The sequence below is a fragment of the Colwellia polaris genome (assembly GCF_002104515.1).
In the GTDB taxonomy this organism is placed as follows: Bacteria; Pseudomonadota; Gammaproteobacteria; order Enterobacterales; family Alteromonadaceae; genus Cognaticolwellia; species Cognaticolwellia polaris.
The window spans coordinates 1-57,671 of sequence record NZ_NBOE01000010.1 but is presented as its reverse complement, the minus strand read 5'-3'; the positions used below and the strand labels follow the sequence as shown (position 1 = coordinate 57,671).

Sequence of the window (57,671 nt, the reverse complement as noted above, 5' to 3'; positions counted from 1 at the left end):
AAATAAAGCTTACCAATTTTATTGGCATGAGCTTGAATGTGCATTTGTTGTGTGTCACGACTGCTAACCCAAAAGTCCATCACCAACACAATCAACAAAATCGCTATAGCTAATTGCAATATTTTATTATAAATCGACGATAATTTAGGGTATAAAGGCTGTTCTATTTGCTTCATCAAACGAATTTTTTCCTACATTTTTATAATGACAGTATAGAACTAAATTTAAACATTTTATACTAGGATAATCGTTTAAAAGCGTGTTTTTCAAATAAGGTATTTCCGTGACAATGCAACAAAAAATTATTCCTTTGAACGATATCCAACACTTAAACTTAGCACAATGGTTACCTGCTGACTCAGTCAGTAACGAAATGGCAATTGAGTTTGATCAAGCACAGCAAGCTTTTATCTTAAATGATGCAAATGAAATAACAGCAGACAGTAACTTATCAGAATTAATTGAATTGGTTGTTTTTAATGATATAAGCCTAGTCAACTTAGTTAATTTACTTAACGAGTGTGAAATAAGCTTAAATAGTTTGCACGCAATTAATCAACGAAATAACGCCACAAGCTATCGCTTTAGTGTAAAAACCAATGACATAAAACAGGCGAGAAACCGTTTATCTGCTTTTAATATTGCAGCAAAAATTGAAGCAGCATTATTAATAAACGCACCAACACTTTCTACACCCGGTTTGTTAGTGATGGATATGGATTCAACCACCATTAAAATTGAGTGCATCGATGAAATAGCTGCGCTAGCGGGTGTTGGTGAAGAAGTTGCTGCGGTAACTGAACTCGCCATGCAAGGCGAATTAGATTTTAGCCAAAGTTTGCATCAACGGGTGGGGAAATTGCAAAACTCATCAGAAGATATTTTAGCGCAAGTTGCAGATAACATTCCGCTTATGGAAGGTTTAGAGACTTTAGTTACTGCATTAAAACAACATCAATGGCGTGTTGCTATTGCTTCAGGTGGCTTTACCTATTTTGCCGATCATTTAAAAAACATGCTATCACTTGATGCCGCTGTAGCTAACGTGTTGGAAATAAAAGACAACAAACTAACCGGTAAAGTTTTAGGCAATGTAATTGACGCACAAGCTAAAGCAGATACCTTAGTGCAACTCACTAGCGAGTTTAACATTGCGCCAACGCAAACTGTTGCCATGGGCGATGGCGCTAACGATTTAGTGATGATGGCAGCAGCACATTTAGGTGTCGCCTTTCATGCAAAACCATTAGTGCTCGCTCAAGCAGACGCTTGTATTACTAAATCAGGTTTAGACTGTTTATTACATTGGCTTAAGTAAGGCATATAAATAAGAAAACAGCAGTAGCCACTTATTGTAGCTACTCATTAAGTTTTAGGTTTTAGGTTATAAGCTAAAATGCACAGAGCCTTGCTTTAACATTTTAGCCTAACTTGTTAACCAACGCTGCAATAGCTATAGTCTTATTTCAACTCTTAACTAAACAGTTAACGGGTTAATCACCAAATTGAAACCGAAAGCCTGCGTTAACGGTAAAGCCATCATTTCTTGACCAAATATCAGTTGTCCATCTGCCGCTAGGTGCTTGTTCAGGTAACAACAAAGAATCTTCTTTAGTTTGTCGCACATTAAGCAGGTTTTCAGCATTAACAAAGAAGCTAACTTTACCCACCGTTATTTGACCTAACAAACCTAAATGCCAATAAGCTTCGCTTCGCTCACGATATGGGTTGTTTTCAAGCTGTTGTGTGCCGGTATAGTAGGCTTCAAAGCCTAGCAAATGACTGCCGTGTTCTTCCCACATAACCACTAGGCCTGCCGAGTGTTGAGGTGTTAATGCTAAAGGTACTCGATTAAAACCTTCGTTACTTTCTTTCGTCGCATCGGTATATAAATAACTGCCAGTAAACTTAATATCTCGCCAGCGATAACGCAGCAATACTTCAGCACCGCTTATTTCACTTTCACCAATAGCATTAACAATACGAACTTGTTTACCAGAAACTTGCTCCGCGGCGTCAATAACTTCTAACTCTGTAACATTATCAATTGTTGAAGAAAATAATGTCAGGCTAGTTTCTAAACCATCCATCACATAACTAATATCTAAAGAAGCTGTAGATGCTTGCTCCTCTTCAAGTTTTTCTAGTGATTCGAGGCGCGATAATCCGGTTTCATCAAGATCTTCAATAAATGGGCTAGGCGCGAAAAAGCCCTGCCCGTATGCGCCTCTAAACGTCCAGTTTTCGGGGCTATATAACACTGAAATACGCGGACTTACTTGTGTGCCATATTCACTGTGCCAGTCAGTACGAGCACTGAATGACATTGAAACAACATCACTTGCTTCATAATCGAGTTGCGAAAACAAACCTGGTACTTGATAAGAATAATCAAATTCAGCAAAGGTATCAGAAGCGAACTTTTCAGATTGTAACGCCAAGCCGACCAACCATGCTGTTTTGTCTGAATACCCCGATAAACTAGTCTCAATTAAGTAGCTTTCGTGACTATCATCTTCGAGCACAGCACCATACTGATGCTCGTGGTCTTGATTCATTGCTGAGCCACGCCAATTTAAATTTAATACCTCGCCCAGAGGTTGGTCATAAATAAAACCAATATCGGTTCTTAGCGTGTTCTGAGTCAGCGGAAATTCATTGCCATCGCTTAGCTCAACACCATCTAAAGTACCACCATCTCTTTGCTCTTTCATTACACCTAAGGTTAAGTATAAGTTTGCACCACTGTCGTTTTGCCAATAAAGCCGAGGGCGAATACTGCCTCGTTCATACCCAGCTAAATCAATCCAGCCATCGTCATCGAAATCTTGCTCTTCTTGGTGATGAATTCCGGTAGTTACTGATGCGCTTAAACTATCAGTTAATGGTGATGCAAAATACGAGGTAATATCTTGGCCATTTTTTGAAGTAGCATTGACCAATACCTCACCTTCATATTCATTCGAAGGCGTTCTCGATATTAAGTTAATTACCCCGCCAAGTGCTGAGCCGCCATAAAGAGAAGAAGCAGAGCCTTTAATTATTTCAACATTGGCAAGGTCTGTGGGTGGAATTTGTAACAAACCAATTGAAGCCGTTTGGCCACCATATAAAGGTAAACCGTCACTTAATAGTTGTGTGTAACGACCAAACAAACCTTGCAATCGAATATTAGCGCTACCTAAAGCTGGCGAAGTGTTTTGTACTCTTACACCACCTGTTTCAGCGACTAACATAGAAATATTGCCTGGGCGCATAAGGGCTTTTTCTTGTATTTCTTCACCGCTAATAATTTCAGTGCGTGTTGCCGACTCAGTAACAATACGCCCCAAACGAGAAGCACTGACTTGGATTCTTTCAATTGGCGCATCATGATGATCATGATGTTCAGCTTTATCATGCTGGTCGTGTTCTTTATTCTGAACATTGTTATGAGCACTAGTTTGCTCAGTTTTATGCTCATGCTTATGTTCATTGTTTTTTTCATCTGCGCAGGCAAAAGCAGGTATTAACAGTAATGCTGCGGGTGTAATTAATGACTTTTCAAACATGTTAACCTCAGGTAATACTTAGCAGTTAATCAGCACAATACTGTGAATTAACTTACTGTTTTTTTAAGTTGTATATAGCTGTTATATAGCTAGTAGGATAAGTATTTACGAGGTAAAAATGGGGGGGCGATAAAGTAAACTCGTCATGGTTTTTGGCTGGTTTGCCAGTGGTAACCTAACCGCTTCATTTAATGAAAAATTTTTAGCCGCATAACCTTCAGTTTCAACATACATGAATGATGAACACGCATTAGCAATGCAGTTACAATCGAGATCACAACAGTCAATTCCACAGCAATCTTCTGAGCTTTTTGAGTCTGATGCCGCTGAGCTTTTATGTTGCGCTTGTGCACTATTTGTATGAGCAGATGCAGAAGTAGTATTTTCTGATGTTTCACAAGACATAGCGCTATTAAAAGCAATTGCTTGACCAACAAAGGCAATAAGCATAAACGCTGTAAATAAAACTCGTGAAATTGCTTTGATCATAAAAAACTCTGCTTACTATCGAGGCTACATTATAAGTTTATATTTTCTATATGTGAATAAACTCTTATAAGCTTTTGAAAATAAATGCTAAAAACTAATATCAAATGTAATAAATTATTGACGATTTAAACCGCCTAAAATGATCGATTATTTATTTCAATTGGTATAAGCCCTAAAAATTAACGGTTAAAACTAGCGGCCAATTTTAATGAAAGTCATTACTGCATTATATGTACTTTAAGGTAAAAGGCCGTAATATAAACTTACCCTCGCATTAATTACAACACCCTTAATTGTTATCGCATTAACCTATAACGAAAAACCACTTCTTGAGTTATATCGAAAATTTGCGCTATGCCTGCAACACTCCATATTTCTTGCTCTATCTGTTTACCACGGTGAATGGCATAACCACTAATATAATTAAGCTCAGGGTGAAGGTGACTCATATCAGGCTCCGCTGCGCGCGAAAGTTTTACCATCACGCAAAAGAATTGTCCGCTTTTCAATGCTTGATGAATAAACCTTTGTTTTAACGCTTCGGTATTAAGTTCAGTCGAGAGTTTTATTTTTACGGCTTTTTCTACCAGTTCAATACTTGGGTCTATCGCAATATAAAGTATTTCATTACTGGCAGTTTCACTTTGTTGCATTTTTTTGAGTTTAGCGGTCAAACTCGCCATAAACCCGGCATGACCCAATATAGGGTATAAATTATAATGAGATTTACGTTCGCTCAATTGCGCCATTTCAGCCATAAATTTACTACTAGAGTCGCCACTAGCAATAACTTCTGTTTTATAACGACTACCACTTGTTTGTATTACCAAGGCCGGAATAGTAGAGCTTGCACTGTAAATATTTCTTAATGCTTTAGCTAAGCCTGGGCTGGCCATTACATACTCATCTGAGGTTAATTTATCACGGTTCTTATCAATTAGAGCTTTAAAAAACTTACGGCCAATATGCTGATGTTTTTCAACAAAAACACGTAAATTAACAGTAGTTTTAGCGCGATTAATCCGCATGACTTCATAAGGCAAAGCGCTTAAATCAAAGCTTGAGGTTATTTTTTGCAACTTAGGAAGTGCTAAATAAACAATATCACCAACAATTAAACTTGTACTTTGTTCTAATTCAACTTTTAAACCAGAAGTAGAAAAGTTGATTGAAACGCCCTTTGAAGTAACACCATTTATGTTTACATTAGCAGGGGTTTTATAAGTAAAACGCAACTCTTGTCGTTTATTTCTATAATTAATACCCACTTCATCAACACTAAAAGGTTTACTTAAACGTTTATGTCCAAACCTTTTTAGTTTTACCGTATTAACGCCTTCATAAGAGAGCGACTGATAAGCTATAGTGCTGTCGGCATGCGTTACATCTTTTACAACAACCATATAAGGTGTTTGGCTTATTAAGGCGCTAATGTCTTCAGGTATGGGAGCATTTAAGTATTCGTTTTGTTTAGTGGTGCTATTGGCTAAAGTAAAATGTGACTCTGCACGGTCAGGCGCTATATCGACTAAATTTAACTGGGTAACTAAAAAGTTTTCTTTATTTGCCGCAAAACCTAAAAATTGCAACATAAACTCTGGGTCTTCACTCAGTTGTAACTCATCAGCGGTATAAAAATAAAACTTACCTTGGCTACGATGAATAAAGCTAAAAACCAATAAAGATTTTTTTCTCAAGGCTAATTTTTTTAGTCTCACGATGCGCTCAGGAGAAAGTAAGCAGTAAAGTGTTGAGTAGCGTTTTTCGTCTTGCCAATACTGATATAAATTTTGATTGTTATTACAAGTAAGTGCATATTTTGGCGATAATACATTTACATTCTTTTCTATAAAAACAGGTAGTTCATTTGACTTTGGTAAAACAAACTGTTCAAAACTACGTGTTTGCAAAGCCCGAATGGTATTGTCTAAATTAATTTTATAACGACGCTTATTCGTTCGAATAAAACTCATTAAATATTTTGTAAAGTTTTCTGACTCTGTTCTATCTTCGATAATTCTTTGCACGCCAACGAGCTGCATATTATCTAAAACAGTTACATTTTTAACTTCGTAGAGAAATTCGCTGTCTTCAGTAAGTTGATGTTGTTCTTCTAAGCCGATAAAACGCAGCGTAATTTTTTGCCCTATTTCGATGGCGCTAGAGTCGTTAATTCTGAACTTACAGCCATGTACACTCATATCCGAGGTTGAGCATTTAAATTCGTTTGTTGTATCTAGCATGACCTTAATCGAAATAACAAAATTCATTCGTTCTTCATTACGATCATGATATGCGCCAAAACGATGAAATTTGGCTGGAAATTGCGACTTTTCAAATATCTTATTATTATCGGCAGGTTGGCTTTTTGCCGTATTCGTTTTTTCTTTTTGATAGATAACTCGAAAGTTATTCTCTGTATTCATAACTTCTTCGTAGACGCCTAAAGTATAAGCACCGTAGCGAGAAAATGCGGAGGTAAACACCGAAATAGCCAAACTGTCTAGGTAGTGAACTCTGCCTTCATGCTCAAAGGATTTGCACTCTCCATCAACATAGCCTCTTAAATCAATCAAACGACTACAAGGTGTAGCTAAACGCTTTATTTCCATTTTTAAAAGAAAACGCTCAGTTTTAGGAATATCTTTTGTGACAGCATTAAACCTAGCTTCAAAGTCATTATTTAAGACTTGGCCGCTAAGTTCAGTAATAATTTTTTGGTATTTTGAAAAATCTTTATTCATTTACACTTCAATATCTTTACAATAAAGAAAACTACTCATCAAATATTGCGCTAGTATATGCGGCTTGTAGTAAATATTCACTACCCGCTGTGCACAATATTGAAAAGTAACTCGTTTATATTTAACTGTTTTAAAGCAATAACCATACCTTTTAAATTATTATAGAAGCCGAGAAACAATAAATATAAACTTAATACCTAAAAGTATAACAAAAAGCTTTTAAGTTATTAATTACAAAGTGAAAAATAAATTTTACACGCAATACAAAAAGTCGTTATTGATTAATAAATGGTATTGTCATCATTTTGACTACCTTAAATCAGAAAGAAAATAATTTAAGAAATAGGCAGCCAAATGGCAAAGTTAGCAAAAATAGAATTCGTTTGTACCGATTGCGGCATGAACTACCCGCGTTGGCAAGGTCAGTGTCGATGCGGCGCATGGAATACCTTGGCAGAAATGAAAATCTCGCCAAATCAAAGTAAAAGTGCCACCAAAAGTCGTACGGTATCTGCTGGTTATGCAGGCGGCACGGGTGGCGGTTCAAAGAAAATAAACGATGTTGAAACCACCGAGGCTGAAAAGCAGTTAACCGGCATAGGCGAGCTTGACCGCGTATTATGTGGCGGCGTTACCACCGGCTCTGTCAATATTATTTCAGGGGATCCGGGTGCAGGTAAAACCACCCTACTTTCGGATTTAGTGGCTCGCATGTCACAATTAATGCCGTCGCTTTACTGTACCGCAGAAGAGTCGCTGTCGCAGTTTAAAAACAGAGTGCAGCGCTTAAAGCTTGATTATAATCCTGAAGAATTATATTTATTATCTGAAACCAGTGTTGAAGCGATTATTGAAGAGCTAGAGCAAAAGAAAATCAAGTTCGCGGTAATTGACTCCATTCAAGCGGTAGTTACCGACAATGCCAATGGTAGCCCAGGCTCACCTTCACAAGTTAAAGGCGCGGCGCAAGCATTAACCCAATACTGTAAACAAAATAACGTTACTATGTTTTTAATTGCCCATGTGAATAAAAACAACGAAATTGCTGGCCCACAAACTTTAGTACACATTGTTGATGCCCTGCTCCACATTGACACTAACGACGGCCAAATACGTACCTTACGCGCTAATAAAAACCGCTTTGGTGATATTGATACCGTTGGTATTTTCAAAATGTGTGAGCGCGGCATGCTCAGTGTTGATAACCCAAGTGAGATATTTTTATCGGGCTCAAGCACTGAATCCCCAGGCTCTGCCATAACGTGTATTCGCAAAGGTAACCGTAACTTATTGCTCGAAATTCAGTGTTTAACCACTGAAACTGAGGCTGAGTTTCCACAACGTGTTTGTGTTGGCTTGAATATGAATCGCATAAAAATGTTAACCGGTATTTTGCGTAAACACACCAAAACAAAAATTTATCACGATACCTTTTTCAACATTATTGGCGGCTTAAAAATAGATGAGTCAGAAACCTGTATTGATCTTGCCTTAGTCACCGCGCTTCTAAGCAGCTTAAATGAATTTGTTATTCCAAGAACCACCTGCATTATGGGTGAACTTAGTTTAAATGGAGATGTGCGCCCAATAGACAGCGGCGTACCACGAGTAAAAGAAGCCGCCCAACATGGCTTTCAAGAGATATTTATTCCATTTCGAAACTATCATAAATCAATGGAAGGTTTAGGGGCTAAAATCACCCCAGTTAAAACTATTCATGAATTAATTGAGTTGATTAAGTAGCGCTTTAGAAAATGAGTGGCATGATTACTGATTATAAAAACTCGTATTCAGCGCCATTTGATTGATATTAGCGCAATATAAATTACAGTAGCCCATTATTTGGGTGTTCAATATTATAAAAGGAAGTTAAATGAGAATAGCCGTATTAGGGGCAACAGGGATGATTGGACATCATACCGCTATAGCCGTTGTCGCAAGAGGCCATGAGCTAACCATTGTTCATCGTGAGTCTTCAGATATGAGTAAAGTCCAACACTTACCTTATACCTCTGCGATAGCAGATTTATCTGATGAAAAAGCCTTAAGAGAAGCCTTTGCAAATGTTGATGCGGTAATTAACTGTGCTGCTCCCTATCCAACGGTTCCTATTCCATGGCAAGAGGAAGTTAAAAACTCACTTGCCAAAATGGAAAGCTTTTACAACGCTTGCGAGCAAAAGCACCTTCAAAAAATAGTGTATTTGGGCGCTGCTATTGCGTTAAAAAAACATCCTGAAGGTTTACCAGCCAATGAAACGCTAGAGTACTCAACGGCACCTGCTAATAAAAACCCTTACATTCAAGCTAAATGGGCCATGGATGTGCAAGCAATGAACAAAGCAAAAGCAGGATTACCTGTCGTTATTGGCATTCCTTCAATGACCTTTGGAGAATACGACTATGGCCCTTCTACGGGGCAATTACTGGTGGGCGTAGCGAATCAATCGTTACCGGGTTATGTAAAAGGCGACCGTAATCTAATTTATGCTGGCGACGCCGGCTTAGGCCTTACCCTTGCTTGTGAAAAAGGTGTGCCGGGGGCAAGATATTTATTTACTGGCAACAATATCGCTATGGATGATTTAGTGTCGTTAATGGCTAAAGTCAGTAAAGCCCCAATTCTTAAAAGCACACCTTTGTTTGTTGCAAAAATTATAGCGAAAATTCAGTACTTTAAATACAAGCATAGTAATGCAGATTTACCTAAAATTAGTGATACGGCCATAGCAGTGATGTCCTCAGGACAATTTTTAGATGGCACTAAAGCACAAAAAGAACTTGGCTTTAAGACCACCCACTCAATAAAAGAAGCCATTCAAAAAGCTCATGATTGGTTTGTTGAAGTTGGGTATATTAAATAAGAAAGCACTAAGTTACATATTTGCAGCTAGATCTCATTTCCTCCCAAGTCACGTAATGAGGAAAATAGACAAGTTACCACCTATTCAGTTATTTTTTACAAGGAATTACGACTTAAAATGAAAAACTTAGCCATTCTGCTTTTTATTTTTATAGCATTTTTATCTCTCGCAGAAGAAAGGTATATCTCATATGAGGAGTTAACTCTCGGTATGAAGCCAAGTGAGTCATATGTAACTGGAGCTAATAAACTAATAGAGTATGCTTCTTTTAATGAAACTTATGCATGTAAATTTATGGTTAGTTTAACTTACAGCGCACACCTAAAAAAATTGCATGACGTAGCTAAAGAGCACTACAAACAACAAAAAACAAACGGTCAACTTACAGAAACTGAAATCACCAAATTGTTATCTATTTCAGATGAAGAAATGATGTTTAATACTTGTATTAAGATGAATTTGGCCGATGAGGCAACAAATGCTCGTGCTAGTATGGATAATATTAGTAAGGAGCTAGTACAAGAAACTAAGGCATTTTTTAGGTCTAAACTTCCAGACGGAACAGTTAAAACTGTATTAATGAAAAAAGAGAAAAATGTTTGGAAAGTTGCAGCAATTCAATAAAACCATACAAGCTAATTAACAAGAAAAAACAGTTAGCTTTTTCGTTACTCAACATTGTAACCAACAACTTCATACCCGTATGTTGAGACATTTCAACCAACCTGGCCCCGCAGAAACCATGAAAGAGTTGGCAGGGCAAGGATTGACGACTCAGAGCAGTTTTGATGGTGAAATCTATGTACTTAATGGCAAAATTATGCAGAAAAGCTGTGCTTTAATAGCGTCATGCGCCTGTTTACTTAGCAGCAGTGCCACAGGACATTGCTGCTGCGTGATGGATACTTGAGTAAACTTTAATTCAAGTATCCTTCGAGAGCTTAGGGTGCTCAGTTCGTGTCACCTGTATGTATTACTGTAGGCTCTGTCAGGCGTGTAACTAAAAGCTGCTCGACTTTGAAACCATCAACGTCTATGGCTTCAAATTTATAACCGTCGAGGATCACATAATCAGTACGTTTTGGTAGACGTTTCAATGTATAGATCAAAAACCCGGCAAGAGTTTCATACTGGTTAGCGTTGGGAAATATATCTATCTCTAACAGCTTCATCAAATCGACTATCGGCGTTACGCCGTCAACTAACCAAGAGTTGGCATCACGTTCAACAATTTGCTCTTCGCCGTGCATCGTCACTAGGTTACCCATAAAACTACTCATTAAGTCTTTTAACGTCACTAGACCAACGACCATACCATATTCGTTAACCACTATCGCAAAAGGCTGCAGCGCTGTTTTAAACTCGTTAAGCGCTTCTGACAGGGTTAAGGTTTCCGGTAAGTAAAACAGTTCAGTTTGGATCATACTGTCTTTCAAATGAGCGGATTCGCCCTTAAGCAGTTGGCGTAATATTTGTTTCGACTCAACCGAACCTATAACGCGTTCTAAATGACCATCACATACTAAGAAGTTATTATGCGGGTGTTCTAGGATTTTAGCGCTGATGGTTTCGCTGTCATCATTAATGTCAAAATAAACGATAGAATCTCGTGTCGTCATCGCAGTAGGCAGAGTACGCCCTTCAAGTTCGAACACATTACCCAGAAGATGATATTCCTGTTGTTGCAACGAGCCGTGCTCTGCCCCTGCGTCCATCATGGCGACGATATCTTCGGTAGTAACCACGTCTTCACGTACTGTCGGCACCTTAAAAATACGTAAGATCAGGTTCGTAATGCTGTTAAATAACATCACAAATGGCTTTAACGCGTAGGTGATTGTATTCATCAAACCAACGATTTTTACAGCAACGGCCTCAGGCATGATCATAGCAATGCGTTTCGGCAATAAATCAGCGAACAAGATAAATAACGATGTAATGGCTAAAAAAGACAGCACGAAGCTAATTTGTTCTGCCAGTGCGCCGGTATACACCAGCGCCACTAATTTAGCGGTATAAGGCGTTAGAGTTTGTTCACCAATAATACCGCCTAGGATAGCGATGGCATTGAGGGCGATTTGGATCATGGCGAAGAAATTTCCGGGCTGCTCTTGCAAGCGAACAACAGCTTTGGCCTTTTCATTGCCTTCATCAGCCATAACTCTTAATTTGATTTTCCGCGCAGCGGCGATGGAAATCTCCGACATAGCAAACAAGGCACCAAATAATATCAATATGGCAATACCTAATAAATCACTCATGTTTTACTCCAATTCACCGAGTTGACTGGGCGCCAACTATCGTCTTACGTTACAAAAAAAGCGAGCAATTATTATTGAATATTAGTTAGACAGCAACAAAATTTATCATAAACAATAAAAAATAAAATTATCAAATAAAAATCAATGTGTTATATTGATATTTAGTTTTATTTTTTTTCTGGTTTTGTACAAAATAATGTCATAAAGTGACTATTAAAGGCGCAGGTCTTGGCACTATTCAAACTCTTGCCTGATATTATGGCTCATTAACAATTTATTATGGGTGGCTTAATAAATTCTTCCTTGATTATCATCGCTTAGTATACTAATAACTTTGCCAGAGCCTTGAACTTGAACATTACTTTTATGATTTTTATAAGCTTCATTAAGAGATCTAGAATTTGAAAAATTTGACCACTGTAAAAAAGTGAAGCCTACTAAAATAAATATTAAAAGTTTACGCATACACCAAATTTTCCCTAGCATTATAGACACAATGACCTCCAAAAAGTGCTAGCTTCTGAACGTGGGTTAATTTTACAAACCAGAGCCATAATATATGTATCAACAATATAAAGCAGAGGCTAGCATGACAAAAGATAACATATCTTTCATTGGTTTAGACACTGAATAGCTGAGGCCAAGGTTATTGAAATTAACTCTAGCAGACCCGCTTAATTTTCTTATATGTGTTGATTGCACTAATCTAAATGTAATCAATGATTACCTTTTTATTAATGTTGTAATACTTTATTTAGAGTGAGTGTCCAAATTAATCTAAGTGTCCAAATTAATCTTATGCATAATTTAACACTACATGTTGAGCTAGTGTTGGTACTTCAAGGTATTCGTATGCCGCATTAACTTTTTTAATAAAGTTTTCATCATTAGACATCAAAATATGACAGAATGAAGCTATAGATGCATGGCTATTATCACTAACGGCAGCAATAAACCTCCTTTCTTTATGAACTTTTGAGTCAGGATAATACCCCAAAGTATTCAACATATTATAAATACCGATTATTTTTTGGTGTTTATAATATGGCTGTTCTGGATTAATTGGGTTTTTATTTAATTGAAACAAACCGTCTACATCAAGATTTTTTTGGCTATAAGTTGGGAGTTCTTTTAACGTATCCCAAATTTTGATAAGTACATTTGGCGGCTCAATATTATTTAGTTGTTTGGGACCAATACCTACTTGTGAACGAAAATCTTTAATACCATCCCAATTTTTATCATCTTCAATATTTTCAATCATCATACTTTCTGTTTTTTCTAAAGCTGTTTTAAATTGAGTAGTCATTTCCTGAGTATAAACACTCAACTGACTTTGAATCTCTGGGGATAATTCGTCAGAGTTATCCATTATTGATTTCATTAACTCAGAAAATGCAGAGACTTGTTCGCTGTTAATATCTGCAATACTATCGCCTTTTCTTCCACCTGAGAATTTGAATAGCCATTGTTGCATTGCATGTTCCATGTCGATACCATCATCGGCATTGTCACAATACTCTGTGTATACTTCAAAAGGGTCACGATTACTTATTAAGGCTTTATCTGTGATCGTAAAACTAGGCTGTTCAACAATTAATTTCAAATAGTTTGCTTTTAGGTCTTTAAGTACCTTGAGGAAGCATTCTTCAAAGCCTTTTGAACGTCTAATTTCTTTGAGCGTTTCATCTGAATAAACTACTTGATAGTCGTTTATTAAAATCTGACCAAATTTCCCCAACCCTTCTTTGGTGAAAAAATCTAGAATATTCTGATCAAGATAAACGGTAGGCTTTCCTTTATATGCTGGAATTGACTCCATTGCTTAATCCTTTAGGCATAATAGCTTATTAGACAGATCAGATCCCACGTCCACAAGCAAGACAACCCAACTAATGAATATTTATTCAAATCAATATACATAACCAACCTTTTACATTCAATAAGTTAATACCGTCCGTTGAATATCCTATGTAAAAAAGCGGATTAACTTGCCTTGTCAAGAAAACAGGAAACACACGGAATTTATATAAAAAAGCACATTAAAAAAAAGTGACATAACCACTTAAGCTATGTCACTTTCTATTGTTATTACAAAAACCATAAATCTAAGGTTTCTAGAAAACAACCTACGATGGCTCATAATCCAAATTAGCCGACAGCCAACGTTCAGCTTGTGGCATGGTCATTTCTTTACGGGCGGCGTAACTTTCTACTTGGTCTTGCGCTACTTTGGCTACCGCGAAGTATTTAGATTCTGGGTGGGCAAAGTACCAACCGCTTACCGCTGCGCCTGGCCACATGGCAAAGCTTGAGGTTAATTCCATACCAATGTTTTCTTCAACATTAAGCAGCTGCCACAACAAGCCTTTTTCGGTATGTTCTGGGCAAGCAGGATAGCCGGGAGCTGGTCGAATGCCCTGGTATTTTTCACGAATTAAATCGTCGTTCTCTAGGTTTTCGTCTGGTGCGTAGCCCCAATATTCTTTACGGATTTTCTCGTGTAGATACTCAGCGCTTGCTTCGGCTAATCGGTCGGCTACGGCTTTAATTAAAATGCTGTTGTAGTCGTCGTGATCGGCGTCAAAGGCTTTGACTAAATCTTCTACGCCAAAACCTGCCGATACCGCAAATGCGCCAACATAATCGTTAATACCCGAGGCTTTATCGGCCACGTAATCGGCTAAACAGCGATTATATTGCCCGCTTGGTTTTTTACTTTGTTGGCGTAACTGATGCAGCTTCATTAATGGCTCTGAGCGTGTTTCATCAGTATAAAGTTGTAAATCGTCTTGCTCGCGATTCGCTGGAAACAAACCAAAAACGGCTTTTGCGGTTAGTTTTTTGTTGTTGATAACATCGTCTAACATGGCGTTGGCGTCATTAAACAATTTAGTTGCTTCTTCGCCGATAACTTCATGTTTCAAAATTAACGGATACTTACCTGATAACTGCCAAGTCATGAAAAATGGCGTCCAATCGATATAACCTCGAACAATGTTTAAATCGATATTATCAAGCACACTGACGCCTAACTTGTTTGGCACGGTTGGCGTATAGTTCTCAAATGTAATTGGCACGGCATTGGCGCGAGCGTCTTTTAATGAAATTAAACTTGAGCGTGGGCCTTTTTTATAATGACGTTCGCGCACTTTTACGTATTCAGCATTTTGGCGTTCAACAAAAGCGTCTCTGTGCTCGTCTGAAAGTAGCGTACTAACAACCGATACTGAGCGCGATGCATTAGGTACATACACTACAGGATGATCATACTGCGGCGCTATTTTTACCGCAGTATGTGCTTTTGAAGTAGTCGCGCCACCAATTAATAACGGCAACTCGAAGTTTTGTCGCTTCATTTCTTTGGCAACATGCACCATTTCGTCAAGCGATGGCGTAATTAAGCCCGACAAGCCGATAATATCGACCTTTTCTTCCCGGGCAACCCGCAAAATATCTTCACACGACACCATTACGCCTAGGTCGATAATTTCGTAGTTATTACATTGCAGTACTACACCAACAATGTTTTTGCCAATGTCGTGAACATCGCCTTTTACGGTTGCCAGTAATATTTTACCGTTCGATTTAACTTCGGTTTTTTCAGCTTCAATAAACGGGTTTAAATGCGCTACCGCTTGTTTCATTACTCGTGCTGATTTTACCACTTGCGGCAGAAACATTTCACCAGCGCCAAATAAATCGCCAACGACATTCATGCCGTCCATTAACGGCCCTTCAATAACATCTAAAGGTCGTTTAGCCTCTAACCTTGCGGCTTCGGTATCTTCAATAATGAATTCGTTTATGCCTTTCACCAATGAGTATTCTAGGCGTTTATTAACTGCTAATTCACGCCATGAAAGATCGGCTTTACTGTTTTGGCTACCGGCTTGGCCGCGAAATTCTTGGGCGATATCTAATAAACGCTCGGTTGCGCCATCGTCTGAGTTTTGAATAACATCTTCAACCGCTAAGCGAAGGTTGTCAGGAATATCAGAATAAATTGCTAATTGCCCAGCGTTAACTATGCCCATATCCATGCCATTTTTTATTGCATGATAAAGAAATACCGCATGAATCGCTTCACGTACCGGGTTGTTACCACGAAACGAAAACGACACGTTAGATACGCCGCCTGAGATCATCGCATGGGGTAAGTTTTGCTTAATATCGCCTACGGCTTCAATAAAGTCGCGCGCATAGTTGTTGTGCTCTTCAATACCGGTGGCTACGGCAAAAATATTCGGGTCGAAAATAATATCTTCTGCTGGGAAGCCAATTTCATGCACCAAAATTTGATAAGCACGCTTACATATTTCGTATTTACGCTCGCGAGTGTCAGCTTGGCCTTTTTCGTCAAACGCCATAATAATAACCGCTGCACCATAACGACGTAGCAATTCGGCTTGTTCGCGAAAGTTGTCTTCGCCTTCTTTTAAGCTAATGGAGTTAACCACCCCTTTACCTTGAATGCACTTTAAGCCGGCTTCTAAAATATCCCATTTAGACGAGTCGAGCATAATCGGCACTTTAGCAATATCTGGCTCGCCGGCAATTAAGTTTAAAAAGCGTACCATGGCGGATTTTGAATCCAACATGCCTTCGTCCATGTTGATATCAATAATTTGCGCGCCGTTTTCCACTTGTTGCAAGGCAACAGCAATGGCTTGGTCGTAGTTTTCTTCGGTAATTAAGCGTTTAAAAATAGCCGAGCCAGTCACATTAGTACGTTCACCCACGTTAACAAACAAACTGTCTTCTTTAATGGTTAGCGCTTCTAAGCCTGATAAGCGACAGGCAATTTCTTTCGGCTTAATTTCACGCGGCGCAATGTTAGCCACGGCTTCAGCCATGCCTTTAATGTGATCAGGCGTAGTGCCACAACAGCCGCCAATAATATTTAAAAAGCCAGAGTTTGCCCATTCAGCAACATGTTTGTCCATGTCTTCAACGGTAAAGTCATATTCACCAAAGGCATTAGGTAAACCGGCATTAGGATGAGCAGACACAGCCGCGTCTGAAATACGGCTTAATTCTTCAACATATTGGCGTAACTCAACCGGACCAAGTGCACAGTTTAAACCAAATGAAATCGGCTTAGCGTGGCGCAGCGAGTTATAAAAAGCTTCGGTGGTTTGGCCCGACAATGTGCGCCCTGAGGCATCGGTGATCGTACCTGAAATCATCACAGGAAAGCGCTCACCACGTGCTTCAAATACGGTTTCAATAGCAAAAATAGCTGCTTTTGCGTTTAAAGTATCGAATATAGTTTCAATTAAAATAATGTCACTGCCGCCATCAAGCAAAGCATTAGTTGATTCAATATAAGCGTCTTTAAGTTCATCAAAAGTGACATTACGATACGCTGGGTCGTTTACATCAGGCGATATTGAACAGGTACGGTTTGTTGGCCCTAACACACCAGCAACAAAGCGCGGTTTATCAGGGTTTTGTGCAGTAAATTCGTCAGCAACTTCACGCGCTAATTGCGCTGCCGCTAAGTTAATAGCTGCGCTGTAACCTTCCATGTCGTAATCAGCCATGGCAATGGTGGTGGCATTAAAGGTGTTAGTTTCAAGAATATCAGCGCCAGCGACTAAATATTCACGATGAATGGCTTTAATCACCTCCGGTTGCGTTAGCACTAACATATCGTTATTGCCTTTTACATCACTATGCCAGTCGGCAAACTGTTCGCCGCGATAGTCTTGCTCTTCAAATTTATACGCTTGGATCATAGTACCCATTGCGCCATCTAAAATAAGAATACGTTTATCTAACTGCGCTTGTAATAAGCCATAAGAAGCTGATTGAACTACTGAGGTTTTTAATTGAGTGTTTGATTGCTTAGACACGAGATTTTCCTGGGTGAATGGCTTTAATATGGTCTGCATCTAATTGATACGGCGTAATTTGATAAACGTAGTAGTTTAACCAGTTGGTGTAAAGTAAGCTGCCATGGCTGCGCCACATGTTAATTGCTTCTTTTTCTGGGTCATTATCGGTAAAATAATTAACCGGTATTGTAACATCGCCGCCAGCGGCAATATCTCGAAAGTATTCTTCGCTGAGTGTGCTTGCATCGTATTCTGGGTGGCCAGTTAAATAGACCTGCTGTTTATTTTTACTCGCGGCTAAGTAAACTCCACCCTCTGCAGATTCAGCTAATATTTCAATATGTTCAAGTGACTGATAATCAGCCTTGTCGATATAACCATAACGAGAGTGCGGTACACTAAAAGTTTCATCAAAACCGCGAGTAAGCTGTTCATCTGGCTTTAAACAACGATGGCGATAAACACCTGATAGCTTTTGCTTTCGCAAATGTCGCTTCAAACCATAATGATGATAAAGCGCGGCATGAGCTGCCCAACAAGAGAACATGGTTGAGGTAACGTTTTGTTCTGCCCAGTCAAACACTTCGCAAATTTTATCCCAAAAGGTTACTTGCTGATAATCTAATAACGCTAGCGGTGCACCTGTAATAAGCAAACCATCATATTGTTTGTGTTTAATATCATCGAATAAGCGATAAAAATTATCTAAATGCGCTTGCGGTGTATTTTTAGATTCGTTTGCATGAATACGAACGAACTCAACATTTATTTGCAGTGGCGTATTCGCCAGCATACGCAGAATTTGCACTTCGGTTTCAATTTTATTCGGCATTAGGTTAAGAATTGCCACTTCCATAGGACGAATTTCTTGATCGGCGGCACGACGTTCAGACATGACGAAAATATTTTCTTTGTCTAAAATCGTTAAAGCAGGTAATTCATTGGGGATTTTTATGGGCATAGCACTAACCTAATATCTGAAAACCGTTATAGCTGTATTAATTATAAGTGGACTTAATCAGTATAAAATAACGCTGAGAAACAGCTTTTATATTTACTAATTTTATCTCAGTATAATGTGACTTGGATTTCTAGCTATGTCAACCTCTAAACGTATAGACGTCTAAAATAAGTATAATTTAATAAACTACTACCTTCTTATATAATATATAGCGATGTAATAATCTCAGACGTCAATTAGGACAATAAATGCAAAATGGATTTACAGAGCCGATTCAGTACCTAAGACGCTAGCACTTTGTGTACTTACTATCGGGGCTTATTTAATATATAAACTTTACCGTTTTTCTTACCAAATAAATAATCTAACAACGTTTAAAATATCTCCACTATTTATGGCTACCAGTATTGCGTTATTTATAATTTCATTAGGGAGCTTAATTTACGGTTTGGCTAATTTTCATGACCTCACTATTTTAAAAAGCTCGATTGGTATTCATATGATCTCAAGTGTTTTTGATGTAACTTGGATAATAATGGTACGTAATCGTATGAATATGAATATGAATATGAATATGATTGCAGGAGTTAAAAAAGGTGACAAGCTTTGGTTAAATCCATATATAACATCAATTTTTCATGTGATTTATATGCAACATAAAATAAACCAAGGCTCAGATAAAGTAACAATTTAATAAGCTAAAACAGGGTTAAACGATAATTAAACAGAATTAAAAAGAAGTGAGCCTTTACGTTATTTTAGCCAATAACTCTTATCACTTAACCTATCATTATATAAAATGGAGTTTACATGAGACTACTATTAATTTTATCAATTTTTGCATCATCAGTTTCAGCTACACAGTTTGATCTAGAAACCTATTCTACATCTACTGACTTTGCACAAGTTAAGGAAGTTTTGGCTACCCAAGAAGCAAATGGTAGTTGGTGCTTTGGAACGTCTGTAATACATAATGATGAAGGTTGGGAGCATTACGCAAATGGCTGGGAGATAATAGATCTAGAAGGTAATCAACTAGGCACTCGCAAGCTTCATCACCCCCATGTTAATGAACAGCCCTTTACACGTAGCCAATGTAATATAAACATACCCGCAAACATCTCTAAAGTTATCGTACGTGCAAAGTGCAATCAGCACGGCTTTGGCGGCAAAGCTATGCTTGTAGAACTGAACATTAATTGAGTTTTTAACATGCCGAAAATTAATCGAGACTACTCATAATTCGCTCCACCTAGTTTTCAAACAAATATCAGCCAACATTATTTAGTCTGCTATATTAGATGCTATATTTTTAGGAGAGTACGGATGCTTCCAACCATTATGTTTATTTTTTGCGCTTGCTTTATTCTTGAAAGAATAATGCCTGGCTGGCCCTTACCACATATTAAAACATGGCCTATTCGTGTGTTATTAATTAATGCAGTTCAAATAGGTGTTGTATTATTGGCAGGTGTATCATGGGAGTTATGGCTGGCATCTTGGTCCGTTTTTAACTTATCGGAATCGGTTCCTCCTGCTTTAGATGGATTTATAGCTTATTTTATTGCTACATTTGTTTTTTATTGGTGGCACAGATGGCGTCATGAGTTTGATTTATTATGGGTTGGTTTCCACCAAATTCACCATAGCCCGAGAAGGTTAGAGGTTATAACTTCATTCTATAAGCATCCTGGCGAAATGATTGTAAATTCAATACTCGGTAGTTTATTGGTTTATACATTACTTGGGCTTTCACTAGAAGCTGCTGCAATTTACACTTTTTTTACTGCTATTGGTGAGTTCTTTTACCACACTAATGTAAAAACACCTCGTTGGATTGGTTATATCTTTCAGCGTCCTGAAATGCATAGAATACATCATCAAACAGGTCGTCATAAAAACAACTATGGCGATATTGTCTGGTGGGATATGCTTTTCGGTACTTATGAAAACCCTAAAGAATGGAAGCACTCTTGTGGCTTTACGCCAGAAAGAGAGGAGCGTTTAGCTGATATGCTTGTATATAAAGATGTGCATAAAAAATAAAATAAGTTACTCAAACCCACTAAAAAATCATCATTAATTTGGTGAATATTAACAAGCTTTGTTAAAAGAGCTTCAGCATCAATGATAACTATTAAAAGGAGATATTATGAGAGTTAGTTTTTTATTAATACCATTATTACTTTCAGGGTGTGCAGGTTTGCCAACATATATTGAGCCGCCAACAAACACACCATCAGCGCAGTTAACAGTAATTAGCAACTTTGATGCTCCTTTTCTTGGATATTCTACATTTATAAATGTTCACACTGAAGAAGATACATGCGGTAAATCATTTGGTTCGAAGAGTGCTGCAAAATTAATTGTACTAGATGATAGCAACCCACTAATTTCTGAATTGAACCCTGATGGTGTAAAGCTTTCAGTTGGCAACAAGTACAGTTTCATGATTATGTCGGTGGCAGGCATGGATAATTGTACTATTTACGCATCATTCAATCCGGAAATTAATCAGTACTATAAAATGAATGTTTCTGGGGTTTTAGGCTTAAGCGGCAATATGTGTAAGGCAGAATTATACACTTATAATGAAATTACTGATATCGCTATACCCGTTGACTTTACATATTATGGGCATTGTAAAGATTGAATAATCAACGAGCTAGCAAATTAGACAGAACTAAAAAGTATGGCTATTGCTATGCGAATTTAGCTAAATGATTAATAATAAGTTATTTCAGGGATCGTTATATCAACGATATATAGTAAGGCGATGTTCGAGTACATTCGAATAATTAGGCGAGAACGAAAATCGCTTTCAAAAAAGCTCAAAGTTATAACTGATACTTTAAATGTTACAAGCATTGTTTGTGGTGGTTTATTGTTTGTTAAATCTTTTTCTATACTGCTAGATTCGTCTTTTGGTTATTATGTCACTGATTTAAAAGAATTCAGCGACATATTATTTTGGTCGACTTATATCAGCACAATTTTTATTTTTTATTATCTTGGACAATTTTTAGTGCTAGGTATTACAACGTCTATTTTGTGTATCTTAGGCAAGATAACAAGCAAAGAAGCGCTAAAATATACCTTTTATTACCGGTTACCCGAAAGCTGGTTAGCTAAGTAATGAAACAGAAGTTTAGCTAAAGATGCTTGCCTTAAAAAAACAAGCTCCCAAGCTAAAGTTTAAACTGCTTATGCGTCGCGTAACCAACCGTTTTCTACGGCTAAATCAATTTGCTTAGAGACATAAGTCCAAAGTTTTGGGGCTAGCCCATCTAATAAATTATTACGGGCAATAACTTCAGATTTACTTACTTTATGTTTTGCCCAGCTGCCACCGTTATTTTTCATATTTTGTAATAATGGTAAAACTCGGTCCATGGCTTTAGCAAATTTTGCGTCGTTGGTTTCTGCTGCTTCAAACTCTAACCAAAGGTTTAACATTTCTTGATATTGCTTTGCAGGCAATAAACCAAAAATACGTTCTGCGGCCGCTAGCTCTTTCGCTTCTTGGGCATCAAGATCAGCCTGCTGTGCAAAGGCAAATGTGTCACCAGCATCAATCTCAACGATGTCATGAATAAGAAGCATAATAGTCACTCGTGCAACATTTACCGGCTCTGCAGCATAACCGTTTAATGTTTGTGCCATTAATGCAATATGCCAACTATGCTCAGCACTGTTTTCACGTCTGTTATTATCAGACTTTACCGTGACTTGTCGATAAACGGCTTTGAGACGGTCTAACTCTAAGATGAAATTTAATTGCTGCTCTAAATCTTGCATTATTACTCCTAATTAAAAGCATTACGGTATTTATAACCACAATGATTGATATGGGGACTACTCACTGTAACAGCAACCTTATTATGCAATTGCGTTTGTTTTATAATGTAAAGTTTGTGTGGGCTTTTACATTAAGTTTGCATACAAAGCATATATTTTTATTAAAATATCTTACTGCCCGCTTGAAAAAAAAATTAACGCCCTAATATTAGGCTTATTCATGGCAATTTAACTTATCGATATGTGGCGTTTTATCACAATAACTTTGGTGTTATTTTTTCTAGTACAAAATGCTAGCGCTTTATCGAACGCAGAATATGCTCAAAAACATAGCATACAACAAAGCAACCTTGCCCAAGATGAGCAACACGTTAATGTAAATTTAGACGAGCATCAGCCAGAGCATTTGTTTAATTTACCTAGAATTAATACCTTCAGCCCTGCTACCTTTTCAGTTGAAGCGCAAACAGCGCCAATTTATGTTTTGGTTATCGAGTTTTTTAAAACCGAGAGCAGCGCTAGAGAATATAAGAGTTTAGCCCCACCACCTTTATTAGTTAGTTGGTTTGAACAACTGCATAATCAAGCAAGTTCATCGCGTATTTCCGGCTGGAAAGACGGTAACTTTTTATACACTGCAACATTAACCTATCACAGCTAGTTCATTTATCTTCTGCACAAGCCTTAAACATTAGCTTTATTGGCTGAGCACAAATCGAAAATTTTACTTTTAAATTACTAATGCCATTGATGGTATTTAGTCACTTATCGCATGCGTTTAGTTTTTTAGCTTAACGTTTGAAAAAAGTGTAGATAACGAGATTTCAAAATGAACACACGCAACAAATCAACTATTAAAAGCTTTAGCTGGCGAAACATTGTCATACTTATCACGCTGATATTTATGATCGTCAGTGCATTACCAAATTTGTACCCTGAAAAATCAAACATTCAGTTAATCAGCAGTGGCAACGACATTGAGCAAACGACTCCAGAGCAATTAAACACGCTCTTGCTAAATAACCACTTAGCTTCAGAGCAGATAATTACCAATGCCACCGGCACGGTAATTACCCTTAAAAACAAATCAGATGAACAAGCCGCTAAAGCACTTTTAAGCAAAGCGCTAGACGGTAAATATAGCGTAAGCAGCAGTACGACAAGTGATGCCCCAGCTTGGTTTAAATCGATGAAAATGGAGCCAATAAAATTAGGTTTAGATTTAAGTGGCGGCGTATTATTTGTTTTAGATGTTGATACCGACAGAGCAATGTTCGAACACTTAAAAGGGCTTGGTAACGACTTAAAGACTCAAAGTATAGAAAAACGTATACGCGGCGTTAATTTTACTCAAACGAATAACAACTCAATTGAACTTAGTTTTCCGATTTCTATGCAGAATAAAGTTGAATCTCTGCTTAGTGATATCACCAAACAGTCGCCTGAGCTGAGTGTTAAAAATATTGGTAATACGCATAAATCATTATTTTACTCGCCTCAAGAGCAAGTAAGCTTTAGACAAGCCACCATGAAACAAACCTTGAAAACTATGCGTGGACGTATTGAAGAACTAGGCATTAGTGAAGCGATTACCCAGCAACAAGGTAAAAATAGAATACGCATTGAGCTACCTGGTGTGCATGATCCTGAAGAAGCTAAACGTATTATTGGTGCTACCGCTACACTTGATTTTTATCAACTTGCTGATGGTTCACATACTGCTGGCGTTTTACAAATGGCCGATAGCAGCGGCCGTAAGTTCATCCTAAATAGCAAAGTTGTTTTTTCTGGCAGTAGCATTAAAAATGCGCGCGCAGGACAAGATGAAATGGGTATGCCACTGGTAAATTTAACCTTGGATAGTGTCGGCGGTAAAAAAATGTCGGCTTTTTCAAAAGAAAATATTGGTAAGCCCATGGTAACGCTGTTTTCTGAATTTCATCGTGACAGCAATAATGAGATTGTTAAAAAAAGTAAAATTATTAATGTTGCCAATATTTCTCAGCACTTAGGTTCACAATTTAGTATCACCAACATGTCGAGTCCACAAGCCGCGCAAGAACTGTCACTTTTGTTGCGAGCAGGTTCATTAAATGCACCCGTAACCATAGTAATGCAACGTAATATTGAAGCAACACTAGGCGCTGACAATATTGATAATGGTGTTAAAGCGCTCAGTATAGGTATTGCATTTACCTTGTTGTTTATGGCCGTTTGGTACCGCACTTTAGGGCTTATTGCTAATGTTGCTTTAGCGCTAAATTTAGTCAGCTTATTAGGGTTAATGTCTTTATTACCCGGCGCTGTTTTAACCTTACCCGGTATTGCAGGTTTAGTGCTTACGGTTGGTATGGCGGTTGATGCAAATGTACTTATTTTTGAGCGTATTAAAGAAGAGTTAAGAAGAGGACGTAAAACTTTATCGGCGATTGAGGTTGGATATAAAAGTGCCTTTGCCACTATTTTAGACGCTAACATTACCACTATGATCACCGGCATTATTTTATACACCATAGGTTATGGGCCGGTAAAAGGCTTTGCCATTATTTTGTGCTTAGGCATTCTCACCAGTATGTTTACCGGCGTATTCGTTGCAAAAGCATTAACCAATATGGTTATTCGAGATAATAAAAAACAACTTATGGGTATTGCGCTAGAAGACGACACTAAAGCTTCACGAATAGCTCAATCTTCTACAAAACTAAACACTAAAAACAAATCTAAAAAAACAACTAAAAGTAAAACAGAGCAACTTACCGACTTAGGAGCTAATTCATGAACAATACCAAGGTAAAACCAACATCTATTATCAGTAAGCTTCGCTTTGCGAGTTTTTATTTTGCCGCCGCACTTATTGTTATTTCTTTAGTCGGATTATTTACCAAAGGCTTAAACCTTGGTTTAGATTTTACCGGCGGTTATATAACCGAGTTTTCAACCGAGCAATCGTTTGAACAAGCCGAGATGCAACAAAAGCTAAGCAGTTACTTATCAGAAGATTTTCAATTATCGTCTGCTGACAACGGCACCCATTGGAGTGTGCGACAAGCGGACAATAATGCTGGGCAACAAAATAGTACTTGGTTAACCGAGTTTACTCAAAGCAGTGGCTTATCGATAACCCCACAAGATGCCATGTATATTGGTAGCCAAGTTGGCGATGAATTAATCGAGCAAGGTGGCTTAGCATTACTGACCGCGGCAATAGTAATTTTGGTGTATTTATCGCTAAGGTTTGAATGGCGACTAGCGGCAGGCTCAGTGGTAGCACTTATGCATGACGTAGTGGTGGTATTGGGCATATTTGCTTGGTTTGAAATCTCTTTTGATTTAACCATTTTGGCGAGCTTATTGGCTATTATTGGTTATTCGCTGAATGACTCAATAATTGTTGGCGATAAGGTCAGAGAAATTATCATGCGTAACAAAAACAGTAATGTTGATACCACAATTAACTTAGCGATTAAATCAACCTTAGTGCGCACTTTAATTACTTCGGGTACAACGCTAGCTACTGTTCTAGCCATAGGTTTATTCGCTGGGGAGTCTTTACAAGGCTTTGCTATCGCATTGTTTAGCGGAATATTAGTCGGTACGTATTCTTCAATTGCTTTGTCGGCAACTATTCCACAGCTTTTAGGTTTAAGCCCTGATCATTATCATAAACAGGCACAAGAAATTTGTACTTTACCGTAAGTGATTAACTTTAAGCTTTAAGCTTTAAGCTTTAAGCTGTCAGTTATAAGCTATTAGCAGCACAGCGGTGTAATCGAGGTTTTTATCAGCACTAACAGTTAAGCACTATTGCCAAATGGGATAACGACTTCATTAGAAGTGGAAGTCGCCCATTTTTTGAATTGAGATGAGTTGAAGTATGTTGAATTACCTTAAGTAAACTTTAGCTTAGCTGACTATGAACTCGACCTTAAAATAACGGGAAATTAATCGAAGCTTAAGTCTTATTTTTAGTCAAGCTTAGTTAAAAAAGCTTGCTAACCAATCAAAGGTTAACACGGTTGTAAAAATTTTTAAGCCAACCAAAGCTATACATATTAAGATGAGCAACGCTTTTTTTTTCTTGCTTTTAATGTTAAGCCAATAGCGCCATTTTGCTTTTATTTCTTTATTTATTTCGGCACTAACACCGGTTTCATCTTCTGACTTTAGTGGTTTATTCTGTTCGTTCATTTTAAGGTTTTTCTTAGTAAAGTACCGTGTTGCTGAACTTTATTTGCTTGGCTAAAGTAAACTCTTGTACAAAAAATTAAGAGTAAAAATATGAAGTAATAACTAATTGACCCGCCACTATAGCCTGCTCTGTGCTCAACTTTAGCAATTTTTTCTTCTTTTACTCGGATTTTAAAGTTTGCTAATTCAGCTTCTAAGTTGCTGGTCATATCGGTAACAGCTAAACCAAAACCTTCTAATGACTTTTGCGTTAAGGTGTCGTCAACGCCAACTGCTGTGGTACGTTTTTCAAGTTTGTTTAAACCTGGCGCTCTAAAAAGCATTTTTTTACTTTTAATATCAAAAACCGCAGTATCAACAAACGTTTGAACTGAGTTTTCATTACCCGGAATTATGTACATGCCAACAATAGTCCAATATAACAAAGCGGCATTATTCTCTAGCGATTGAGTAACTTGGTCGTATGAAACTAGTGCCATAACATCAACATCGTAAAGGCGGCCAACTTGCTCTAATGTGGTAAAACCTTCTCCGCCATTTAAATAGCTGCTTGGGATAATTTCAATGCGATCGATGTAATCATATTTAAGGAATGTTTTTTTTACTTTTTCGAGTAGTTCAATTTGATCTTTGTTATGAATACCATCTCGTTGCCAATTTTTTGATGGCACAAAAGCTAAACCCACTTTAACGGGTAAAGTTAACACCGGAATTTCAGGCTTATGTGCAGCCCTGCTCTCGTGATTAGGGTAAAGAAAGTCCATTAAACTACTTGATTGAGTTTTCTTACCTGTATTGTTGCTCAAGAAAGCGCTACACGATGTGATGCATAATACACTCAATATACTGATCAAAATTTTAGCTTTCATCGATATTCCTTTTGTTGTAATTGATAAGCGACTTCCCTTATTAATAATTTATCGTAACACGCTAACGAGCTTAATATAAAATTAAAATATAACCTTTAGGTGTATTACATTTTTAATCAAAAATTTATAACAAGGTAATATAGTAGGTGATAGAAAAAGGGTAGATAGAGTATTTAACCTGAACTCTGGATAATGAGTGCTTGATACTCAAGTGAATCAAAAGCTTAGGTGGTAAAGTAAATGCTATAGCAAGGTGAACATCACTAATTTACACCATCAATGCTTCATTTTATGCCATTTCCAAGGCAAAACGTTGATGAATAGCGAGCTATTTATCAACGTTTTAACGCAGGTAATGGCTTAAAAGGGAGGATTGAGCAAGTACTGCTTATCCAGAGTTCAGGTTATTTATACACCTACCCTATTGATTAAATTTTAGAAAAACCAACCCGTGGGATCGGGATGTGCAGTTTTTGCATCTAATGACTTCATGCCTTTTACACACCTGACAATAAGCCAAATAACCCAAAATAAAAGCACTAACCAGCCAACAAGAATAATAGAAAGTATAGAACCAAGAATAATATACAAAGCTCCTATCCAGAATGTTCTAATTTGAAATTGATAATGTGTTCTAAGCCATTCGGGTGCATCATCTTTATTGATATAAGCCATAACGACACCAATAATGCCTGTGATACCAAAAAAGATACCTACCATATACAGTATATATACAATCTTAGCTGTACCCTCAGTTGAAGGCCCCTCGTTTATAACAACTTCACTCATTTATTTTCCCCTTTTATGATGTTTTTATTTTCGTCAGCTTTACTTTAGTTTTGAAATGCCAATTAAAAGCGCAATAACGCCACCAACCATTCCACCCCAAGCTTCAATAGGCGTATCGCCACTTACTACCCGAGTAACTTGCGAGGTTGCAGAATCATAAATGTTATAGCCCCACAGTGCTAAAGCTACACCAACAACAACTAGCACTATACCAATAATTTTATTATTCATTTTCGCTCCAAACTTGTTTAAAGTTATAGTCAAATATTTTTGTGCTAAAAATATAATTAACTGAAATTTCAATTGTTAACAGTACGATTAGCATTTAGTTATTTAAGTAAATATACAGCGCTTACATAATGACTTCAATGACTTAGTTTCTTGGATATGTTCAAAACATTGTCAGTAGTTTTTTATTACATAGACTTTACAAGTAATGTAATCACTGTACATTAACTAGCTGATATACTGACAAAAAAATATATAAGCACTTGTTATTAAGTTATTTAAAGTTACAGAATTGATTTAAGTTAATAACAAACAATTTAAAATTGCTGAGCAATGAGTAACTGTTAAGGAAATTTATGGATTTAATGCAAGGTTTAATACTGATCACTTCCATTCATTTGTTGGCTGCGGCATCTCCTGGGCCTGATTTCATTTTAGTGTCGCAACAAACCTTGTCTAATGGCAAACGCTCTGGTTTTATGGTCAGCATTGGTATCGCCTTAGGCTTATCGGTACATATAATTTACTCAGCTTTAGGCTTGGCCGCGGTAATTGCCAGTTCAGCAACCGCTTTATGGGTGATAAAAATAATTGGTGGCTGTTATTTACTTTATTTAGGAGTGCAAGGCTTAAGAGCTCAACCTCAAAGTAAGGTTGAGAGTTCATTAACAACGAAAAAAATTGTAAAACATTCAAGTATCAAAGCGATAGCGAAAGGCTTTTTATGCAATGCACTAAATCCGAAAGCGCCAATATATTTTGTCGCATTATTTACTGTGGTGTTATCACCTAATTTACCATTATTACATTTGGTTATTTATGGTGCGTGGATGATGTTTTTACAACTACTTTGGTTTTCTACCGTGGTAGTTTTATTGTCTAGGCCTAGTGTTAATGAAAAATTTCAACGTTTAGGTCATTGGATCGATCGCATACTTGGCGGCGCTATGATATTAATAGGCTTAAAAGTACTTACTAGCAAAATACATTAGGGAATTATTATGTCTACCAATACAACAACTAAAGAATATAGTGATTTTAAGTCTTTCTACCCTTTTTATTTAAGCCAACATCAAAATACAACCTGTAGGTTATTGCATTTTATTGGCTCTAGTTTAATCCTAATAACATTAGCCTATATATTTATAAGTGCTTCTTGGGTGTTACTTTGGACAATACCTTTATTGGGTTATGGCTTTGCTTGGGTTGGGCATTTCTTTTTCGAGAAGAATAAACCCGCAACATTTACCTACCCCGTTTATAGCTTTATAGGCGACTGGGTTATGTATAAAGATCTACTTATAGGTAAACTCAAGTTTTAGCACTTTATTTGAGTTTAGCGCTAAATAGCTAAGTACCCACTAGGTAATTATCTCGTAAAATCTTTCTTATCAAAATTATTGTCATAGCATTAAGTACTATCGCATCATGCCAAGTCAAATATTTTTAACATCAAGTATAAAGTATTTGACTTAAATTCCACCTTCAACTAAAGTCAAAATTACATGACATCATGTCAAATATTTTGTACTCGTTTAAGCGGAGTTATAGCGTGGTAGTATTTTTATCTGGCGATAATTTATGGAAGGGAAATGGTTATGTCATACAAAGAAAGAAGTATTTGGGTCTCATTGGCCATCACGATATATATTTGGTTCAATTACTTTTCAACTATTTATCATTCAGTTCAAAGTCAAAACTTAACCATTAGTATTATGCAGTCAGCCTTGTTAAGTGTTGTAATAATGACTGTTGTTTTAGAGATTTTACATCATATAGTGATAGCAATAATTGATAATAAAAATGCCAATTATGATGAAGATGAGCGAGATAAAAAAATAGCACTTCTTGGTGCTAATAACGCTTATTACATTTTAAGCTTTACGACCATTGTTGCTGTGGTGCACTTACTTTTTCCTTTTATGAGCCATCATATAGAAGCACTAATTAATCTACCCAATGAGTATGTCATCATCAATATTATCATTATTGGTGCGCTTATTGCCGAGATTTCAAAGTTTGCCACACAAGTATTTTATTACCGAAAAGGCTTTTAAGGTGTCGAAAAAAATAACCAATAATATTAGACGCTTGCGATTTAATAACGATGAAATGACCCAACAAATGTTGGCCGATGTAGTGGGGGTTTCTAGACAAACAATTGTTGCCATAGAAAAAGATAAATACTCACCGTCTTTAGAAGTGGCGTTTAAAATAGCCGAGTTTTTTCAGGAGCCTTTAGATACAGTATTTCAGTATAAATAAAGTCTTGTAAATATAGCGGCTATTACCACAGCACTTTGTCTATCTCATTAAGTAACTCTTGGGTGTGCTTGTTAATGCCATCACTATCGTTATTCTTAATCGCCGACTCTAGGCCAATAGCATATTTAGATAAGTCAGCAAAACCAAACATTTGTGCGGCGCCGGCAATGCGATGCGATAACTTTGAAAGCTTGTCATTGTCATTATTGTTAATATGCAGAATAAGATCTTGCTGCTCTAACACTAGGTTAGATTTAAACTCTTTAACTAGATCTGACATATCAACCTGATCAAAACTTTCGTTAGCTTGCTCTTGTGTGATACTGCCGTCATAGTATTTTGCGATGGTGGGGATAAATATATTTCGTTCAATCGGCTTAGACAAATGCCCATTAAACCCTAATGATAAGTAGTGCGCTATTTCATGCGACATTGCATTCGCTGTTAAGGCAATAATCGGGGTTTGATAACCTTTCTGGCGTAAAATTTTAAACGCTTCAATACCATCCATTTCTGGCATTTGAATATCCATTAGTACTAAGCATGGTTGATGCTGCTGATATAGTGTAATAGCTTCATAACCATTACGTGCGGTTATAACATCTAGCCCTATTGAGGCAAGCAAACGAGCAATAAGCCGACGATTGTCGTTGTGGTCTTCTGCCAAAAGTATGGTACCTTGCAATTGTAGCTCAAGTTTATCTTTAGCTATTTGGTTCGATGATATTTTTTCTTCGCTACAATGTTCACTGATACTTGCATTACAAGGTAAGCTAAAAACAAAAACACTGCCTTGGTTTAACTCACTCTCTACTTCAATTTCTCCCCCCATAATTTTGGCTAATTGATCAGATAAACATAAACCTAGGCCTGTGCCACCAAAACGTCGATTAATGCTACTGTCGCCTTGAGTAAAGCTTTCGAATAAGTGTTGTAGCTGTGAGCTACTCATGCCGATGCCACTGTCGGTAATTTTAAACATTAAATGCGTTTCACTCTGGCTTATTTTTAATTCCACATGCCCTTTAGGCGTAAATTTAATGGCATTAGCACATAGATTGATCAAAATTTGTTTGACCCGAAAACCATCAATATCGATTAAAAATGGCTGAGGTAAGCAATGTACAATATCGAATGTTAAGCCTTTAGACTTAGCTTGCAAAGAAAACATATTAGCGAGCTCTTGCAAAATGTTATGTAAGTTTTGCCTTTGTATTTCAAGTTCTATTTTGTTCGCTTCAATTTTACTTAAATCGAGAATATTGTTGGTAAGTTCCAATAAATGTAGGCTGTTACCAAGAATTATTTCCACCTCTTTACCGATAAACTCCTCTTCAACATCGCCATCAATAATAGCTTCAGCTTGTCCAATAACTGTGGTCAACGGGGTTCTTATTTCATGACTCATATTCGCTAAAAACTGGCTTTTAATATTATTGGCGTTTTGCAACTCTTGCATCAAATATTCAAGCTCGGTGGTACGTTGTTTAACTTTTGTTTCAAGCGCGCTTTTAGAACGACGCTCAATAATACGGTGGGTTATTAAAAAACTTATTAATAGTGTGGCAACAATGGCAATAATAATAATAGTTCGAGCCTGTGATGCTCGTTCCATTTCAAGCTCTTGTAAGCGCTTTTGCTGCTTTAGTTGTTGCACCTGTTGCTTTAGCTGCTTAGAGTTAAATAAGGCTAATTTGGAGTTAAGTTCACTATTAGACAATTCAAATTGTGCTTTCAAAAAGTCATACTGGCTAGATACTGCTTTATAATTTTGATGAAGCGCTGCGTATATTAGTGCTTTTAACGAAAGGTTATATTGTATTTGGTCTTTGATTTGTCGCTTTTCAGCAACCTCGTTTGACTGCTCTACTAACGTAAGTGCAGATTCATAATTTCCTTGATAAAAGTTAGCTTTAGCTAGGCTATATAATGTGCCTGCATAAGCATTGTCATGCCCTTGTTCAATACTGAGTTTAATTCCCTCTTTTGCATAAGCCATTGCTTTGTCGGAATTTTGAAGAGCATTGTGCAATTCAGCTAAATTATGTAAGACTGTAGCAAGATAAAAGTCGTCTTTGTTTTTTCGTGAAGAATTTAGCGACAAGAGCAAGTAGTACTCTGCTTTTACAAAATCTCCTTTATAGCGATAAGAAGTACCTAAGTCACAATAGGCCATCACAAGGCCTTGAAAATCGCCAATTTCTGTTCGTCTTTCTATTACATCGAGGTACATAGATATAGCAATATCGTAACGTTTTAATTCTAAATGAAAACCGGCAATATTAAATTTAACATCGATTTTATCGGCTTCACTACCATATACCTGATATATTTTCTCAGCTTTTTGGTAGCTAAGTAACGCACTTTCAAATTCACTAGTAACGGCATGTACTAAGGCTATATTATTGTATAAATTGGCTTGGGCAATAGGTTCATTAATGGTTAGGTAATAATTTAGTGCTTGTTGATAAGCGCTTAAAGCTAGCTCATTATTCCCCTTATAATAGGCATAAACTCCTACCCTTTTATAGGCGTCAGCTTCGAGTCGGTTAAAGTGAAACTTTTTAGCTAGCTCTTGTTCTTTTTGAGCAACAGTGATGGCATTTTCTAGTTGACCTAGTTGCTGTAGCACTCTGCTTTTAGTTGCTAATACAGCCAGTTTATTGAGTATCGGTAATGAATTATCTTCGCTTAGCGTGGTAATTAACTGTAAAGCTTCATTATTATCCTTCATGTTTTCAATCGCTAGTAGCCGTTGATTGAAGTTGTTTTCTCTATCAGGAAGTGAATTTTTATTTTGGCTATGTGCTGTAAAGCTGACGAAAAAAGTAACAAATAAAAATAATGCAGTAGTTAACACCCTACTATTGGAAATCGTCATCTATGACACCTTAAATACTTTATTTTTATTATAATTTAACTATCTGTAAGTTATATCACTTTACGTTTCTACTAACAATGCTGTACGAAACTGGCATTGATATATTCACAATGATACCGTGTTAGGTTCAATGTTATTTATTTAGCTCAATGGCTAAACGCTTGTTCTAGGGTTTTCAGAGGTATTCTCAACATTATTTATAAGACGCATTAATAATTTTTATAAAAAATAATTAATGCATGTGGCGTATACAAATAAATACGCTCGCACGTTTTTAATTTCTAAATGCTTTAAATATGTACTTCCCCCTGGTTAAACAATTCACATATTGTTAAATAACCTGAACTCTGGATAAGCAGCACTTGCTCAATGTTCCCTTTTAATCCATTTTCTGCGTTAAAACGTCGATAAATAGCGCGCTATTCATAAACGTTTTGCCTTGGAAATGGCATAAAATGAAGCATTGATGATATCTATTCGTGATGTTCACCTGGCTATAGCATTTACTTTATTACCTAAGCTTTTGGTTCACTTGAGTTTCAAGCACTCATTATCCAGAGTTCAGGTTAAATAATTACCATAATACTTGGTCTATTTCGTTAAGTAGTTTTTGAGTATATTCATTAACTTCTACGCTCTTATTATTTTTAATCGCAGCTTCTAGTTTAATAGCATATTGAGAAAGTTCAGCAAAACCAAACATTTGTGCTGCGCCAGCAATACGATGCGATAGTTTTGAAAGCTTCTCAAAGTTTTGATTGTTTATATGTAGTATTAAATCTTGCTGCTCTAATACTAAATTCGATTTAAACTCTTCAGCTAAATCGGTCATATCAACACTATTGAAACCTTCATTCGCTATTTCCAACGTAATACTACCATCGTAATACTTTGCAACTGTGTTTATAAACACATCTCGTTCAATGGGTTTTGATAAATGATCGTCAAAACCTAATGATAAATAGTGTTCTATTTCATGAGACATAGCATTAGCAGTTAGTGCAATCACAGGAGTTTGAAAGCCTTGTTGACGTAAAACTTTAAACGCCTCAATTCCATCCATTTCAGGCATTTGTATGTCCATTAGTACTAAAGTTGGATTATGCTGTTTAAATAACGTAATTGTTTCATGTCCATTTCGAGCGGTAATTACATCTAGTCCTATAGAAGCTAGTAGCCTTGCTATGAGTCGGCGGTTATCATTGTGATCGTCAGCAAGTAATATGGTGCCTGTTAGATTTTTCGGCGATACTACAGTGCTAATATCGGTATTAACATAAGTGTCAATTACCGATATTTTGTTCTCAATAAGTTGCTCATTAAATTTATTTTTACAAGGTAGACTAAAAGCAAAAACACTGCCTTGATTTAGCTCACTTTCTACTTCAATTTCCCCCCCCATAATTTTAGCTAATTGATCAGATAAACATAAGCCTAGCCCTGAGCCGCCAAAACGACGGTTAATGCTACTATCGCCTTGAGTAAAGCTTTCAAATAAGTGCTGTAATTGTGAGCTACTCATCCCAATACCACTGTCGGTAATTTTAAACATCAAATGTGTTGCCGTTTGACTTATATTTAATTCAACATGCCCTTTGGGTGTAAATTTAATGGCATTGGCACAAAGATTAATTAAAATTTGTTTAACACGAACACTGTCAATATCGATAAAAAATGGCTCTGGTAAGCGATGAACAATGTCAAATGTTAAGCCTTTAGATTTCGCCTGCAAACAAAACATATTGGCCAACTCTTGTAATATGTCATGCAAGTTTTGATTTTGTATTTCAAGCTCAATTTTGTTCGCTTCAATTTTGCTTAAGTCGAGAATATTATTGGTGAGTTCTAATAAATGTAAACTATTTCCGAGGATTATCTCCACTTCTTTACTGATATAAGCTTCTTCAACATCGCCATTTATTATTGCTTCAGCTTGACCAATAACCGTGGTTAACGGGGTTCTTATTTCATGGCTCATATTCGCTAAAAATTGGCTTTTAATATTATTGGCGCTTTGCAATTCTTGCATTAAATATTCAAGTTCAGTCGTACGCAATTTAACTTTTGACTCTAAAGCAATTTTCGAACGATTTTCTATTCCACGTCTTGCTACCAAAAATGCTATAACCGAGCTCGCTATAACAAGAATGATAATAATCATACGTGATTGAAACGCCCCTTCAACTTCAAATTGCTGTAATAATTTTTGTTGTTTTAATTGCGCAACTTGTTGCTTAAGTTGTTCAGAATCAAAAAGTGCTAACTGGGTGTTAAGTTGCTTATTTTCTAATTCAAGTTGTGTTTGTAAAAATGCTCGGTGGCTGGCAACCGCCTCAAAACTTTTATTCTGTGCAGCATAAATAAGCGCTTGCAACGACAAGTTAAATTTAAGTTGCTCTTTGTAATCTATTGTTTCGATTACCTTAGTAGATTCTTCAATGTGCTTTAATGCTAACTCATATTTCCCTTGATAAAAATAAGCGATAGCTAAACTATATTTAGCACCAACATAAGCAAGGCTATGACCTTGAGCAAGCGCAAGCGTAATACTTTCTTGTGCGTAATTTATCGCTTGCTCAATATTATGAAGAAAATTATTTAACTCGGCTAAATTATGTAATGTTGATGCGGCGTTATAGTCATCTTTATTTTTCCGATGAAGACTTAATGCTAATATCATGTAATGTTCAGCTTGTTGATAGTCTCCGGCATTTTTATAAGACGAACCTAAATCACTATAAGCTTTGGCAATGGCGACTTTATCTGACGTTTCTGACAGCTTTTCAATAATGTCATAATACATAGGTATTGAAGTATCAAACCGTTTTAAGCGTAAGTGCAAATTAGCAATATTACTTAGCACATCGATGTTATCTTTCTTACTGCCATATTTTTGATAAATAGGTTGAATTTTTTGGTAAATAGCCAATTCACGTTGAGGTTGAGAAGTTCGGCCATAAACTAAAGCGATATTATTGTATAAATTTGCTTGAGCAATAGGTTCATCGAGGGTGAGGTAATAATTAAGAGCTTGCTGATAAGAGAGAAGTGCCAACTGATTTTTGCCATTATAATAAGCATAAACACCCACTCTTTTATAGGCATCGGCTTCTATTCGAGTTAACTCAAATTGGTTTGCTAATTGTTGTTCTTGTTGCGCTACTTTAATCGCGTTTTCAAGTTGACCTAATTTATGCAGAATTCTCCCTTTACTGGCTAAGGCAGAAAGTTTTTCTAATGTTGATAGCCTTTCATCTTCACAAAGCACTGTAATTAGATTCAAGGCTTTATTTTGGTCTTCCAATGCCTCAATGACTAACAATTGCTGACCTAAATTTTTACCTAAGTATTGAAATGAGTGTTTACTTTGACTTTGTGCAGAATTATTAATTAAGAAGTTAGAAAGTATAATAAGCAAGTAGAATAAAAATGTTCGGTGAGGTACAGCCATTCATAACACCTTAAAATGCAATTTTTTTATTATCAATATCGTTATTTTTTTAGCTATTAACTGTAATCTATTATTTCAATTGATAAATTTATTTTTATAAGTCATTTATAGCATTTTAAAATTGTACAAACAACGCTATGGCTATTTCGATCATAAATTAGCTTAATGGCACAAGTTGTAAAAAAATGTAGTCTTAACATTTTTCATAAGTTGTTACTAAAAATTTTATTAAAATCTTAGCTAAAACGACGACAAAAAGCATATAATCCGACCCCTAAGCTATTTGTAACGAATTTAATTTAATTACCTCAATGTATCAAAATATTAAAACGACTTTTACTAAGTTAAGAAACAATAAGATTTTCGAGTTATCGGTGATCTGTGTGATCATAATTTCTGCTCTTGAAATTGGCGCAAAAACCTTCCCGCTTTCCAATACTGCTGTCTCTGTAACATCAGTGCTAGATACATTCATCACACTGTTTTTCTTATTTGAAATATCTTTACGCTTTCTAACAGAAGAAAACAAAAAACATTTTTTTAAGTCAGCATGGAATGTCTTCGATACGCTAGTGGTAGTAATAAGCCTTATACCCATTAATGATTCTGAAATGGCCTTACTCGCAAGGCTAGTGCGAGTATTTCGCGTATTACGTATGGTATCTGTAGTGCCGGAGCTGAGAATATTAATAAATTCATTGATAAAAGCCATGCCACAATTAGGTTATGTTTTGCTGCTTATGTTTATTATTTTCTACATCTATGCCGCTATCGGCAGCTTCTTATTTAATGCGATTAATCCAAAGTTATGGGGCGATATAGCAATATCTATGTTAACACTTTTTAGGGTGATGACCTTTGAGGATTGGACCGATATTCAATATGAAACAATGGAGGTATATCCTTATAGTTGGATATATTATATGACCTTCATCTTTTTCACCGCATTTGCATTTTTAAATATGGTTATCGGTATTGTTGTGAACGTTATGGAAGAAGAACGCTCAAGAGAGAAAAAGAAAACTGAGCCAACTTTAGGCGAGCTAAAACAAGAAATTTCTGAACTCAAGAGCCTTGTTATACAACTTAACGATAAAGCTAAATAGCCGCGTTTCATTAGTACAACAAATGATGTAAGTTGCACTTATAAAGACCTTAAGTATTATTAGTTCAGCTCTAGTAATTAATAAAACACCAAGAAAAGCCACTACAGTGGAGTTATTGCGAACTGTATTTTACAGACTTTTAATTTAGATACGTAAAGGTTAGAAGCATAAAATTAAGGCCGCTATTAATCAAGTCAACAGCGGCCCTAACAAATATTTTTAAATCAGCGTGATCAATTATTCACTTTGTATGGGTTCATCCCAAGAAAGATGATGATCACCTAAAACAACTAGATTTTCACTATTGATCAAACGCTGTGATGCCGTATATCCAAGTATGGTCTTTACTGTTTCATCTGGACGGCTTGAAATAATTGCAGTTTCATCTGATGAAAAATTACATAAACCGCGAGCGACTTCTTCACCTTTTTCGTCATAGACATGAAGGACATCAGCACGTTCAAAATTGCCATGAATTGAAACTACATCATGACAATAAAACCCGTCATCGCCACCAAACAATGCGTCTGCTACTTCTTGCTTTATGACTAAGCTACCTGCCATTTGAAGGCGATCAGTTAACCAAATATTCCAGGCAGAAGAAGGTGATGAGTGTGCAATACACTTAGTGTGTTTACGATCACCATTTAATACGCCTGTTACAGGTGCTTCCATGGTTCCTCGGGCAATAATAGTAGTACAACCAGCATTTTGCGCCATGTTTGCCGCTTGTAATTTTGTAAGCATACCGCCAGTTCCTAAAGAACTTGTGCCGCTAGCAGCTTCCATATAACTACTTACATCTTCAATAGAGTCTACGAAAATAGCCCCCTCTTCAGAAGGGTCGCGGTCATAAACACCATCAATACAAGTCAGGATAAATAATTGTTCAGCGCCGATCATTTGCGCTACTTTAGCGGCTAATCGGTCGTTGTCGCCAACACGAATTTCTTCGGTGGTTACGGTATCGTTTTCATTAACAATTGGCATTACACCTTGTTTGATTAAACGATGAACCGTGTTTTTAACATTAAGGAATCGACGTCTGTTTTCCAGATCATCTAGGGTAACTAAAACTTGTGCAATATCAAAACCATACTCTAATGCTATTTGCTTGTATGCGTGCATTAAAATAGGTTGTCCGCAAGCAGCGGCCGCTTGCTTATCTTGAACACTTGCGTTTTCAATTGTGCTGCCAATGGTATTTAGCCCTAAAGCTACAGAGCCTGATGAAGTCAATACAACTTCATAGCCTTGGTCGCGAAGATTAGCAATATCGCTGAGTAAGCCATGCATAAAAGCAAAGCTAGGGGTTAAATTTTTGACATTTGCTAGCAGGCTAGAGCCGACTTTAATAACTATGCGAGGTTTGTTTCGTGGTTTACTTTCTGATTTTGGTTGTTCTAATGTGGGCAAAATGACTCCGTACTTTGATTAATTAAAATAAATAACTGCACCGGCAATAACATCATCTAATAAGGCTTGTTGCTAAAGGAGCTACAATTATTCTCTGGAAACTTTCTCTAACTCGATTATCGCTCAGTAATTTTCTTAACACTTTAAAAGTTTACTGGTACTTTCCACGTTAAATAAGAAAAAAAGATCTAAAAATGTTGAAAATAAACGTTATTAATTGACAACAATCGACAAATGAGTTTGGAGATCATATACTAATCACCCTTTTTTTTCAATTGAACTTAAAATTGTCTCATGAAAATTTGAGCTTTAAGCTTTCAATAAAGTTTACATTCAGTGCTTCAAAGCTATTTATAGCACTTTGAAAGTGAGCTAAAACAATAGGAGATTTATGTCTTTACTTATGATTGGTTGTGGGAAAATGGGCAGTGCTTTACTGTCTCGCTGGGCAACCTCTACAGATCAAAATATCACCATCATTAATCCTTCATTAGTTAAAGCACCTGCTGGTGTTAAAGTTACACAAACCCTTGAAGAACTTTCTGGCCAACGTTTCGATTTTGTTGTTATTGCCATTAAGCCACAATTAATAGCGCACTTACTACCTGCTTATCAAGCTTATCTCAAAAGTAATGCCTGTGTAATTTCTATTGCTGCTGGCTACTCGGTTACTTCATTAGTAAAGCTCATCGGCGAACGTGCTATTGTGCGCGTAATGCCGAGTTTACCGGCACAAATTGGCCGTGGTGTTAGTGGAATATACGCTAATGCAATCTGCAGTGATGCTCAGTTAACCATCGCAAAACAATTAACAGATGCGGTAGGTTATACACATATTACTGATAACGAAGATGAACTTGATAGAGTAACGGCCGTTGCCAGAAGTGGCCCAGGCTACACTTTCGAAATTGCCCGTTGCTGGATTAACTCAGCGATTAACTTGGTTTTTTCTCCTAAAGCAGCTAAAGCTTTGGTGCTCAACACACTGGGCGGTTCAATTGAGCTAGCCATAGAAAGTAAAAGTAAAGTTACCAGTAAAAATGGCGCTACTCAAGCAGGTCTAGATACCTTAATGAAAAGCTCAACATTAGAAAGCTTACTTGATTCGACAGTGTTGTCGGCCTACGAACGCGCAATAACTTTGAGGTAATGATTAACACGTTATTATACGTTGTTTTAGTCACGTTTTTAATCAACAGCCATTAATAGAACATTCTCAACAGTATGCTAAAAAGCCATATTGTTATTTTAAATAAACTGAATTTTTAATATTGCTTTTAACAATTTTAAAGTATAAATGTTATTAATAATCAATCAAAAATTGACTCAATTCAAACACATTGAATTTTACTAAACAGTTTACAAGTAATCGAAAAGAAACAGGAAATTTTATGTCAGACAGTACAGTGAACGATATTGAAACTATGATCAACACCCTTGGCAAACAAGCTAAAGCAGCAGCAAAGGCGCTGGCCAGTGCAAGCACTGAACAAAAGAATCAAGCATTAACCGTAGCAGCTGATGCCCTGCGCCAAAATACCCCTGCTTTACTTGAAGCAAATGCACTTGATGTACTCAGTGTTAAGCAAGCGGGAAAAGCAGACTCTTTTATTGACCGATTAAAACTCACGCCTGAAAGAGTTGAAGCTATGGCTGTTGCTCTTGAAGATATTGCAAAGCTACCTGATCCTGTTGGCCGTTCATTAGCTGAATTTGATCGTCCAAACGGACTTAAAATATCTCGCGTATCAACACCTATAGGTGTTATTGGTATGATCTATGAATCACGTCCAAATGTCGGTGCCGATGCAGGCGCTTTGTGCTTAAAGTCTGGCAATAGTGTTATTTTACGTGGCGGCTCTGAAAGCCTGAACTCAACTCGCATTATTGTTGATTGCATGGCTACAGGTCTACGTGCTGCTAATTTGCCTGCAACATGTATACAACTTGTTGATACTGATGACCGTTCAGCCGTTGCTGCTTTATTACGTTGTGCTAAATATGTGGATTTAGTGATTCCTCGTGGTGGTCGTGGCCTTGTTGAGTTAGTCAGAAATGAAGCCCAAGTTCCAACATTACTGCACTTAGATGGTAATAATCACATTTACATTGATAAAGATGCTGATTTAACCAAAGCTTTGAGCGTGGTTAATAATGCTAAACTGCGCAGAACTGGAGTTTGTGGGGCAACTGAAAGCCTTGTCGTGGACCAAGCAATAGCAAATGAATTTCTGCCTCAACTTGTTGACACTCTCTTAGGTTGCGAAATTAGAGGTGATAAAACAGCACAAGCTTGTGACAATAGAATAAATGCAGCTAACGATGCTGATTGGGGTACTGAGTACCTTGATGCCATTATATCTGTCAAAGTTGTTTCAGGATTAGAAGAAGCATTAAACTTTATTGATGAACATTCATCAAAACATACTGATGCCATCATCACAGAAAACCAAGACGTCGCAGAAGTATTTATGCGCGCCGTTGATTCAGCTATTGTTATGCATAATGCATCAACCCAGTTCGCTGATGGCGGTGAGTTTGGCATGGGCGCCGAAATAGGTATTGCTACAGGAAAAATACATGCCCGTGGACCTGTTGGTTTAGAACAATTAACAATTTTTAAATATCGCGTAGCTGGTCAAGGACAAATTCGTCCTTAATGTTTATATCACGTTGATTAATTAGCTATTCGCTTTAATAGGTAAAATACAAGTAGCACAATAAATTAACTAAATGGGTATTGGCTTTGCTCAACACTATAAACAGAAAACGTAAAATGGGTTTACCATAAACGTTTTCTGTTTTTTTTACCTAAAATAATGTCTATGCTCGGCCAAGAGACACGATTAAGCCGAAATAAGTAAATACACAAGAAGTATTACTTCCTTATAAATGCGTTAAGAATGGGCATGATACATTTCATTTTTGTCTAATTTATTCTGCTAAAAGCATATATCTCAGAGTTATTTGCGATATTTGGAAAATCTAAGGTAACTAATCGTTAAAAACGCTTTGCTAACGAGTCTGAACTAGGTAAGCTCAAACCAAAGAATTAACCACAATAATAATTATTATTTATGAGCAATATTAGAGATTCATTTCATTCGCGCATTGGCTTTGTGCTCGCAGCAGCAGGATCAGCAATCGGACTAGGTAACATTTGGGGTTTCCCTACTCAAGCTGCAAACAATGGCGGTGGTGCATTTTTATTTGTTTACCTTGTCGTGACGATTTTATTGGCATTTCCAGCGCTTTATGCAGAAGTGTATATAGGTAACCAAGCCCAAAAAAATCCGGTTTCTGCATTAGAAGATGCCTGTAGAGACACCTCACCTAAACTGGGTAAATATGCTGGTTTAATTGGTTTATGTGGCGCAATTATGATGTTGAGTTTTTATACCATAGTTGCCGGCTGGATGCTCTCGCATGCTATATCGCCGGTAGCTGAATTACTTGGCTATCATGAAACCTCACAATGGCTTGCCACTTCAAGCACCTCACGAAACTTAATGTTTACGCCGATATTTATATTACTGGGGGCGGCTATTATTCATCAAGGGGTTAACGCCGGAATAGAAAAATGGTCATCACGATTAATGCCTGTTTTGTTGATCATGTTAGTAGCACTGATCATTTATATACTGCAACAACCCGGTGCAGAAAAAGGCTTAAAAACTTATTTAATTCCAGATTTTACGCAAGTAACTAATCCAAAGTTAATTATATCGGCAATGGGACAAGCCTTCTTTTCATTGTCAATTGGTGTAGGTGGCATGATGATATACGGCTCTTATATGAAAAAAGACCGTGATATAGGTAAACTCGCTATTTCGATCACCGCGCTTGATACCTTCATCGCTTTTATGGCGGGTTTATTAATTATCCCCGCACTATATGTAGCAGAAGCGGCTGGGCAACAAGTGTTTCAAGGCGACAAATTAATTGGTGAAGGTCAGTTAATATTCAACATTTTACCAGAGCTTTTTAACTCTATGGGTAGCATTGGTATGTTGGTGGCAATTGGCTTTTTCTCGTTATTATCTATTGCCGCACTAACTTCGACAATTTCTTCAACCGAAGTTCCGGTGGCCTACCTAGTTGAAGAAAAAAAACTTTCTCGCCCTAAAGCAACTTGGTTGGTTTCAGCGATTGTACTCGTTGCTAGTATGACCTTAATCGCATTTTTTGATAGCCTTTTTGGCTTGGTTATTCGACTACTTACCACTATTTTACAACCGTTAAGCTGCCTCTTTTATTTTATAGTGGTTGGTTGGTTATGGAAACGTGGTAATAAATTGCGAGATGTGTCTTTGCAAGAAGGTAGAAAATGGCTACCAATTTGGGGCAATTATTTACGTTTTGTTTGTCCGCTGTTGTTAACCATTGTTTTTGTTAATGTCGCAATTTTAAACTAAAAAATGGATTTTTTTAGAGCAAAATTAATAACTTCTTCATTGAGTTAAAAGTATTATATCAATTGGTATTAAATCGCCTTAAAACAATTACCCCAAAATAATTACTACAAAAAAGCCCGAGATAATTAGGTTATCTCGGGCTTTTTTATGTCAGATTTATACCAAACGTAATAAGTTATTGACCAATTTTAAGCGCGGATAAATTGTTCAATAATACATCTTTATTGTTCCAGACTAAACATAAGTACCTGCGTCCCTGCAGGCACATGTTTATTGTTCCAGACTAAACATAAGTACCTGCGTCCCTGCAGGCAAGGGTTTGATTGACTCTTACTGGATGTAAGTCATTAGCACAATGCAGGAGCATATTGTCGAGTAATAGCGGGCTATTGGAATTGAAAACAACGCAGTTATTGACGATTTAAACAGCCTTAAAATGTTCGATTATTTATTTCAATTGGTATTACTTGCTGATTAATATCAAAACGTATTGCAAATCACTCTTTAGGTTCAACTATTTAAAGTATAAGCAATACTGTTAATGTAGTTTTAATAACTTAGTTGCCTTGGTAATGTTTCAACTTATTCACTCACGTTATTACGGCCAGATTTTTTCGCTCTATAGAGAGCTTGATCAGCTAACTTTAACGTTTGATCAAAACTTAATTTTGATTTTCTCGCGGCAAGCCCTATAGAAATAGTTACACTGACCGTTTTAACTTGGCTATTTTTCTTTTTAGAACGCGCTTCTTTGGTTTTACGCTGCTCTTGACGAATAACAATGTCATAGTCTTGCACCGCCTGCCTAACCGCTTCTAACGCCGGCAGAGATTGTTCAATGGTTTTACCTGGAAATACAATCGTAAACTCTTCACCGCCATAGCGAAATACTTTGCCTGAGCCTTTAACTTGTGCCAGCTTACTTGCTACTAACTTCAACACCTGATCGCCAATATCATGACCATAGGTATCGTTAAATTTTTTAAAGTGATCAATGTCTAACATGGCCAAGGTATATTTTCGCCCTAACGATAAAGACAATTGATTAAGCGCTCGTCTCGAAGGCAAGGTTGTTAATTCATCACGATATGCTAAAAAATAGGAATCAACGACAACCGCAAATAAATAATGCATTAACATCAAGGTTAATAACACGCTCCACGGTAATGTAACTAACTGATAGTATTGGCCAAGCCAAATACAAAAACTTGTTAGCAATGCTGTCGTTACTAAACTTTTTTCTCTTAAAAAACGCCAAAATAGTAAAAGCGAAAAACATGCTAATGGTAGCTCTAACGTTAGGTACTTTAACCAAGGTTCAAGCCACTTAATCGCAATTAATTCGCGGATAAGGATATCAGCATTATCTGACCAAACATAACAGCCCCCTATAACAACTAGGATCAGAATTAAGCGGAAAATGCCATGAACTGACAATAAACCTCGATCTTTAATCACACTTAATACCGAAAACACAGCAGCACCAACAAGCACTAACCATGGGCCGTTAGAGAAAACCCAAGATTGCCAAGGGACATCATGCGACAAAGTGAGATAAAAAATAAAAAGCGTGATAGCAGCTAAAGCGAGACGACTGCGATTGAAGTAACTTGCAAGTATAATCGTAATGCAAAATAAACCATATAATACTTGCTCTATAAGATTAATTTTTGCAAACCAGTAATGTTGAAATTCACTAATAAATATAAAGGCAATACAAAAAATAATTAAGCTGACAATGCTATTTCTAAAACCGCTGAAAAACTGAATCAAGCGTAACTCCAAGATATAATGTCGAAAAGTGCGAGCTATACGCTGCTAACATCAGCAGCTAAACGTTAATAACAATATTTTATTGAACAAGGCTTTGCAGTTAATCTGAAGGTAATGCAATACCTGATTCTTTTTTTTCTTGTTTCAATTCTACCTGCTCTATTTTCTCAAAACGACTACTAATTTTATCGGCCGAGGTATGAATTTGCTTCACGTCACTGGCGGCTTGATCTATATGTTTTGCTAAATTTGCGAAACGGCCTTTAAAACGAGCGAAATCTGCAGAAAGATGTGATAAATGCGCTTGAATAACATGAATTTGTTTCCGGGTTGCTTCATCTTTTAGCACTGAACGCGCCGTTGTTAAAATCGCCATTAAGGTTGTTGGCGAAGCTAACCAAACACGCTTTTTATTAGCATAATCAACCAAATCACTATGATGCGCATGAATTTCGGCAAAAATAGCTTCAGCCGGAATGAACATTACCGCGCCATCAGCCGTTTCCTTTTCAATTAAATATTTAGCACTAATATCATTAATATGCTTTTTAATGTCTAGCTTAAATTGGCGTTCAGCCGCTTTTCGTTCAAATTCACCTAGCGTGTTATCAGCCATTTTTTTGTAACTTTCGAGAGGGAATTTAGAGTCAACCACCACATTCCCTGTTGGCGCAGGTAAAAATAAAATACAGTCGGCTATTTTACCGTTTGACAAGGTGTGCTGCAGCGCGAAGTGTTGCTCTGGTAAAACATTGCGAATTAAGGCATTAAGTTGTACCTCACCAAACGCTCCACGCGAACGTTTGTCTGACAATACTTCTTGTAAGCTAACCACATTAGTAGAGAGTTCAGTAATTTTTTTCTGCGCGTCATCAATTAACGCTAAACGCTGGAGAATATCATTAAAGGTTTTAGTGGTTTTTTCAAAGCCATCAGCTAATCGTTTTTCAACTTGGCCACTAATATCTTTCAGACGATTATCTGTTGAAACGGTAAGTTCATCAATTCTTTTCGCCATTTGCTCACTGGATAAATGCAAAGACTTAGCCATTTCTTCACGCCCAAGTTTGGCCGTTTCAGTGAGTTGGGTGATAAGTTGCTCGGTAGCTTTACGCTGATTATCGCTAAAAGCAATATGGTGCTCGTATAAGGTTTTTTTCAACGCTTCATTGTGGCTAAACAATTGTTGTACTTGTTTTTCACCTTGCTCACCATGTTGGCGTAATAATTTTAATTTAAAATCTGAAATTTGCTGTTCAAAGTAAGTTTTTAGCTCGCTTTGTTGAGTAGCTAACTGTTGATGATTAAAGTTTAATTGTTGCTGTAATTGTTGTTGGTGACTGGTATTTACTTCATAGCTCAGGTTTACTTTATCAGTTAACTGCTGCAAAAGTTGTTGCTGTGCATTAAATGAGTTTTGCTGAGTTTTAATCTGTCTAAGCAGTAGTAATATGGTGATAACAACGCTCACCAATAACATTAACGCAGTAAAGATTAAAATAGGGAAGTTTTCTAATGCTAACCATGGAGAATTTAATAAAGAAGTCATTACGCAGCCAAACACTGTAAATATGAACAGTTATTAAAGCATACTTTATTGATAAGGTTAATAGTTATTTACTTTGTATAGGTGGGTAATGAAATAATATCTTGCATAATAGTCTTTACTACTTTGATAAATTAATGACATAAAAAAACGCCCATAATGAGCGTTTTTATTGCTAGTAAATCACTAAATTAGCATTTATTTACCTTTTAATTTACTGTCAAGATCTTCAATTTTTGCTTGCCAAATAGCAGGGCCAGTTACATGCGCTGACTCACCTTGGCTATCAACAGCAACTGTTACAGGCATATCTTCAACTACAAATTCATAAATGGCTTCCATCCCCATATCTTCAAAAGCAACAACTTTCGCTTTCTTAATTGCTTTAGATACTAGATATGCTGCGCCACCAACGGCCATAAGATAGACCGATTTGTGATTTTTAATAGATTCAACAGTTTCAGGACCACGCTCTGCTTTACCAATAGTACCTAACAAGCCCGTTTGAGAAAGCATCATTTCAGTGAACTTATCCATACGAGTTGCTGTTGTTGGGCCTGCAGGACCTACTGCTTCTGTTCCAATAGCGTCAACCGGGCCAACGTAATAAATGAACTTGTCGGTGAAATCAACCGGCAGTTTTTCGCCCGCAGCTAACATTTCTTGAATTCGTTTATGCGCAGCGTCGCGACCCGTTAAAATAGTACCGCTAAGTAGCACGGTTTCACCTGTTTTCCAGTCGCTAATATCTGCTTTTGAAAGCTCATCGACATTAACTCGGCGAACATTTTCGCCAACTTCCCAAGTAATTTCAGGCCAATCTTCTAGTTTAGGCGGTGTTAAATCTGCTGGGCCTGAGCCGTCGAGGTGAAAGTGTACATGGCGCGTTGCAGCACAGTTAGGGATCATTACAACCGGTTTAGAGGCAGCATGTGTTGGTACCGACATAATTTTAATATCAACAACCGTTGTTAAGCCACCTAGTCCCTGAGCACCAATACCTAATTTGTTTACACGATCGTAAATTTCTAAACGTAATTCTTCTTCAGCATTCTCTGGACCACGATCAATAAGCTCTTGAATATTTACCGGCTCCATCAAACTTTCTTTGGCTAAAACACCGGCTTTTTCAGCCGTACCACCAATGCCTATACCTAACATGCCTGGTGGACACCAACCTGCCCCCATTGTTGGTAGCGTTTTAACAACCCAATCAGCAATAGAGTCACTTGGGTTTAGCATCGCCATTTTCGATTTATTTTCACTACCGCCGCCTTTTGCTGCGATCATCACTTCAATGTGATCACCTGGCACCATCTCAATATGCACTACAGTTGGCGTGTTATCTTTTGTGTTAATACGTTTACCGGCAGGGTCTGCAACAATTGAAGCACGTAATGGATTATCAGGATTTAAATATGCACGACGCGTTCCTTCATCTACCATTTGTTGTACTGTTAAATCAGTATTGTCCCACTGTACAGCCATACCGACTTTTACAAAGCAAGTTACAATGCCAGTATCTTGACAGATAGGTCGTTTACCATGAGCTGACATACGCGAATTTATCAGTATTTGCGCAATAGCATCTTTAGCTGCCTGACTTTCTTCTTTATGATACGCCTTTTCTAGCGCTTGAATAAAATCTAGCGGGTGGTAGTAAGAAATATATTGCAATGCATCTGCAACGCTTTCGATTAAATCTTGTTGTTTAATAATAGCCATAACGGTCTCTTTTTTATTAATTGGGCGCGAGAAAAGTTGAAAGTTATAAATTTGCCGATATCATACCTTGCTTGTTAAATAGCTACCAGTATCAAATGCTCTATTAATTTACATTGTAATATTGTTATGAGATTTAAAGTCTTGTCATAACGCCAATGGCATTCGCTATAGGTATAATGACTAAATATAAATTGTGTGAGAATACTTTGCCAGCCAAACCAGTAAATAAACTATCAAGTACGTTATCAGCTAAACCGTTAACAAATATATTAGCGTTTAATAGTCAATCTCTTTTTGCCTCTATTGCCGATCAGCCTTGGGCTATGTGGTTAGACTCTAGTGAAAGTGAGCATATTGATAGCTGTTACGATATTTTAGTTTGGCAACCTACTATCACAGTAACTACCTTGGATAAAATAACCACGGTTAAAAATCTTCACACTAATAAACAATATCAAAGTGATCAAGACCCACTATTCATTGTGCAGCAAGAACAAAAGACGTGCTTTAATAACATTAAGCTACCGTCAATTGAATTACCATTCAAAGGTGGAGCTGTAGGTTATTTTTCTTACGATTTAGGTAAACGTTTTGAAGTAATAAAACAAAAAAATAATAAAGATATAGCTATACCCGAAATGTCTGTTGGTATTTATCAACAAGCGATTATTTTTGAGCGAAAATCTCAACAAGTTTGGTTGCTATGCCTTGACGAAAAAAGATCAGAAATAGAAACACTTATTAATGGCTTATTAAGTAAAAACCTTAACAGCGATAAAGTAAGAACCGAAAATTTACACCAAACTGATTTTCAACTTACCACACCTTGGCAGTCAAATATGCAGCCTGAACAATATCACGAAAAATTCGAACAAGTGCAAAACTATTTGCTCTCAGGTGATTGTTATCAAATCAACTTAGCGCAGCGTTTCAGTGCAGAATATACGGGCAATGAATTTCAAGCCTATTGTGCCTTAAGACAAGAAAACAAGGCTCCTTTCTCCGCTTTTCTACGCTTTGAAAATAGTGCTATTTTAAGTATTTCACCTGAGCGTTTTTTAAGATTAGTTGATAATAAAGTACAAAGTAAACCGATTAAAGGCACTCGGCCTCGCCATGAAAATGCTGCAATCGATCAAGCCAATGCTGACGAACTCCAAAATGCCAGTAAAGATAAAGCAGAAAACTTGATGATCGTTGACCTATTGCGTAACGACATCAGCCGAGTTTGCACACCGGGTTCGGTCAAGGTCCCAGCATTATTTGTTATTGAAAGTTTTCCGGCAGTACATCATTTAGTGAGCACAGTAGAAGGCGAACTCAACCCAAAATATGATGCAAATGACCTACTTCGCGCAGCATTTCCAGGGGGTTCAATTACGGGTGCTCCCAAAATAAGGGCCATGGACATTATTGAAGAGTTAGAGCCAAATCAACGCAGCGTTTATTGTGGATCAATTGGTTATATATCAGCTTGTGGCAATATGGATACTAGCATAACTATTCGCACCTTAGTTTGTCATCAACAACAAATTCACTGTTGGGCAGGCGGCGGTGTGGTGATAGATTCAAACGTTGACAGTGAGTACCAGGAAACTTACGATAAAGTGAATAAAATTTTACCGATACTAAGTAAGTTAAACTTGTCAGAATAACTATAATAAGTTTATTTACTGAAGCTCTCATCAATTATTTCCTGCTATCGCTATAGCTATACTTAAGTGACAAACGTTGTATGACAAAAGAAGAATTTATTCAGCGCTTTCAAATGCAATCTTTGCCTGTTTCAGCGCATAAATTTCGTTATCAACAACAGTTAAAAAGTGCGGCTGTATTGATCCCTATTTTGAGTTATAACAATCAGCTAGAAGTAGTATTAACGAAACGTGCTAGTCACTTAACTCATCACCCTGGGCAAGTGAGTTTTCCGGGCGGAAAAGTCGAAAAGTTTGATCTAGATATAACCGCAACAGCGCTGCGAGAAACACATGAAGAAATAGGGCTAGAACCTTCTTGTATAGATGTTATTGGTCAACTTCAGCCTTATCAAACCATTTCAGGTTATGAAGTAACGCCTATCATTGCGATGGTTTCTAACCAAAAAAGTTATCACATTGACAAAAACGAAGTAGCAGAAGTTTTCCATGTGCCTTTAACACACTTTCTACACCGACAACATCATATTCAAATACCTGTATATCATTATGGTAAACAACATAACGTACATTTTATGCCTTATAAAAAATATAATATTTGGGGCGCAACCGCCGCTATGTTACATGATTTAAGTACCCTACTAAATCAAGACAATTAATCCCGTTTAGGCTATGTCATTCATTGAGTTATTTTACAGCCTAGTCATTAATTTTAGCTATAATACATTCCACCTAAATATACATTTTGTTATCAATGCTGAATTCTTTCAGCTACAATAACCGAACAAAATTTTATTTACCTCTACATTTAACAGTATTTATTCAGGTTTTCTTATGATTAGTGTATTTGATATGTTTTCAATCGGAATTGGTCCATCCAGTTCTCATACCGTTGGTCCAATGAAAGCAGCAAAATTATTTGTTGATAACCTTATAGCTGAAAATAAGCTAGTTAAAACGGATCGTGTGAAGTGTGAGCTGTTTGGTTCGTTAGGCCAAACAGGTATAGGCCACGGTACTGGTAAAGCTGTTATTTTAGGATTAACTGGAGAAAGTCCAGAAACTATTCCTGTAGATTCTATTGAGTCTATACTGGCTGATGTGGTTGCAAGCGAGAAAATAAACCTCAACAAAGAACATTTAATCTCGTTTCCTAAATCGAACGCTATTATTTATCATCGAAGAAAAACCTTACCTGCACACGCTAACGCAATGACATTTTTTGCATACAGTAATGATGAGGTGATCTTTGAAGAAACCTATTATTCAATTGGTGGCGGCTTTATTGTTAAAGACTGCGACTTTGAAAAAGAAAAAGATAAAGCATTATCAACCCATGCCAACATTGACCGCCCACATCGATTTTCTAGCGCCGATGAGCTATTGAAACTAGCGAATGAAAAAGGCCTAAGTATAAGTACTATTATGATGGACAACGAGAAATGTTTGCAAGACGAGTCAAGCATACGTTCAGGTCTTATAGAAATATGGGATGCTATGAAGGCTAGTATTTCTCGAGGCATAGTAACAGAAGGAATTTTACCCGGTGGTTTAAAAGTTACGCGAAGAGCACCCGCATTGCATAGAGCACTGTGCGTTGAAAAAAACACGGATCCTCTTTCAGCTATGGATTGGGTTAACCTATTTGCTTTAGCAGTTAATGAAGAAAATGCCGCTGGCAGCAGAGTGGTAACAGCACCAACAAATGGTGCAGCAGGTATATTACCTGCAGTTTTATCTTACTACGATAAATTTATTAAGCCGGTTAATGATCAAGACTGTATTCGTTATTTATTAACCGCTGCGGCAATTGGTATTTTATACAAAACCAATGCAACCATTTCAGGTGCAGAAGGCGGTTGCCAAGCAGAAGTAGGTGTAGCATGTTCAATGGCTGCAGGTGCACTAACCGAAATAATGGGTGGCACACCTCAACAGGTAGAAAATGCTGCAGAAATTGGCATGGAACACAATTTAGGCTTAACTTGTGACCCTGTTGGCGGTTTGGTACAAGTTCCTTGCATTGAGCGAAACGCTATGGGCTCAGTAAAGGCAATTAACGCTTCTCGTTTGGCTCTTAGAGGCACAGGAGTACAAAAGGTATCATTAGACAAAGTAATTAAAACTATGTGGGATACAGGTAATGATATGAAGACTAAATATAAAGAAACATCGCGCGGCGGTTTAGCGGTTAATATTACAGAATGTTAACGTGTTAAGTTAATAAGTTAATAAGTTAATAAGTTAATAAGTTAAATACAATATTGCATTCGGCTATTTATAAACATAGCGTGTAAAATCTTATCAACTAATGTCGAGTTATAATGCACGATAATTCGCCCAATATTCCTCTTAAAAAACAATAAAAAAACCGTATTTAAAATACGGTTTTTTTATGATGTAAACTTAATCAGTTGCCTAGCTATTAACGCATAGGTAATTTAATGTTGGCAAACATTTCATCTATCTCAGCATTATTTTTTAATAAAATAGCTTTGGTCACTAAATCACGATTTAAGTGCGGAGCAAAACGTTCAATAAAGTCAAACATATAGCCTCTTAAGAAGGTGCCACGTCTGAATCCAATTTTAGTCATACTCGGACTAAATAAATGGCTCGCATCTATAGTAACTAAATCATTATCTAACTTAGGATCCATTGCCATAGTAGCAATAACACCAACCCCAACACCTAAACGAACATAAGTTTTAATAACATCAGCATCAGTAGCGGTAAAAGCAATTTTTGGTTCAACACCTATTTGATTAAAAGCAATATCTAACTCTGAACGTCCGGTAAAACCAAATACATAAGTCACTAAAGAGTATTGTGCAATATCTTCAATAGTAATGTTTTGTTTAGTCGCTAAAGGGTGATCTGCTTTAACAATTATACTGCGATTCCAGCGATAACAAGGCAACATAACTAGGTCATTGTACAAATGCAAAGACTCTGTCGCTATAGCAAAATCTGCATCACCTTTGCTTGAGGCATCGCTAATCTGTGCCGGTGTCCCCTGATACATATGTAAAGATACTTTTGAGTATTTTTTCATAAACCCCTGAATAACTTCAGGTAAAGCATATCGTGCTTGAGTATGCGTTGTCGCAATACGGAGCTTACCTTCATCTGGCTGAGTATGCTCTCGAGCAACTGCTTTAATTGCTTCGACTTTAGACAAAATTTCTGTCGCGATGTTGATCACTTCATTACCCGCAGAGGTAACATGGGTCAAGTGCTTACCGCTTCGACCAAAAATTTGAATACCAAGTTCGTCTTCAAGCATTCTAACTTGCTTGCTAATACCAGGTTGTGAGGTAAAAAGACTTTCAGCCGTGGCAGAAACATTTAAATTATTATTGAGTACTTCGACGATATAACGGAGTTGTTGCAGCTTCATAATTATCATTCAGAGTTTTCTTAGACGAAAAATATATACTTAATTGCACATTTATTCCATATTTTTTTAAAATTTGCGTAAATAATATTCTAAATTCACCTATATAGACTTAAATCAGATCGCATTAATGAACGAATAAAATCAAACTAAGGTAACCATTTAGAGAAATAATCAAAAGAAAACGCTTTGTGCTTTGCTTCACCTAACAATTTTTGTAAACTGCTGTATTAGAATTTGTATTTTCAAAAAACTGAGTATTAAACATGGGCATTATCATCGCTTTAATTATCGCTTTAATTATCATTGTAGTGGTAGTGAGTGCTATACAGCAACATAGAGAAAAAGTAGAGCAAGAAAAGCGCGGAAAAGCAGCTAAACAAAAAGCTATTATCGATGAAACAGAAGAACTCCTACTAAGTATTGCTAATTTACCTAGCAACCCAAATTTAGTTGTTATATTAAATAATCGAAGCCTAAATGCTGCCAAAACCATGGCGGAGATATTGCCAGAGAATAAACAATTAATAGCCCGTGTTAAAGAAATGGAAACTCGAGTTAATGCGAGTAAATCCAATAAAGCTGAAGCCGCAAGCGAGCAAAGTTTTACCTTACCCGACAGTGAACAACAACTTGTTAGCGTTTTACAGTGCATAAAAAAATTACGAATAACATTAAAATCTGAGCAAACTAAAGGCAACTTAGATCCACAAACTTTTACGCAAGAAGATAATAAGCTATCTGCAATGCAACTTAAAATAGGTGTTGAAACCTTACAAAAAAGAGGCATGATCGCGTACCAAAAAGAAATGTTAGGTTCATCTAGACAGTATTTAGAGAAAGCACTTCAAACAATCGCTGAAAACCCAATTCAAACCGAGTATTGCACTGTAAAGAAACAAGAAATCAGTAATATACTCGAAGAAATAACCTCTGCTTTAAAAAATACTAATGCGAAAGATGCCGCTAAAAAAGCAAAATCTGAAGAAGATGATTTAGATTTATTATTCCAGCCAAAGAAAAAGTGGTAAACAATACACTGAAGTAAAACCAATAAATACATTGGTTTTACTTCTAGCTAATGATGAAAACACCTAAAAGCAACATTCCTTATATAACGCTACCGTCTTTTTTACGCCGAGTATTAAAAGCTTACGCACTTAAATCATTAATAAGAGCGCAAGGTTGCGAACTTAATCGTATTGGACGCTCACGCAATTGGCAGTTAAAAGCTACTTTCGAACAACTAGAAAATATAACCAGCCTCATAGAACAAAGTGAAGAATCAAGTTGGCAATGGGTTGCTGTTCATATATCCAAACAGAGTAAAAACTTAGGCTTTGATATGTTATTAGCAATTGCTAAAAAGAATTCAGGAATTACTGTGTCAGAGTTAATGCAACGCACAGATTGCACCATAGCAGAAGCTAGAAGAGTTATTGATGTATTGGAGTTTGGCGAGAGCCCGTAATAACCTAAGTACATTACACCAAAATCATAAGCACACGCTTCTATTCCTGCCACTGTTTTTAGCTTGATACAAAGCGGTATCCGCTTGTTCAAATACTGCAGTCCAATTTAATTCTTCTTGGCGCTCAGCAATACCAATAGATACTGAAATTTTGGGTAAGTAAGCTTTAGAGTCTCGTTGCATTAACTTCAATTGCGAAATGGCTAGCCTAATTTTTTCTGCTACCTCATGCGCTTGTGACATAGTTTTATTAACCATTACAACAATAAATTCTTCCCCACCAAAGCGAACAGCAATATCTTGAGCTGATATTGATGTTTTAATTACTTTCGCAATGCGCTCTATAACCTTGTCACCAATAAAGTGACCGAATTGATCGTTTATATTTTTAAAATGGTCAATATCAATTGCTAACGATGAGTGGACTTGTTCTATATCGAGCTCTTTTAGCTTTATATCACAGCCACGTCGATTATATAAACCAGTTAAAGAATCTAGTATTGCCTCATGACGTGCCGCCTCAAGCTTCGCTTTTAAGAAACTAACTTCACCACAAGTGCGTGTTAACTCCAGAGAAAGATCACTGTGTTGTTGCTGTGAGGCAGTTATATTGTTCATTAAAAATGAAACAATATTTTGCATGGATTTATGGTATTCATGCTTAGTTAACGCTTTTTCAGCTTTTTTTAGATTTGAAGCTACTGTTTTATCACTGTCGACTTGTAGATTAATTTTTTCTAACGTTGCTGTTAAAGACTTTTCAATGGGATCTAATATTTGCTTATCAATAGCATGAGAATTAGAAATGTACTTTTCAAATAGGCCTTCAATAAACGTTAAGTCGACTTCTTGAAATGTTTGAACATGTCTTTCCAGCTCTGCACTTAGTTTTTCATTACGGTTACTAATGTGTAGATAAATGACGGAATAATTAACTGGGCTTGGTGGTATTTGATAATGAGATAAAAATTCATTAGTTGATGCACTGTACTTCAGTGCCTCATCAAAGTTATCTTTAATAAGCACAAGCGCTCCTTGAGAGTCTATGTTTTATTATTATTGTTTAATAACACAGTCTCCCTAGAGATTGCGCTATTAAAATTAGAATATCTAAATTCAATTCATTCAACAAGTAATAAAAAATTTAACTTATCATTCATCTTTATACTAATGATTAAATGGTTAATTATTTCAGCATAAAATTGTTGGTAGGAGATGTGGGGACGAACTGTAAGATTTAAGTAAGTTTAGTCAAAGCTGTAAGTTCCAAGCTGTCAGCTTTCAGTAAAGATCTATTAGTGACTTTAGTCAAAGCTGTAAGTTCTAAGCTGTCAGCTTTCAGTAAAGATCTATTAGTGACTTTAGTCAAAGCTGTAAGTTCTAAGCTGTCAGCTTTCAGTAAAGGTCTATTAAATAACTTTAGTCAAAGCTGTAAGTTCTAAGCTGTCAGCTTTCAGTAAAAATCTTTTAGTAACTTTAGTTTTTAAACTGACAGCTGATAGTTCAAAACTGATAGCTATTATTTGATGTCTTAAACTGACAGCTGACAGCTCAAAACTGATAGCTATTTTTTGCGGATTTTAGACAGCAAAAAGCCCGTCACTTTCGTAACGGGCTCTTCTCAATAGAAGCCTAGCAATGTCCTACTCTCACATAAAAGAGAAGAACACCCACACGCTCTTTACCACCGGCGCTAACACGTTGACGTGCATGGATGCACTAATTCCGCGAAGACAGGCTGTCTAAGAGCGGTCACTTCTGAGTTCGGAATGGGATCAGGTGGGGCCATTTCGCTATATGTATTTTATCAAATTCCAGATAGCAAAAAGCCCGTCACTTTAGTAACGGGCTCTTCTCAATAGAAGCCTAGCAATGTCCTACTCTCACATGGGAACTCCCACACTACCATCGGCGCTAACACGTTTCACTTCTGAGTTCGGAATGGGATCAGGTGGGGCCATGTCGCTATTGTCGCTAGACAAAAAAGGT

The 57,671-nt window shown here is 36.9% G+C and carries 46 protein-coding genes and 1 rRNA gene (1 of these 47 running past the window's edge); 24 read left to right on the top strand and 23 right to left on the bottom strand.

Going from position 1 to position 57,671, the window contains the following annotated elements:
* A protein-coding gene (locus B6A32_RS14595) for an AhpA/YtjB family protein (protein WP_085305378.1) crosses the window boundary here: on the bottom strand, positions 1-176 show its 5' end (the start). Its footprint begins 427 nt before the window's first position; the window shows 176 of its 603 coding nt (coding positions 1-176); the start codon lies at positions 174-176; the stop codon falls past the left edge of the window.
* 113 nt (positions 177-289) lie between these two features.
* Here B6A32_RS14595 and serB point away from each other — a divergent pair, with 113 nt between their 5' ends.
* Entirely contained in the window at positions 290-1,318 is a 1,029-nt protein-coding gene (gene serB / locus B6A32_RS14590) for a phosphoserine phosphatase SerB (RefSeq protein WP_085305376.1), read from the top strand.
* Between the two features lie 175 nt (positions 1,319-1,493).
* On the opposite strand, the gene B6A32_RS14585 is transcribed toward serB, so the two are convergent.
* The 3 genes from B6A32_RS14585 to B6A32_RS14575 all read right to left on the bottom strand — a co-directional run bounded on the left by B6A32_RS14585 (position 1,494) and on the right by B6A32_RS14575 (position 6,784).
* Entirely contained in the window at positions 1,494-3,551 is a 2,058-nt protein-coding gene (locus B6A32_RS14585; protein WP_085305374.1) for a TonB-dependent receptor plug domain-containing protein, read from the bottom strand.
* A 105-nt stretch (positions 3,552-3,656) separates the two neighbouring features.
* Positions 3,657-4,040 (bottom strand): hypothetical protein, encoded by a 384-nt coding sequence (locus tag B6A32_RS14580; protein WP_085305372.1) that lies wholly within the window; start codon positions 4,038-4,040, stop codon positions 3,657-3,659.
* Between the two features lie 296 nt (positions 4,041-4,336).
* Positions 4,337-6,784, bottom strand: a complete 2,448-nt coding sequence (locus B6A32_RS14575) for a PilZ domain-containing protein (protein ID WP_085305370.1) — start codon at positions 6,782-6,784, stop codon at positions 4,337-4,339.
* 354 nt (positions 6,785-7,138) lie between these two features.
* On the opposite strand from B6A32_RS14575, the gene radA reads away from it, so the two are divergent.
* The 3 genes from radA to B6A32_RS14560 all read left to right on the top strand — a co-directional run bounded on the left by radA (position 7,139) and on the right by B6A32_RS14560 (position 10,271).
* Positions 7,139-8,527, top strand: a complete 1,389-nt coding sequence (gene radA, locus B6A32_RS14570; protein WP_085305368.1) for a DNA repair protein RadA — start codon at positions 7,139-7,141, stop codon at positions 8,525-8,527.
* 130 nt (positions 8,528-8,657) lie between these two features.
* The gene (locus B6A32_RS14565; protein WP_085305366.1) at positions 8,658-9,647 is read left to right on the top strand and encodes an NAD-dependent epimerase/dehydratase family protein; all 990 of its coding nucleotides are present in this window, start codon (positions 8,658-8,660) and stop codon (positions 9,645-9,647) included.
* Positions 9,648-9,764: 117 nt separating this feature from the next.
* The gene (locus tag B6A32_RS14560) at positions 9,765-10,271 is read left to right on the top strand and encodes a hypothetical protein (RefSeq protein ID WP_085305364.1); all 507 of its coding nucleotides are present in this window, start codon (positions 9,765-9,767) and stop codon (positions 10,269-10,271) included.
* 326 nt (positions 10,272-10,597) lie between these two features.
* Here B6A32_RS14560 and B6A32_RS14555 read toward each other — a convergent pair whose 3' ends face one another.
* From B6A32_RS14555 to B6A32_RS14540, 5 genes are all read right to left on the bottom strand, one after another.
* Complete coding sequence (locus tag B6A32_RS14555) at positions 10,598-11,908, bottom strand: hemolysin family protein (protein WP_085305362.1); 1,311 nt, start codon at positions 11,906-11,908, stop codon at positions 10,598-10,600.
* A 288-nt stretch (positions 11,909-12,196) separates the two neighbouring features.
* Positions 12,197-12,394 (bottom strand): DUF3465 domain-containing protein, encoded by a 198-nt coding sequence (locus tag B6A32_RS19225; protein WP_233131438.1) that lies wholly within the window; start codon positions 12,392-12,394, stop codon positions 12,197-12,199.
* Between the two features lie 310 nt (positions 12,395-12,704).
* On the bottom strand, positions 12,705-13,730 hold the full coding sequence (locus B6A32_RS14550; RefSeq protein WP_085305360.1) for a hypothetical protein: 1,026 nt from the start codon (positions 13,728-13,730) through the stop codon (positions 12,705-12,707).
* 307 nt (positions 13,731-14,037) lie between these two features.
* Positions 14,038-17,766, bottom strand: a complete 3,729-nt coding sequence (gene metH / locus B6A32_RS14545) for a methionine synthase (RefSeq protein WP_269844048.1) — start codon at positions 17,764-17,766, stop codon at positions 14,038-14,040.
* A complete protein-coding gene (locus tag B6A32_RS14540; RefSeq protein ID WP_085305545.1) occupies positions 17,759-18,709 on the bottom strand; it encodes a homoserine O-succinyltransferase in 951 nt (316 codons plus the stop codon). The genes metH and B6A32_RS14540 overlap by 8 nt, the downstream gene beginning before the upstream one ends.
* Before the next feature lie 394 nt (positions 18,710-19,103).
* Here B6A32_RS14540 and B6A32_RS14535 point away from each other — a divergent pair, with 394 nt between their 5' ends.
* The 4 genes from B6A32_RS14535 (at position 19,104) to B6A32_RS14520 (ending at position 21,362) form a co-directional block, all read left to right on the top strand.
* Entirely contained in the window at positions 19,104-19,403 is a 300-nt protein-coding gene (locus tag B6A32_RS14535; RefSeq protein ID WP_085305357.1) for a hypothetical protein, read from the top strand.
* Between the two features lie 116 nt (positions 19,404-19,519).
* Positions 19,520-19,912, top strand: coding sequence for a hypothetical protein (locus B6A32_RS14530; RefSeq protein WP_085305355.1), 393 nt, complete (start codon positions 19,520-19,522; stop codon positions 19,910-19,912).
* A gap of 123 nt (positions 19,913-20,035) precedes the next feature.
* Positions 20,036-20,755, top strand: a complete 720-nt coding sequence (locus B6A32_RS14525) for a sterol desaturase family protein (RefSeq protein ID WP_085305353.1) — start codon at positions 20,036-20,038, stop codon at positions 20,753-20,755.
* Positions 20,756-20,861: 106 nt separating this feature from the next.
* The gene (locus B6A32_RS14520; RefSeq protein WP_085305351.1) at positions 20,862-21,362 is read left to right on the top strand and encodes a hypothetical protein; all 501 of its coding nucleotides are present in this window, start codon (positions 20,862-20,864) and stop codon (positions 21,360-21,362) included.
* Between the two features lie 551 nt (positions 21,363-21,913).
* On the opposite strand, the gene B6A32_RS14510 is transcribed toward B6A32_RS14520, so the two are convergent.
* Positions 21,914-22,507, bottom strand: coding sequence for an HD domain-containing protein (locus tag B6A32_RS14510; protein ID WP_085305347.1), 594 nt, complete (start codon positions 22,505-22,507; stop codon positions 21,914-21,916).
* A 241-nt stretch (positions 22,508-22,748) separates the two neighbouring features.
* Here B6A32_RS14510 and B6A32_RS14505 point away from each other — a divergent pair, with 241 nt between their 5' ends.
* The 3 genes from B6A32_RS14505 to secF all read left to right on the top strand — a co-directional run bounded on the left by B6A32_RS14505 (position 22,749) and on the right by secF (position 26,203).
* A complete protein-coding gene (locus tag B6A32_RS14505) occupies positions 22,749-23,168 on the top strand; it encodes a hypothetical protein (RefSeq protein WP_085305345.1) in 420 nt (139 codons plus the stop codon).
* Positions 23,169-23,336: 168 nt separating this feature from the next.
* The gene (gene secD, locus B6A32_RS14500; RefSeq protein WP_085305343.1) at positions 23,337-25,286 is read left to right on the top strand and encodes a protein translocase subunit SecD; all 1,950 of its coding nucleotides are present in this window, start codon (positions 23,337-23,339) and stop codon (positions 25,284-25,286) included.
* A complete protein-coding gene (gene secF, locus B6A32_RS14495; protein ID WP_085305341.1) occupies positions 25,283-26,203 on the top strand; it encodes a protein translocase subunit SecF in 921 nt (306 codons plus the stop codon). Before secD ends, secF begins: the two co-directional genes overlap by 4 nt.
* Before the next feature lie 279 nt (positions 26,204-26,482).
* Here the strand turns inward: secF and B6A32_RS14490 are convergent, their stop codons facing one another.
* The 4 genes from B6A32_RS14490 to B6A32_RS14475 form a co-directional block, all read right to left on the bottom strand.
* Positions 26,483-26,695, bottom strand: coding sequence for a hypothetical protein (locus B6A32_RS14490; RefSeq protein ID WP_085305339.1), 213 nt, complete (start codon positions 26,693-26,695; stop codon positions 26,483-26,485).
* Positions 26,692-27,564 (bottom strand): rhombotarget lipoprotein, encoded by an 873-nt coding sequence (gene rhlP / locus B6A32_RS14485; protein WP_085305337.1) that lies wholly within the window; start codon positions 27,562-27,564, stop codon positions 26,692-26,694. Before rhlP ends, B6A32_RS14490 begins: the two co-directional genes overlap by 4 nt.
* A gap of 435 nt (positions 27,565-27,999) precedes the next feature.
* Complete coding sequence (locus tag B6A32_RS14480) at positions 28,000-28,353, bottom strand: DUF4870 family protein (RefSeq protein WP_085305335.1); 354 nt, start codon at positions 28,351-28,353, stop codon at positions 28,000-28,002.
* A 39-nt stretch (positions 28,354-28,392) separates the two neighbouring features.
* Positions 28,393-28,584 carry a DUF3185 family protein gene (locus B6A32_RS14475; RefSeq protein ID WP_085305333.1) on the bottom strand — a complete coding sequence of 64 codons (192 nt, stop codon included), beginning with the start codon at positions 28,582-28,584 and terminating at the stop codon, positions 28,393-28,395.
* A gap of 353 nt (positions 28,585-28,937) precedes the next feature.
* Here B6A32_RS14475 and B6A32_RS14470 point away from each other — a divergent pair, with 353 nt between their 5' ends.
* The 4 genes from B6A32_RS14470 to B6A32_RS19470 all read left to right on the top strand — a co-directional run bounded on the left by B6A32_RS14470 (position 28,938) and on the right by B6A32_RS19470 (position 30,846).
* Positions 28,938-29,573 carry a LysE family translocator gene (locus tag B6A32_RS14470; RefSeq protein ID WP_085305331.1) on the top strand — a complete coding sequence of 212 codons (636 nt, stop codon included), beginning with the start codon at positions 28,938-28,940 and terminating at the stop codon, positions 29,571-29,573.
* A 9-nt stretch (positions 29,574-29,582) separates the two neighbouring features.
* Complete coding sequence (locus tag B6A32_RS14465) at positions 29,583-29,903, top strand: DUF962 domain-containing protein (RefSeq protein WP_085305329.1); 321 nt, start codon at positions 29,583-29,585, stop codon at positions 29,901-29,903.
* Positions 29,904-30,179: 276 nt separating this feature from the next.
* The gene (locus B6A32_RS14460; RefSeq protein WP_085305327.1) at positions 30,180-30,638 is read left to right on the top strand and encodes a hypothetical protein; all 459 of its coding nucleotides are present in this window, start codon (positions 30,180-30,182) and stop codon (positions 30,636-30,638) included.
* Between the two features lies 1 nt (position 30,639).
* The gene (locus B6A32_RS19470) at positions 30,640-30,846 is read left to right on the top strand and encodes a helix-turn-helix transcriptional regulator (protein WP_408607673.1); all 207 of its coding nucleotides are present in this window, start codon (positions 30,640-30,642) and stop codon (positions 30,844-30,846) included.
* 22 nt (positions 30,847-30,868) lie between these two features.
* On the opposite strand, the gene B6A32_RS14450 is transcribed toward B6A32_RS19470, so the two are convergent.
* Positions 30,869-33,727, bottom strand: coding sequence for a response regulator (locus tag B6A32_RS14450; protein WP_085305323.1), 2,859 nt, complete (start codon positions 33,725-33,727; stop codon positions 30,869-30,871).
* A 574-nt stretch (positions 33,728-34,301) separates the two neighbouring features.
* Positions 34,302-37,178 carry a response regulator gene (locus tag B6A32_RS14445; RefSeq protein WP_085305321.1) on the bottom strand — a complete coding sequence of 959 codons (2,877 nt, stop codon included), beginning with the start codon at positions 37,176-37,178 and terminating at the stop codon, positions 34,302-34,304.
* 311 nt (positions 37,179-37,489) lie between these two features.
* On the opposite strand from B6A32_RS14445, the gene B6A32_RS14440 reads away from it, so the two are divergent.
* A complete protein-coding gene (locus B6A32_RS14440) occupies positions 37,490-38,284 on the top strand; it encodes an ion transporter (protein ID WP_085305319.1) in 795 nt (264 codons plus the stop codon).
* A gap of 237 nt (positions 38,285-38,521) precedes the next feature.
* On the opposite strand, the gene proB is transcribed toward B6A32_RS14440, so the two are convergent.
* A complete protein-coding gene (gene proB / locus B6A32_RS14435; RefSeq protein ID WP_085305317.1) occupies positions 38,522-39,700 on the bottom strand; it encodes a glutamate 5-kinase in 1,179 nt (392 codons plus the stop codon).
* A gap of 391 nt (positions 39,701-40,091) precedes the next feature.
* Between proB and B6A32_RS14430 the strand changes: the two genes are divergently transcribed.
* The 3 genes from B6A32_RS14430 to B6A32_RS14420 all read left to right on the top strand — a co-directional run bounded on the left by B6A32_RS14430 (position 40,092) and on the right by B6A32_RS14420 (position 44,115).
* Positions 40,092-40,850 carry a pyrroline-5-carboxylate reductase family protein gene (locus tag B6A32_RS14430; protein ID WP_085305315.1) on the top strand — a complete coding sequence of 253 codons (759 nt, stop codon included), beginning with the start codon at positions 40,092-40,094 and terminating at the stop codon, positions 40,848-40,850.
* Between the two features lie 241 nt (positions 40,851-41,091).
* Positions 41,092-42,360: a glutamate-5-semialdehyde dehydrogenase gene (locus B6A32_RS14425; protein WP_085305314.1), complete on the top strand. Its 1,269-nt coding sequence runs from the start codon at positions 41,092-41,094 to the stop codon at positions 42,358-42,360.
* A 417-nt stretch (positions 42,361-42,777) separates the two neighbouring features.
* The gene (locus tag B6A32_RS14420) at positions 42,778-44,115 is read left to right on the top strand and encodes a sodium-dependent transporter (protein ID WP_085305312.1); all 1,338 of its coding nucleotides are present in this window, start codon (positions 42,778-42,780) and stop codon (positions 44,113-44,115) included.
* Between the two features lie 582 nt (positions 44,116-44,697).
* Here the strand turns inward: B6A32_RS14420 and B6A32_RS14415 are convergent.
* From B6A32_RS14415 to B6A32_RS14405, 3 genes are all read right to left on the bottom strand, one after another.
* Complete coding sequence (locus tag B6A32_RS14415) at positions 44,698-45,888, bottom strand: GGDEF domain-containing protein (protein WP_233131431.1); 1,191 nt, start codon at positions 45,886-45,888, stop codon at positions 44,698-44,700.
* Between the two features lie 100 nt (positions 45,889-45,988).
* The gene (locus B6A32_RS14410) at positions 45,989-47,437 is read right to left on the bottom strand and encodes a DNA recombination protein RmuC (RefSeq protein ID WP_085305308.1); all 1,449 of its coding nucleotides are present in this window, start codon (positions 47,435-47,437) and stop codon (positions 45,989-45,991) included.
* Positions 47,438-47,632: 195 nt separating this feature from the next.
* A complete protein-coding gene (locus B6A32_RS14405; RefSeq protein WP_085305306.1) occupies positions 47,633-49,159 on the bottom strand; it encodes a fumarate hydratase in 1,527 nt (508 codons plus the stop codon).
* A gap of 176 nt (positions 49,160-49,335) precedes the next feature.
* Between B6A32_RS14405 and pabB the strand changes: the two genes are divergently transcribed.
* The 3 genes from pabB to B6A32_RS14390 all read left to right on the top strand — a co-directional run bounded on the left by pabB (position 49,336) and on the right by B6A32_RS14390 (position 53,025).
* The gene (gene pabB / locus B6A32_RS14400) at positions 49,336-50,814 is read left to right on the top strand and encodes an aminodeoxychorismate synthase component I (protein ID WP_085305304.1); all 1,479 of its coding nucleotides are present in this window, start codon (positions 49,336-49,338) and stop codon (positions 50,812-50,814) included.
* Between the two features lie 80 nt (positions 50,815-50,894).
* Positions 50,895-51,473, top strand: coding sequence for a CoA pyrophosphatase (locus B6A32_RS14395; RefSeq protein WP_085305302.1), 579 nt, complete (start codon positions 50,895-50,897; stop codon positions 51,471-51,473).
* A 175-nt stretch (positions 51,474-51,648) separates the two neighbouring features.
* Positions 51,649-53,025 (top strand): L-serine ammonia-lyase, encoded by a 1,377-nt coding sequence (locus B6A32_RS14390; protein WP_085305300.1) that lies wholly within the window; start codon positions 51,649-51,651, stop codon positions 53,023-53,025.
* A 214-nt stretch (positions 53,026-53,239) separates the two neighbouring features.
* Here B6A32_RS14390 and cysB read toward each other — a convergent pair whose 3' ends face one another.
* A complete protein-coding gene (cysB, locus tag B6A32_RS14385; RefSeq protein WP_085305543.1) occupies positions 53,240-54,214 on the bottom strand; it encodes an HTH-type transcriptional regulator CysB in 975 nt (324 codons plus the stop codon).
* Positions 54,215-54,477: 263 nt separating this feature from the next.
* On the opposite strand from cysB, the gene B6A32_RS14380 reads away from it, so the two are divergent.
* Together B6A32_RS14380 and B6A32_RS14375 are read left to right on the top strand one after the other, a co-directional pair.
* A complete protein-coding gene (locus tag B6A32_RS14380; RefSeq protein ID WP_085305298.1) occupies positions 54,478-55,242 on the top strand; it encodes a hypothetical protein in 765 nt (254 codons plus the stop codon).
* A gap of 50 nt (positions 55,243-55,292) precedes the next feature.
* Positions 55,293-55,682 carry a ribosome recycling factor family protein gene (locus B6A32_RS14375; protein ID WP_233131430.1) on the top strand — a complete coding sequence of 130 codons (390 nt, stop codon included), beginning with the start codon at positions 55,293-55,295 and terminating at the stop codon, positions 55,680-55,682.
* Positions 55,683-55,706: 24 nt separating this feature from the next.
* Here the strand turns inward: B6A32_RS14375 and B6A32_RS14370 are convergent, their stop codons facing one another.
* Both B6A32_RS14370 and rrf read right to left on the bottom strand, forming a co-directional pair.
* On the bottom strand, positions 55,707-56,708 hold the full coding sequence (locus tag B6A32_RS14370; RefSeq protein ID WP_085305292.1) for a GGDEF domain-containing protein: 1,002 nt from the start codon (positions 56,706-56,708) through the stop codon (positions 55,707-55,709).
* Positions 56,709-57,546: 838 nt separating this feature from the next.
* A 5S ribosomal RNA gene (gene rrf / locus B6A32_RS14365) occupies positions 57,547-57,661 on the bottom strand.
* Between the last annotated feature and the right edge of the window lie 10 nt (positions 57,662-57,671).

Bases quoted from the DNA above. Each gene is read 5' to 3' on its own strand.
- serB (WP_085305376.1), top strand. From the start codon at position 290: ATGCAACAAAAAATTATTCCTTTGAACGATATCCAACACTTAAACTTA.
- B6A32_RS14585 (WP_085305374.1), bottom strand. From the start codon at position 3,551: ATGTTTGAAAAGTCATTAATTACACCCGCAGCATTACTGTTAATACCT.
- B6A32_RS14580 (WP_085305372.1), bottom strand. From the start codon at position 4,040: ATGATCAAAGCAATTTCACGAGTTTTATTTACAGCGTTTATGCTTATT.
- B6A32_RS14575 (WP_085305370.1), bottom strand. From the start codon at position 6,784: ATGAATAAAGATTTTTCAAAATACCAAAAAATTATTACTGAACTTAGC.
- radA (WP_085305368.1), top strand. From the start codon at position 7,139: ATGGCAAAGTTAGCAAAAATAGAATTCGTTTGTACCGATTGCGGCATG.
- B6A32_RS14565 (WP_085305366.1), top strand. From the start codon at position 8,658: ATGAGAATAGCCGTATTAGGGGCAACAGGGATGATTGGACATCATACC.
- B6A32_RS14560 (WP_085305364.1), top strand. From the start codon at position 9,765: ATGAAAAACTTAGCCATTCTGCTTTTTATTTTTATAGCATTTTTATCT.
- B6A32_RS14555 (WP_085305362.1), bottom strand. From the start codon at position 11,908: ATGAGTGATTTATTAGGTATTGCCATATTGATATTATTTGGTGCCTTG.
- B6A32_RS19225 (WP_233131438.1), bottom strand. From the start codon at position 12,394: ATGCTAGGGAAAATTTGGTGTATGCGTAAACTTTTAATATTTATTTTA.
- B6A32_RS14550 (WP_085305360.1), bottom strand. From the start codon at position 13,730: ATGGAGTCAATTCCAGCATATAAAGGAAAGCCTACCGTTTATCTTGAT.
- B6A32_RS14540 (WP_085305545.1), bottom strand. From the start codon at position 18,709: ATGCCCATAAAAATCCCCAATGAATTACCTGCTTTAACGATTTTAGAC.
- B6A32_RS14535 (WP_085305357.1), top strand. From the start codon at position 19,104: ATGGCTACCAGTATTGCGTTATTTATAATTTCATTAGGGAGCTTAATT.
- B6A32_RS14530 (WP_085305355.1), top strand. From the start codon at position 19,520: ATGAGACTACTATTAATTTTATCAATTTTTGCATCATCAGTTTCAGCT.
- B6A32_RS14525 (WP_085305353.1), top strand. From the start codon at position 20,036: ATGCTTCCAACCATTATGTTTATTTTTTGCGCTTGCTTTATTCTTGAA.
- B6A32_RS14520 (WP_085305351.1), top strand. From the start codon at position 20,862: ATGAGAGTTAGTTTTTTATTAATACCATTATTACTTTCAGGGTGTGCA.
- B6A32_RS14510 (WP_085305347.1), bottom strand. From the start codon at position 22,507: ATGCAAGATTTAGAGCAGCAATTAAATTTCATCTTAGAGTTAGACCGT.
- B6A32_RS14505 (WP_085305345.1), top strand. From the start codon at position 22,749: ATGTGGCGTTTTATCACAATAACTTTGGTGTTATTTTTTCTAGTACAA.
- secD (WP_085305343.1), top strand. From the start codon at position 23,337: ATGAACACACGCAACAAATCAACTATTAAAAGCTTTAGCTGGCGAAAC.
- secF (WP_085305341.1), top strand. From the start codon at position 25,283: ATGAACAATACCAAGGTAAAACCAACATCTATTATCAGTAAGCTTCGC.
- B6A32_RS14490 (WP_085305339.1), bottom strand. From the start codon at position 26,695: ATGAACGAACAGAATAAACCACTAAAGTCAGAAGATGAAACCGGTGTT.
- rhlP (WP_085305337.1), bottom strand. From the start codon at position 27,564: ATGAAAGCTAAAATTTTGATCAGTATATTGAGTGTATTATGCATCACA.
- B6A32_RS14480 (WP_085305335.1), bottom strand. From the start codon at position 28,353: ATGAGTGAAGTTGTTATAAACGAGGGGCCTTCAACTGAGGGTACAGCT.
- B6A32_RS14475 (WP_085305333.1), bottom strand. From the start codon at position 28,584: ATGAATAATAAAATTATTGGTATAGTGCTAGTTGTTGTTGGTGTAGCT.
- B6A32_RS14470 (WP_085305331.1), top strand. From the start codon at position 28,938: ATGGATTTAATGCAAGGTTTAATACTGATCACTTCCATTCATTTGTTG.
- B6A32_RS14465 (WP_085305329.1), top strand. From the start codon at position 29,583: ATGTCTACCAATACAACAACTAAAGAATATAGTGATTTTAAGTCTTTC.
- B6A32_RS14460 (WP_085305327.1), top strand. From the start codon at position 30,180: ATGTCATACAAAGAAAGAAGTATTTGGGTCTCATTGGCCATCACGATA.
- B6A32_RS14450 (WP_085305323.1), bottom strand. From the start codon at position 33,727: ATGACGATTTCCAATAGTAGGGTGTTAACTACTGCATTATTTTTATTT.
- B6A32_RS14445 (WP_085305321.1), bottom strand. From the start codon at position 37,178: ATGGCTGTACCTCACCGAACATTTTTATTCTACTTGCTTATTATACTT.
- B6A32_RS14440 (WP_085305319.1), top strand. From the start codon at position 37,490: ATGTATCAAAATATTAAAACGACTTTTACTAAGTTAAGAAACAATAAG.
- B6A32_RS14430 (WP_085305315.1), top strand. From the start codon at position 40,092: ATGTCTTTACTTATGATTGGTTGTGGGAAAATGGGCAGTGCTTTACTG.
- B6A32_RS14425 (WP_085305314.1), top strand. From the start codon at position 41,092: ATGTCAGACAGTACAGTGAACGATATTGAAACTATGATCAACACCCTT.
- B6A32_RS14420 (WP_085305312.1), top strand. From the start codon at position 42,778: ATGAGCAATATTAGAGATTCATTTCATTCGCGCATTGGCTTTGTGCTC.
- B6A32_RS14410 (WP_085305308.1), bottom strand. From the start codon at position 47,437: ATGACTTCTTTATTAAATTCTCCATGGTTAGCATTAGAAAACTTCCCT.
- B6A32_RS14405 (WP_085305306.1), bottom strand. From the start codon at position 49,159: ATGGCTATTATTAAACAACAAGATTTAATCGAAAGCGTTGCAGATGCA.
- pabB (WP_085305304.1), top strand. From the start codon at position 49,336: ATGACTAAATATAAATTGTGTGAGAATACTTTGCCAGCCAAACCAGTA.
- B6A32_RS14395 (WP_085305302.1), top strand. From the start codon at position 50,895: ATGACAAAAGAAGAATTTATTCAGCGCTTTCAAATGCAATCTTTGCCT.
- B6A32_RS14390 (WP_085305300.1), top strand. From the start codon at position 51,649: ATGATTAGTGTATTTGATATGTTTTCAATCGGAATTGGTCCATCCAGT.
- cysB (WP_085305543.1), bottom strand. From the start codon at position 54,214: ATGAAGCTGCAACAACTCCGTTATATCGTCGAAGTACTCAATAATAAT.
- B6A32_RS14380 (WP_085305298.1), top strand. From the start codon at position 54,478: ATGGGCATTATCATCGCTTTAATTATCGCTTTAATTATCATTGTAGTG.
- B6A32_RS14375 (WP_233131430.1), top strand. From the start codon at position 55,293: ATGATGAAAACACCTAAAAGCAACATTCCTTATATAACGCTACCGTCT.